Below are 57,274 nucleotides of genomic sequence, written 5' to 3'. Positions count from 1 at the left end.
ACGACTACGGTCTGGTTTGCCTGCAGAAGCGTGGCTCGGTCTCCGAAGAGCAGCGCGCTGCCGTCGAAGCCTGGCTGAAAACCCGTTCCGAGCTGACCAAGGCTGAAGTCAGCCCGCTGCTGGACGTGTGGTATCCGGAAAAGCCGATCAACGCGGCTAAGTGATACTGAAAAAAACGGCGACCTGAGGGTCGCCGTTTTTTTATGCCTTGCGCCAGTTCAGAATCAGCAGCGTCAATACCCCCGCCACAATCCCCCAGAACGCCGACCCGATGGAAAACAACGTCAAGCCTGACGCGGTGACCATGAAGGTGATCAGCGCCGCTTCCCGTTCCTTCGGCTCATTCATGGCGATACTCAAGCCATTGATGATCGAGCCAAACAAGGCCAAGGCCGCAATCGACAGCACCAGTTCCTTGGGCAAGGCTGCGAACAGTGCCGCCAGTGTTGCGCCGAACACCCCGGCTATCCCGTAGAACACCCCGCACCATATGGCGGCGGTGTAGCGTTTATTACGGTCTTCATGGGCGTGGGGGCCGGTGCAGATCGCTGCGCTGATCGCCGCGAGGTTGATGCCGTGGGAGCCAAAGGGCGCCAGCACCAGCGAGGCCAGGCCGGTGGCGGTGATCAGCGGCGAGGCCGGCACGTTATAGCCATCGGCCCGCAGTACGGCGACGCCGGGCATGTTCTGCGAGGTCATCGCCACCACGAACAACGGAATCCCGATGCTGATGGTTGCCGCCAGCGAGAAGTGCGGTGTCGTCCACACCGGCGTCGCCACTTCCAGGTGGAAACCGCTGAAGTCCAGCAAGCCCATCAGCCCCGACAGCAGGGTACCGATCACCAATGCGGCCAGCACCGCATAGCGTGGCGACAGGCGCTTGATGATCAGGTAGGTGAAAAACATCCCCAGTACCAGGCCGGTGCGATGCTGCGCAGCGACGAAAATCTCGCTGCCGATCTTGAACAGGATCCCTGCCAGCAAGGCGGCCGCCAACGACGCAGGGATACGCTTGACCAGTTTTTCAAAGCTGCCGGTGAGCCCGCAGAGCGCCACCAGCACCGCGCAGGTGATGTAGGCACCGATGGCCTCGCCGTAACTCACACCGCCCAGGCTGGTGATCAACAGCGCTGCGCCGGGGGTGGACCAGGCAATGGTGATCGGTGTGCGATAGCGCAGGGACAGGCCGATGCTGCACACCGCCATGCCGATGGAAATCGCCCAGATCCATGAAGAAATCTGCGCCGTGGTCAAGCCGGCCGCCTGGCCGGCCTGGAACATCAGCACCAGGGAACTGGTATAGCCGGTCATCATGGCGATAAAGCCGGCGACGACGGCGGAGGCAGAAGTGTCGGCCAGCGGGCGCAAGGGCGCTTGGGTGGCGTCGGTCATGGAGAGGTGTTCCTTTTACCTGGGTGTTTGCCGGTGACGGCGCAGATTCAAGCCTAAACTCAAACGTAACGACTCATTGCAATACAGACGGCACCGCAAACAGCCGTACAGTGTGTTGGCGCAGTGGGTTGTGTACAATGTGCGCTGTTTTTAGGTGATACTTGCCAGCGACCCCGTGTTGCCGTATTACCTTAAAGTTGCCGTATTACCGTTAATTCGCCGCCGTTCTCCCTACCCGAGTGCCCATGAACGAACAGTTGCAACCTCTCAAGAAACAACCGCGAGCCGGCAAGGCCGGTCGCAGCGGAACCCAGGACGATATCGTCTACGCGCATATCTTCGAGGCGATCCTCGAGCAGCGCCTGGCACCCGGTACCAAATTGAGCGAAGAGGCACTGGGCGAAATCTTCGGCGTCAGCCGCACCATCATTCGCCGCGCGCTGTCGCGCCTGGCCCATGAAGGCGTGGTGTTGCTGCGGCCCAATCGTGGCGCGGTGGTGGCGAGCCCAAGCGTGGAAGAAGCACGCCAGGTGTTCCTGGCCCGGCGCCTGGTAGAGCGGGCGATCACCGAACTGGCAGTGCAGCACGCCACCGCCGAGCAACTGGCCGAACTGCGCCAGATGGTCAACGACGAGCGCGACAGCTTCTCCCGCGGCGATCGCGGAGCGGGCATCCGCCTCTCCGGCGAGTTCCACCTCAAGCTGGCCGAAGCCGCGAAAAACGCGCCGCTGATCAGCTTCCAGCGCAGCCTGGTGTCCCAGACCTCGTTGATCATCGCTCAGTACGAAAGCGGCAACCGCTCGCACTGTTCCTACGATGAGCACACCCAACTGATCGATGCGATCGAAGCACGGGACGCAGCGCTGGCGGTGAACTTGATGATGCATCACATGGATCACATCGACAGCAAGCTCAACCTCGACGAGGAAAGTGCGTCGGATGATTTGCATGCGGTGTTCTCGCATCTGTTGCAGACCAAGAAGCCGGGGCGTTCTTCAGTCAAGCTGTAAACCCGATTAAAAAATGTGGGAGGGGGCTTGCTCCCGATGGCAGAGTGTCAGTCACTGAATTAAGTGCCTGATCCACCGCTATCGGGAGCAAGCCCCCTCCCACATTTGTTTTGTGTCGTGGCGCAGATCAGCGTTGGTGCACGAGTTGGCCGGCAGCGTAGGTCTGCAACACCGTCCGATCATCCCCCAGGGTCATCAACACGAACAACGTCTCGGCAATGTTATTGGCCTGCTTCAAGCGATAGCTCAGCAGCGGCGTGGCGTTGTAGTCCAGCACCAGGAAGTCTGCATCGGTGCCCGGCTGCAACGTGCCGATCTTGTCTTCCAGGCGCAGCGCCCGCGCACCGCCCAGGGTGGCCAGGTATAGCGACTTGAACGGGCTCAACCGCGCGCCCTGCAGTTGCATGACCTTGTAGGCTTCGTTGAGGGTTTGCAGCAGTGAGAAGCTGGTGCCGCCGCCCACATCGGTGCCCAGGCCGACATTCAGCTTGTGTTTCTCGGCCATCGGCAAGTTGAACAGGCCGCTGCCGAGGAAGAGGTTCGAGGTCGGACAGAACGCCACCGCCGACCCCGTCTCCGCCAACCGTGCGCATTCGTCATCACACAGGTGCACGCCGTGGGCAAACACCGAGCGCTGGCCCAGCAGCTGGTAGTGGTCGTACACATCCAGATAGCCGTTGCGCTCCGGAAACAGCGCCTTAACCCACTCGACTTCCTGCTTGTTCTCACTGATGTGCGTCTGCATGTACAGGTCCGGGTATTCGCCCAGCAGTTGCCCGGCCAGCGCCAATTGCTCCGGCGTGCTGGTCGGCGCAAAACGCGGGGTGACCGCATAGTGCAGGCGGCCCTTACCGTGCCAGCGCTCGATCAGCGCCTTGCTTTGCTGGTAGCCGGATTCGGCGGTGTCGGTAAGGTAGTCCGGAGCGTTGCGGTCCATCATCACCTTGCCGGCGATCATGCGCAGGTCGAGTTTTTCCGCCGCCTCAAAGAATGCGTTCACCGATTGCGGATGCACGCTGCCGAACACCAGCGCGGTGGTGGTGCCGTTGCGCAGCAGTTCCTTGATGAAAATATCTGCGACTTCCTCGGCGTGGGCCTTGTCGGCGAACTGGCTTTCGCACGGGAAGGTGTAGGTGTTGAGCCAGTCCAGCAACTGCTCGCCATACGCGCCGACCATGCCGGTCTGCGGCAGGTGGATATGGGTGTCGATCAGGCCGGGGGTGATCAGCGCATCCTGGTAATGGGTGATGTCGATGTCGGCAGGCAAGCTCGGCAGCAGGTCGCCGGCATGGCCCACGGCGCTGATCCGGCCGTTTTCGATCACCAGCAGGCCGTCTTCGAAATACTCGTAGGAGGCTTCGATCCCAACTTCAGCGGGGTCGGCGATGCTGTGCAGGAGGGCGGCACGGTAGGCTTTGCGAGTCAAAGGCATGGTCGTCTCAATTGATAGCTTGGCTGCGGCGCGAGGCCGGCAGCAATTTGGCAATGGGTTCGGCGCTCGCGGTGTGCTGGCCGAAACTGGCGTTATAGGTGGCGATGATTTCGCCGGCGATGGAGATGGCGATCTCCACCGGCAACTTGCCCTTCACCTCGCTGAGGCCCATGGGGCAACGCATGCGTTGCAACTGTGCGGCGTCGAAGCCGCGATCACGCAGGCGGTGTTCGAACTTGACGCGTTTGGTCTTCGAGCCGATCAGGCCGAAGTAGGCAAAGTCATTGCGCTTGAGCAGGGCGGCGGTCAGTTCCAGATCCAGCGCGTGATTGTGTGTCATGACGATGCAGTAGCTGCCCACCGGCAGGTCGGCAATTTCGTCCACCGGCTCTTCGCTGATGATTTTACGCACGCCCTGGGGGGTATGTTCCGGAAACTCCTGCTCGCGGGAATCGATCCAGCGTACCCGGCACGGCAGGCTCGCCAGCAACGGCACCAGCGCGCGGCCGACATGGCCGGCACCGAATACCGCGATCTGCGCCTGCACCTGGCCCATGGGTTCGAACAGCAGCACGGTGACGCCCCCGCAGCACTGGCCCAGGCTGGCGCCGAGGCTGAAGCGCTCCAGATGGGTGTTCTGCTGGCCACGCACAAGCATGTCGCGGGCGATCTGCATGGCCTTGTATTCCAGGTGCCCACCGCCGATGGTGTCGAAGGTCTGCGTGGCACTGATCACCATCTTCGAACCGGCATTGCGCGGCGTGGAGCCGAGCTCTTCGATGATGGTCACCAGTACGCAGGGTTCTCCCCGGTTCTGCAGGTCGGCGAGGGCGCTGATCCAGTTGTTCATAGTCACCTCTTGTGGTGTCTGTCAGGCCGTCATCGGGAGCAAGTCGAATCGTCGCACCGCCCCTCCCACATGGGAATGCATTCCAAATGTGGGAGGGGCTTGCTCCCGATGGCAGCGCCTCGGTCTAGAGCGAAGCCATTTCAGCTTCAGGTTCGACAGCTGTCGCCGTCTGCAACTTGCGCATCTGCTCACACCCCCACAACACCCGCTCCGGTGTCGCCGGCGCATCGATCTTCGGCTGATGGCGATAATCAGCCAGGCTCGCCACCGCATCCTTGATCGCGCACCACGAGGCAATCCCGAGCATGAACGGTGGCTCACCCACGGCCTTGGAGTGGAACACCGTGTCTTCCGGGTTCTTGCGGTTTTCCACCAGCTTCACACGCAAATCCAAAGGCATGTCGGCCACCGCCGGGATCTTGTAGCTGGCCGGGCCGCAGGTCTCTAGCTTGCCCTTGGTGTTCCACACCAGCTCTTCCATGGTCAGCCAGCCCATGCCCTGGATAAAACCGCCTTCCACCTGGCCGATATCGATGGCCGGGTTCAGTGAGGCGCCCACATCGTGGAGGATGTCGGTGCGCAGCATCTTGTATTCGCCGGTCAGGGTGTCGACGATCACTTCGCAGCACGCCGCGCCGAAGGCGAAGTAGTAGAACGGCCGACCGCGGGCCTGGCTGCGGTCGTAGAAGATTTTCGGGGTCTTGTAGAAGCCGGTGCTCGACAGCGAGACCTGGGCGAAATACGCCTGTTGGATCAACGCCTCGAAGGTCAGGATCTGCTCGCGCACGCGCACATGACCGTTGTGGAACTCCACATCCGCTTCGCTCACGTCGTACTTGCGTGCGGCGAATTCCACCAGGCGTTGCTTGATGGTTTCGGCGGCGTTCTGGGCGGCCTTGCCGTTCAGGTCTGCACCGCTGGAGGCAGCGGTCGGCGAGGTGTTGGGCACTTTGTCGGTGTTGGTGGCGGTGATCTGCACGCGGTCGATGTCCACCTGGAACACTTCGGCCACCACTTGTGCGACCTTGGTGTTCAAGCCCTGGCCCATTTCGGTGCCGCCGTGGTTCAGGTGGATGCTGCCGTCGGTGTAGATATGGATCAGCGCACCGGCCTGGTTCAGGAAGCTCGCCGTGAATGAGATCCCGAATTTCACCGGGGTCAGCGCCAGGCCTTTTTTCAGGATCGGGCTGTGGGCGTTGTACAGGCGGATCGCTTCGCGGCGCTCGGCGTATTGGCTGCTGGCTTCAAGTTCGGCGGTCATTTCCTCGAGCATGTTGTGCTCGACGGTCTGGTAGTAGTGGGTGACGTTGCGCTCGGTCTTGCCGTAGTAATTGGCCTTGCGCACCGCCAACGGGTCCAGCGCCAGATGACGGGCGATGGCGTCCATCACTTCCTCGATGGCGACCATGCCTTGCGGGCCGCCGAAGCCGCGATAGGCGGTGTTGGACGCGGTGTTGGTCTTGCAGCGATGGCCGTTCACCGTGGCATCGCCCAGGTAGTACGCGTTGTCGGCATGGAACATGGCGCGGTCGACGATCGAGTTGGACAGGTCCGGCGAGCAGCCGCAGTTACCGGCCAGCTCCAGGTTGATGCCGTGCAGGCGACCGCTGTCGTCGAAGCCCACGTCGTATTCGATGTAGAAGGGGTGGCGCTTGCCGGTCATCAGCATGTCTTCGACGCGTGGCAGGCGCATCTTGGTCGGCTGGCCGGTGAGGCGCGCCACCACCGCGCACAGGCACGCCGGGCTCGCCGCCTGGGTTTCCTTGCCGCCGAAACCGCCGCCCATGCGGCGCATATCGACGACGATCTTGTTCATCGACACGCCCAGCACTTCGGCCACCAGCTTCTGCACTTCGGTGGGGTTCTGCGTGGAGCAATAGACGATCATGCCGCCGTCTTCGGTGGGCATTACCGAGGAAATCTGGGTTTCCAGGTAGAAGTGTTCCTGGCCGCCGATATGCAGGGTGCCCTGGAGGCGGTGCTTGGCGGTCGCCAGTGCGCCGGCCGAATCACCCCGTTGGTGGGTGTGGCTGTCGAGCACGAAATGCTTGTTGCGAAAGGCCTCGACCACATCCAGCACGGGCTCCAGGTCTTCATATTCGATCACGGCGGCCATCGCGGCCTTGCGTGCGGTGTCGAGGTCGCGGGCGGCCACGGCCAAAACCACCTGGCCGACGAACTGCACCGTGTCGATGGCCAGCAATGGGTCGCCGGGCAGCAGCGGGCCGATGTCTTTCAGGCCCGGCACGTCTTCGTGGGTGATGACGATACGCACACCGTCGAAGGCGTAGCAGGGCGCGGTGTCGATGCGGATGATCCGGGCGTGGGCGCGGTCGGACATGCGCGCATACAGGTGCAACTGGTTGGGGAATTCCAGGCGGTCATCGATGTACTGCGCTTCACCGGATACGTGCTTGGCGGCGCTGTCATGCTTGACGCTGCGGCCGACCCCGGAGGTCAGGTCCTGTGCAAACAGCGCGGCCAGTTCGGCCTGGGTTTTTTCCACGGCGTGATGGTTAGACATAAGCGGTCACCCGAGTCTCGATGTGCGGCGTTTGCAGTTCGATGAAGTATTTGCGCAGCAGGTTTCGGGCGCTGAGCAGGCGGTATTCCTTGCTGGCGCGGAAGTCCGACAGCGGGGTGAAATCCTCGGCGAGGGCAGCGCAGGCTTTTTCCACGGTGGCAGCGTTCCAAGTGGCGCCGATCAATACCGCCTCGCAGTGTTTTGCGCGTTTGGGCGTGGCGGCCATGCCGCCGAACGCGACGCGGGCATCACTGATCACACCGTTGTCGATCTTCAGGTTGAAGGCCGCGCACACGGCGGAAATATCGTCGTCCAGGCGCTTGGAAACCTTGTAGGCACGGAACAGCGCGTGGCCCTTGGGGACGATGATTTTCTCGATGAACTCGCTGTCCTGGCGCGCCGTCACGCGGTAGTCGATGAAGTAGTCTTCCAGCGCCAGGGTGCGGCGCACTTCGCCTTTGCACAGCACGATCTGCGCCCCCAGGGCGATCAACAGCGGCGGCGAATCGCCAATCGGCGAAGCGTTGCCGATATTGCCGCCGAGGGTGCCCTGGTTGCGGATTTGCAGGGAGGCGAAGCGGTGCAGCAGGTCGCCGAAATCCGGGTATTCGTGGTGCAGCGCGGTGTAGCAGTCGGAGAGGGCAGTGGCGGCGCCGATTTCCAGGCGGTCGTCGAAGTCCTCGATGCGTTTCATCTCTTCAATATTGCCGACATAGATCATCACCGGCAGGGTGCGGTGAAACTGGGTGACTTCCAGCGCCAGGTCGGTGCCGCCGGCCAGCAGGCGGGCTTGCGGGTAGGCGTCGTAGAGGTCGGCCAGGTCGGCAACGGTGAGGGGCACCAGGCAGCGTTTGTCGCCGCTGTTGAGTTCACCGGTTTGGGTCGGCGCGATGGCTTTGAGGCGGGCGATGGTTTCGGCCTGGCGGTTGTCGAACTGGTCTACCGGTTTGTTGCAGCAGGCCTGTTCGGCGGCGGCCAGGATCGGCCGATAGCCGGTGCAGCGGCACAGGTTGCCGGCCAGGGCTTCGTGGGCCTTCTGGCTGTCGGGGGCGTCGCTGTTCTTTTGCAGGGCGAACAACGACATCACAAACCCGGGGGTGCAAAAGCCGCATTGCGAACCGTGGCACTCCACCATCGCCTGTTGCACGCTGTGCAGTTGGCCCTGGTGCTTGAGGTCTTCGACGCTGATCAGTTGCTTGCCGTGCAGCGACGATACAAATGTCAGGCAGGAATTGAGGCTGCGATAACGGATGTGCTCCACGCCCTGAGGGTCGGTGTGCAACTCGCCGACCACCACCGTGCACGCACCGCAGTCGCCGCTGGCGCAGCCTTCCTTGGTACCGGGTTTGCCCACATGCTCGCGCAGATAGTTGAGCACGGTCAGGTTGGGGTCCAGGGCGTGCTCGCTACGGAGTTCCTGGTTAAGTAAAAACTGGATCACGGAAGGCCTCGCAGACTCATTATTGTTGTTAACCGCTTTGCGCCGAATCTAGTCATGTCTGACTTTTCGGTCAATGATTTTCTGACCAGAAGGTCAGGAAAATGCGATCACAACACTTTCAATTATGGTTCAGTCTTCTGAAACCGGCGTTTTTGGGGGCGTGTGGGTGTTCAGCGTTGCTTATTTCATGCCAAATTCGCCACGGTGGGCGTAGCGCCATCAGCGGGCCAATGCGCTACACTGCCGCGCTTGTACCGATAGACGATTTTGAAGGGAAAACATGACGTTCAAGGCGCCGGACAGTCTCGCCGAGCAAATCGCTCACCACCTCGCCGAACGTATCATTCGCGGCGATCTCAAGCCTGGAGAGCGGATCCAGGAACAGAAAGTCACGCTGGCGCTCAATGTCAGCCGTGGCTCCGTGCGTGAAGCTTTACTGATCCTCGAACGCCGCCACCTGATCGCGATCCTGCCGCGCCGTGGCGCCCATGTGACCGAGCTCACGGCGCACAAGGTTCAGAGCCTGTGCACGCTGATGAGTGAGCTGTATATCCTGCTTGGCAATGCGGTCGCCCAGGGCTGGCAGACCCAGGCCGACATGGCGCCGTTCGTCCAGATCCAGCAGCGCCTGGTGAGCAATTTCGAGCGCCAGGACATCCGCGCCTTTGTCGAAGAATGCTTCAATGTGATGCGCGCCGCGTACCCCTTCGCCAACAACCCGTATTTGCAGGAAACCGTCGAGAACCTGCAGCCGGCGATGAACCGTGCCTATTACCTGGCCCTGGATCAGCGCAAGGCGTCCATGAGCGAGTACCTGGCGCTGTTCGAGCAACTGCTCGCCGCCGTACTCGCCCGTGACCTGGAGCAAATCCGCCAGGTGCTGTCGGCCTACTGCCAGCGCAGCAGCTCGCTGGTCATCGCTGCGTTGGCGGACGCCTAAACGTGCGGCTCAAGTGCATCAAACTGGCGGGGTTCAAATCCTTCGTCGACCCGACCACGGTGAACTTCCCCAGTAACATGGCGGCAGTGGTCGGGCCCAATGGCTGCGGCAAGTCGAACATCATCGACGCCGTGCGCTGGGTGATGGGCGAGAGCTCGGCAAAAAACCTGCGTGGCGAGTCGATGACCGACGTCATCTTCAACGGCTCCACCAGCCGCAAGCCGGTGAGCCAGGCCAGCATCGAACTGGTGTTCGACAACTCCGACGGCACCCTGATCGGCGAGTACGCGGCCTACGCGGAAATCTCGATCCGCCGCAAAGTGACGCGCGACAGCCAGAACAGTTACTTCCTCAACGGCACCAAGTGCCGGCGCCGCGACATTACCGACATTTTCCTCGGTACCGGCCTGGGCCCGCGCAGCTATTCGATCATCGAACAGGGCATGATCTCCAAGCTGATCGAAGCCAAGCCCGAAGACCTGCGCAACTTTATCGAAGAAGCGGCCGGCATCTCCAAGTACAAGGAGCGCCGCCGCGAGACCGAAAACCGTATCCGCCGCACCCATGAAAACCTCGCCCGCCTCACCGACCTGCGCGAAGAGCTGGAGCGCCAGTTGGAGCGCCTACACCGCCAGGCCCAGGCGGCCGAAAAGTATCAGGAATACAAGGGCGAAGAGCGCCAGCTCAAGGCGCAACTGTCGGCCCTGCGCTGGCAGGCGTTGAACGATCAGGTGGGCCAGCGCGAAGCGATCATCGGCACCCAGGAAATCAGCTTTGAAGCGCTGGTGGCCGAGCAGCGCAATGCCGACGCCGCCATCGAGCGCCTGCGCGACGGGCACCATGACTTGTCCGAGCGCTTCAATCTGGTGCAGGGCCGCTTCTATTCGGTGGGCGGTGATATTGCCCGCGTCGAGCAAAGCATCCAGCACGGCCAGCAGCGCCTGCGTCAGTTGCAGGATGACTTGAAGGAAGCGGAACGCGCGCGCCTGGAAACCGAATCGCACCTGGGCCACGACCGCACCTTGCTGCTGACGTTGGGCGAAGAGCTGGACATGCTCACCCCCGAGCAGGAAATCACCAACGCCGCCGCCGAAGAGGCCGCCGCTGCGCTGGAAGAATCCGAAACCACCATGCACGGCTGGCAGGAGCAGTGGGACGCCTTCAACCTGCAATCCGCCGAACCGCGGCGCCAGGCCGAGGTGCAGCAGTCGCGCATCCAGCAACTGGAAACCAGCATGGAACGCCTGGCCGAGCGCCAGCGTCGCCTGCAGGAAGAGCGCGTGCTGCTTGCCGCCGACCCGGAAGACGCGGCGATCATGGAGCTCAGCGAGCAACTGGCCGAAAGCGAAATGACGCTGGAAGAGCTGGAAGCCAGCGAAGAACAACAAGTGGAGCGCCTGGAGCAATTGCGTCAGCAACTGCAACAGGCGACCCAGGCCCAGCAGCAGGCCCAGGGCGATTTGCAGCGGCTTAACGGCCGCCTGGCTTCCCTTGAAGCCTTGCAGCAAGCGGCATTGGACCCAGGCACCGGCACCGCCGAATGGCTGCGTGACCAGCACCTGGCCGAGCGTCCGCGCTTGGCCGAAGGCTTGAAAGTTGAAGCCGGTTGGGAACTGGCGGTAGAGACCGTTCTAGGCGCCGACCTGCAAGCCGTACTGGTGGATGATTTTGGCGGCTTCGACCTGGCCGGTTTTGCCCAGGGCGATCTGCGTTTGCTCAGCCCCGCCGCTGATGGCACGCGAGTGCCGGGCAGCCTGCTGGACAAGGTCGAAGCGGCGATTGACCTGTCGCCGTGGCTGGGCCAGGTCAAGCCGGTGGAGTCCCTGGAACAGGCCTTGGCCCAGCGCGGTCAACTGGCGGGCGGCGAAAGCCTGATCAGCCGCGACGGATACTGGGTCGGCCGCCACTTCCTGCGGGTGCGCCGCGCCAGTGAAGCGGAAAGCGGTGTTCTGGCCCGAGGCCAGGAAATCGTCAACCTGATCGCCGAGCGTGAAGAGCGCGAAGCCACCCTGGAAAGCCTCGAAACCGAACTGCAAACCCTGCGCGCCACCCAGCGCCAGCAAGAGACCGGCCGCGAGCACCTGCGGCGCCTGTTGCAGGACGAAGCGCGCCAGCAAGGCGAATTGAAAGCCCAGCTTTCCGCGAGCAAAGCCAAGGCCGAGCAACTGACCCTGCGCCGCACCCGCCTCGACGAAGAAGTGGCCGAGATGGGCGAGCAGCGCGCCCTGGAACACGAACAGATCGGCGAAGCGCGCCTGCAGTTGCAGGAGGCCCTCGACAGCATGGCCCTGGACACCGAGCAGCGTGAATTGCTGCTGGCCCAGCGTGACAGCTTGCGCGAACGCCTCGACCGCGTGCGCCAGGAAGCCCGCCAGCACAAGGACCACGCCCATCAGTTGGCCGTGCGCCTGGGTTCGCTCAAGGCCCAGCACGCGTCCACGGCCCAGGCCCTTGAACGCCTGGAGATGCAGTCCGAACGCCTGACCGAAAAGCGCGAGCAACTGAGCCTCAACCTGGAGGAGGGCGAAGCGCCGCTGGAAGAGTTGCGCCTCAAGCTTGAAGAGTTGCTCGACAAGCGCATGACCGTCGACGAAGAACTCAAGACCGCGCAGATCGCCCTGGAAGACGCCGACCGCGAACTGCGCGACGCAGAAAAACGTCGGACCCAGGCCGAGCAGCAATCCCAGCTGATTCGCGGCCAGCTCGAACAACAGCGCATGGAATGGCAAGCCCTGACCGTGCGCCGCAAGGCCCTGCAAGACCAATTGCTCGAAGACGGCTACGATTTGCATGGCGTGCTCAATACCTTGACCGCCCAGGCCAACGAGAAAGAAGCCGAGGAAGAACTTGAACGGATTGCCGCACGTATCCAGCGACTGGGCGCGATCAACCTCGCGGCCATCGATGAATACCAGCAGCAGTCCGAGCGCAAACTTTATCTGGATGCCCAGGACGCCGACCTGGTGGAAGCCCTGGACACCCTGGAAAACGTGATCCGCAAGATCGACAAGGAAACCCGCAACCGCTTCAAAGATACCTTTGATCAGATTAATGGCGGTTTACAGGCGTTATTCCCGAAAGTTTTCGGTGGTGGCAGCGCTTACTTGGAACTGACGGGCGAAGATCTACTCGATACAGGGGTAACGATCATGGCGCGGCCTCCGGGCAAGAAGAACAGCACCATCCATTTGTTGTCCGGCGGCGAAAAAGCCCTGACCGCGTTGGCCCTGGTGTTTGCCATCTTCAAGTTGAACCCGGCGCCGTTCTGCATGCTCGATGAAGTTGACGCGCCATTGGATGACGCTAACGTTGGACGCTATGCGCGACTGGTCAAGGAGATGTCCCAGACGGTGCAGTTCATCTATATCACCCACAACAAGATCGCCATGGAAATGGCTGATCAGTTGATGGGGGTGACAATGCACGAGCCGGGCTGCTCGCGGTTGGTCGCGGTGGATGTGGAAGAAGCGATGGCGATGGTGGAATCTTGAGTTGGGCCATGAGAGAAAGTTTTCAGCGCGATGTCAGGTGATTTACCGGCCTGGTGAAAGTGGCAAATGGACATATTTGTTCAAGGCATTTTGACAGACGGTGTAAAGTTATCTTTGGTCGTGCTAGTTTAATGTCAATTTTTCGTGTGCGTGGGCAAAACGTCAGTCAGAACATAGAGTTGGCGCCACGTTTTAAAGCGGTTTGCACGGTGCTAAACCCCTTATTTTTCAGCATTTTTTATTAGAGGCACGGGATTACATGGAAATCGGTCTGCGCGAGTGGCTGATCGTCATCGGCATTATTGTCATTGCCGGTATTCTTTTTGATGGCTGGCGCCGCATGCGCGGTGGCAAGGGCAAGCTCAAATTCCGTCTGGACCGCAACCTGTCCAACTTGCCCGACGACGACGGCAGCGCCGAGCTGCTGGGGCCGCCCCGTGTGCTGGATACCCATAAGGAACCGCAACTGGACGAGCATGACCTGCCGTCGATGAGTGCACCGGTGCGTGAAGCCCGCGAGCCCTCTTCCAAGCGTGGCAAGCGCGCCAGTGCAGCTGTTGCCGAACCCCATCAGGGTGACCTGAACCTCGATGTCGATGAAGGCCCGAGCTTCAGCAGCCGTGATGACGATTTCCCGGATGAAAACGCCGGCAAGAATGCGCCGCGTCAATCCGTCAACGATCAGCCTGCCGCCGAAGAAGTGCTGGTGATCAGCGTGATCTGCCGCGACGCCGCCGGCTTCAAGGGCCCGGCCCTGTTGCAGAACATCCTCGAAAGCGGCCTGCGCTTTGGCGAGATGGATATTTTCCACCGCCACGAAAGCATGGCCGGCAACGGCGAAGTGCTGTTCTCCATGGCCAACGCGGTCAAGCCAGGCACTTTCGACCTGGACGACATCGACCTGTTCAGCACCCCTGCGGTGAGCTTCTTCCTCGGCCTGCCGGGCCCGCGTCACCCGAAACAAGCCTTCGACGTGATGGTGGCCGCTGCCCGCAAGCTGTCCCAGGAACTCAACGGCGAGCTCAAGGACGACCAACGCAGCGTCCTGACCGCCCAGACCATCGAACACTACCGTCAGCGCATCGTCGAGTTCGAGCGTCGCGCCCTGACACAGAAACGCTGAGGATTGGTTTCCAGCGTTGTCATTAGAATAAGCGCACCAACATTTGAGCAGCTTCGGCTGCTCTTTTGCTTTATGAGAGAACACCCATGACCGCCGCCCACACCCGCATCCTCGAACTGCGCGCTGAACTGGATCAGCACAACTACCGTTACCACGTGCTCGACGAGCCGAGCATTCCGGACGCCGAGTACGACCGCCTGTTCCACGAGCTCAAGGCCCTGGAGGCCGAGCATCCGGAGCTGGTGACGCGTGATTCACCGACGCAGCGGGTCGGCAGTGCGGCATTGTCAGCCTTTACCCAGGTGCGTCACGAGATCCCCATGCTCAGCCTGGGCAATGCGTTTGATGAAACCACCATGCTGGAATTTGATCGCCGGGTCACCGAGGGGCTCGACCTGCCCGTGGGCGATCTGTTCGGCGGTGGCGCGGCGGTGGAATACAGCTGTGAGCCGAAGCTGGATGGCCTGGCGGTCAGCCTGCTTTACCAGGATGGCGAATTGGTACGCGGCGCCACCCGCGGCGACGGCACCACCGGCGAAGACATCAGCGTCAACGTGCGCACCGTGCGCAATATCCCGTTGAAACTGCACGGCAGCGGCTGGCCGGCGACCCTGGAAGTGCGCGGCGAAGTGTTCATGTCCAAGGCCGGTTTCGAGCGGCTCAACGCCTCGCAACTGGAAGTCGGCGGCAAGACCTTCGCCAACCCGCGTAATGCGGCGGCGGGCAGCTTGCGTCAGCTGGATTCGAAGATCACCGCCAGCCGTCCGCTGGAGTTCTGCTGCTACGGCATCGGCCAGGTGACCGGGGATATCAGCGACACCCATATCGGTAACTTGAAGCAACTGCAGAAGTGGGGCATGCCTATCAGTCATGAGCTGAAACTGGCCAAGGGCATCCAGGAGTGCTTGGACTATTACCGCGATATCGGCGAGCGTCGTAACAGCCTGCCCTATGAAATCGACGGTGTGGTGTTCAAGGTCAACAGCATCGCCTCCCAGCGTGAACTGGGCTTTCGCGCCCGCGAACCGCGCTGGGCCATCGCGCACAAATTCCCGGCCATGGAAGAACTCACCGAGTTGCTCGACGTGGAGTTCCAGGTCGGCCGCACCGGCGCCGTGACGCCGGTGGCGCGCTTGAAACCGGTCAAGGTCGCGGGCGTCACCGTGTCCAACGCCACCCTGCACAACATGGATGAAGTTGCGCGCCTGGGCCTGATGATCGGCGACACCGTGATCATCAGGCGTGCCGGGGATGTGATCCCGCAGGTCGTCTCCGTGGTCACCGAGCGCCGCCCGGAACACGCCCGCGCGGTGCAGATCCCCGAAAGCTGCCCGGTGTGCGGTTCCCATGTGGAGCGCACGCAACTGGTCAAGCGCAGCAAGGGCAAGGAAACCGTCAGCGAAGGCGCGGTGTACCGCTGCGTCGGGCGCCTGGCCTGTGGTGCCCAGCTCAAGCAGGCGATTATCCATTTCGTCTCGCGCCGGGCCATGGACATCGACGGGCTCGGTGACAAAACCATCGAGCAACTGGTGGATGAAAAACTCATCGGTTCGCCGGCCGACCTCTACAAGCTCAAATACGAGCAGATCATCGACCTGGAAGGCTTCGCCGATATTTCCAGCAAGAAGCTGATCACCGCCATCGAAAACAGCAAGACCCCGACCCTGGCACGCTTTATCTATGCCCTGGGCATTCCCGATGTGGGCGAAGAGACGGCCAAGGTGCTGGCGCGCTCCCTGGCGTCCCTTGAGCGTGTGCAGAAGGCCTTGCCGGAAGTGTTGACGTACCTGCCGGATGTGGGCCTGGAAGTGGCCCATGAGATCCACAGCTTCTTCGAAGACAGCCACAACCAGGAAGTGATCGGCGCGTTGCTGTCGCCTGATGAATGCGGCCTGCAATTGCAGGATCAGGGCGAGCTGAGCGCCGAGTTCGCCGCCAGTACCACCTTGGGCGGTTTCCTCGACAAGCTGCACGTACCCTCCGTCGGCCCCGGCGCCGCGCAGAAACTTGCGGACAAGTTCGGCAGCCTGGAAGGCGTGATCAAGGCGGACTGGCTCGACATGCGTCAGGCGCTGCCGGAGAAGCAGGCCAAGGCTGTGCGCGACTTCTTTGATAACCCGGACAACGCCAGCCATGCCCTGGCCATCGAGCAGCAGCTCAAGGACTTCGGGATGCACTGGCAGAGCGAGAAGAAGGTGGTCGAAGGCCTGCCCGAGGCAGGGCATACCTGGGTGCTTACCGGCTCCCTGGAGCTGATGAGTCGCGACGTTGCCAAGGATAAGCTCGAAAGCCTCGGCGCCAAAGTGGCCGGTTCCGTGTCGGCCAAGACCCATTGCGTCGTGGCCGGGCCGGGTGCCGGCTCCAAGTTGGCCAAGGCCAGCGAACTGGGGTTGAAGGTGCTGGACGAAGAGGCCTTTGTCGCGTTCCTTGCCAAACACAACATTTCGGTCTGACGCGACGCCGGTGGTGAGCGGGCTTGTCGAATCGTCGCACCGCCCGCGCCGGGCTGCGAAGCCGCCCTTGAAGAAAGTGGAACGATCCTGAGTCCCAGATGATCTAGTCTCAGTCACCCAGGGAGAGATCGCCATGTTCCGCTACTTCGAGCAACTCAGTTCGCGCATCGCTGCACCGTTCATGGCCGAAACCTCGCGCAACGGCAAGGTGTGGCAGTGTCGGTGCGGGCAAGCGCTGTTCTTTCGCAACAGCCAATGCCTGGCGTGCCACGCGCTGCTGGGTTATCAGCCGCAGCAAAGCCGCTTGTCTTCCCTGCAGCCGGGGCCGGTGGACGGCACTTGGCTACAGGACGACAACCTCGATGCCGACGCCTTCCGCCGCTGTGCCAATCTCGACACCGCGGCGGCCTGCAACTGGCTGATTCCCGCCCACAGCACCGCACCGCTGTGCGTGGCGTGCAGCCTCAACCGCACCATCCCCGACCTGTCGATCCCGGAGAACCCTGAGCGCTGGCGCAAGGTGGAGACCGCCAAGCGTCGGCTGGTGGCGCAGTTGATCAGCCTGGGCCTGCAAGTGGTGCCCAAGAGCGTCGACGAGGACGGCGGCCTGGCGTTCGACTTCGTCGGCATCGACCTGGAAGGCAACGCGCCCATGACCGGGCATGCCAACGGCCTGATCACCCTAGACATCAAGGAAGCCGACGACGCCCACCGCGAAAAAATCCGCGTGCAGATGCGCGAACCCTACCGCACCTTGCTGGGCCACTTTCGCCATGAGGTCGGTCACTATTACTGGGATCGCCTGATCGCCAACAGCCACTGGCTGGAGCCTTTTCGCAGCCTGTTCGGCGACGAACGCGCCAGTTACGCCGACGCCCTCGATCAGCACTACCAGAACGGCCCACGCCCCGACTGGCAGCAGACCTGCGTCAGTGCCTACGCCACCATGCACCCCTGGGAAGACTGGGCCGAAACCTGGGCCCACTACCTGCACATGATGGACGCCGTCGACACCGCCCTGGGCTTTGGCATGAGCGCCCGTGAGATGGACCTGGATTACCAGCCATTCCCCCTCACCACCCTCTACGACCCCGAACATCCGGGCGGCGTGGCGTTCCTGTCCTTCGTCAACGCCTGGATCGAACTGGCGGGCATGCTCAATGAACTGTCCCGCGCCATGGGCCAGCCGGACTTCTACCCATTCGTGCTGCCACCGGCGGTGATTGCCAAGCTGCACTTCATCCACCTGGTGATCCAGGAAGAGGGTGGCCGGGCGGACGAGGTGTTGCAGGCACAATGATGAACCCCTGTGGGAGGGGATGCTGACGGCCATGGCAAGTGCTTGAACCCCTTCATATTTTTAATCCGTCGCCAACGGTTGTAACTTCCGATGAGATCGGTACAATGGCCCCGCTTGCCGAGAGGCCAGCGTCGTTATGGTGACCCCATCGGTCCCCCCGCAACGATTACCCGTGAACCTGGTCAGAGCCGGAAGGCAGCAGCCACAGCGGGAACATTGTGTGCCGGGGTGTGGCTGGTGGGGTTGCCTCCATAACGCTCTTCCTTGCAGTCCCCCTTCGATTCAAATCCAAATGACCTGTTTTCAGTCAACTGCCGATGTTTTATTGCGCGGTCGATGATGGTTGTTTCACAACTTTCCAACACCCCTCTGGACAACCCCAAACCGCCTTGTTAGTTTCCGCCGGCCACTTGTTACAGAGTATGACGAGGGCGCCGACTTGATATTGAAGTGCCATCACTTCTTTAACTAACAAGGATGTCTTTGATGAAAAGCCTGCAAGGGTTACCCCGTCTTATCAGTGCTTCGGTAGGTGCGCCGGGTAAAGCCCGCAACTTGCCCGCCGATGTGCAGTGCATCCAGTATTTATTCAATCTGATCATTCCCAAGATGGGTTTCCCGCTGGCCGAAAACGGCAAGTGCGATGGCCAGTTGGTGCAGTGCATCAGCCAATACCAGTTTCGCCACCTCAAGTATGCCCATCCCGATGGTGTGGTCGACCCCACCGGTCGTACGTTCAACAGCCTGATCGAAGAGGCGGTGAAGGTGCCGGTGAAGGCCTTCCCGACGATGCGCATCCCGAGTTTTCTCAATGCATTCGGCAACAACCAGGGCGATGCCGTGCAGGCCACGGTCAATGTGTACCTGGACCGCATGCGCGCGATGATCGAGGCCGAGCGGCGTAACCGGCAATTGATGCTCCAGGCCACGTGCGACGGGGGCATGACCCTCAGCGAAACGGACTTCCAGAATGCTGCCACGCAATTGGGCAGCGGTATTTCGGTGAATATCATCAAGGCCTTCGCCACCGTGGAATCAGGTGGGCGTTCCGGGTTCGGGCCGGCCAAGTTGCCGGTGATCGCGTTTGAAGGGCACTTGTTTCGCAAGTACACCAAGCACATCTACGACCAGGCGCACCCGCTGCTGTCCTACCCCTACAAGAAAAAGGCCGGGCCGCAGTGGCAGGCCAATAACAAGGACCAGATCAAGGCTTGGGAAACCATGGCCACCGCGTTTGCCCTGGACCAGGAAGCGGCACTCATGTCGGCGTCGTGGGGCATGTTCCAGATCATGGGCTTCAACTACGCGTCGTGCGGTTACAAGACGGTGTTTGAGTTCGCCGCAGCATTAAAGGTAAATGCCGGCAACCAACTAAAAGCCTTCCTCGGTTTTTGCAGCAAGAGCCCGGCATTGATGAAGGCCATGAAAGCCAAGGATTTTACCGGCATGGCACGTAACTATAACGGCGAGGACTACGGCAACTACGACGTCCTTATGCAAAAAGCCTACGAAAAACTTGAAGGGAAAAAATAGGATGATCCGTTTTCTAGCGATAGGTGTGTTGTCGTTGTGCGCCGTGGGCCCTGCCTTGGCCGGTTCGGCCGCGTTGCATTCGGGCAAGTACGAAGGGCTGATGCTGGCGGTGACGCCGGAGCATCAGGTCGAAGGGTTCTATTCGGAAGCCATGGGCGAGGGCGTCACCCGCCGTTGCGCGTTTTACCTGCAAGGCAAGCCTGAGGCGCTCACCACGTGGCTTGACGAGGCTCATCCCGGCAGCCTGGCGCCTTCGTCCGATGGCGTGACCCTGACGGTGGAAGAGGGCCGCCAGCACCCCGGCTGCCTGAATGTGCTGATGCCGGAGATTGCCACCGGCCTGGACCTGACCCAGACCGCCAGCAAACAATGGATCGGCCTGGTGACGGTGTCTGCCGACAAGGCTTACCTGCTCAAGGCCCCAGGCGCCAAGGCCGCCAAGCGTCCGTATATCGTCAAGCGCGATGTGGTCGGTGTGCTGGCCTTCAAGGACGGTTGGGCCCAGGTCGAGTTCATCAATGCCGACGACCGCTCGTTCAGTGGCTGGATCAGCCAGGATCAGTACACACGGTTGGCCGCTCCGGAAAGCTGATTGCGCAGACGCTTGAAATCGAAAGGTGGGAGGGCGCAAGTCCGTTCCACCTTTTTTGTGTGTCAGCCAAAAGTTTCGCGCAGTAGCTCGGCAAACGCATCCCGGGCCAGATGCCGCTGGGTGTCCTTGTGCCAGAACAGCAGGTTATCCACGGCCGCCAGCTCTTCAAATCGATAAGAGGCCAGCTGGTTGGCCTGCTCATAGCGGGCCAGGATCCCCTCCGGCGCCAACGCCACGCCAATCCCCGCGCTGACGCAGCCGATGATCGTGCCCCAACTGGCATAACTGGCGATGGCCGGCTTGAAGTCATGGGGCTTGACCCAGTTTTCCAGGGCTGCGCGATAGGGGCAACCGGGTGGCCATACCAGCAGGGTGCGGCCGGCGAGGTCCTCGGCGCCACTGATGGGGGCGCTGGACGCACTGGCGATCAGCACCAGGCGCTCGCTGTAGACCACGCTGTGTTCGAGCTTGGTGCGTTTGTTGCCGGCGGCCACCAGCGCCACATCCAGGCGGTGGTGTTGCAGGTCGTCGAGCAACGGGCCCCAGGCGCCGGTCACCAGTTCCAGGCTGACATCGGGGTAGCGCCGGTGATACTCCGCCAGCAGGGGCGGCAAACGCCCGCTGGCGCTGGACTCCACCGCGCCGATACGCAAGGTGCCACGGGGAATGGCATTGGCGTCCACGGCGCGTTTGGACTCATCCACCAGCGCCAGGATGCGCTCGCAGTAATCCAGGAAAATCTCACCGGCGGCACTGATGGCCAGTCCACGTCCGGCGCGGATGAATAGCGGTGTGCCCAGCTCGCCTTCCAGTTGCTTGATGCGCGTGGTGATGTTGGACGGTACGCAATGCAGCAGCACGGCCGCCTGGGCCACGCTGCCGGTTTGTGCCACGGCTCGCACCATTTTCAGTTGGGCCAGTTCCATTGCTCAGTTCCAGTGATTGCAGAAGTCAGAAACGGTTAATTGTCCTGCGCCTTGCCCGGGCCAAGACTGACGGCACTCCTTCCCGGTTTCTGGACGCCGTCGATGAATACCCCTTCACCCGTAAAGCTTACGCTAGTCATCGCCAGCGTCATCCTGTGTTGGGCCTATTCGCCGATTGGCGTGCACATGGGGCTGCACAGCTACAGTCCCGGCCAATTGGCGTTGTTAAGGTTTTTGATTGCCTCGCTGTTCATGGGCGGTGTGGCACTGGTGATGGGCATCGGTCGGCCGCGCCTGCTGGATGTTCCGTGGTTGCTGGTGCTGGGGTTCTTCGGCGTGTTCCTGCATCACACTGCGATCAATTACGGACAGCAATGGGTAACGGCAGCGGCGTCCAGCGTCCTGGCGCAGTCGGCGCCGTTGTTCAGTGTGCTGATCGCGTTTTTCTGCCTGAAGGAGCGGGTCAGTGCCTGGCGCTGGGGCTGCGTCTTGCTGGGGCTGCTCGGCGTGCTGGTGGTGATCTGGGGGGATCAGGGGCTGGGTGAGATCGACCCGCGTGGTTTGTTGATCCTGCTGGCGGCGGTGTCGTGGAGCGTGTACTTCGCCCTGCAGAAACACTATGCCCACCGCTACAGTCCGCTGACCATGGCGTGTTACATGGTGTGGGCGGGCACGCTGATGCTGTGTGTGAACCTGCCGGGCCTGCCGGCTGCAGTGGTGCAGGCGCCGTTGGCGGAGAACGTGGCGGTGCTGGTGCTCGGCATTTTCCCCAGCGCCTTGGCGTATCTGGCCTGGGGGTATGTGTTGAAGCATGTGGAGGTCAGTCGCGCGTCGGTGGCGATGTACCTGATCCCGCCGGTGGCAATGGTGATGGCCGCGACGTTGCTGGGCGAACACATTGCCGTGCAGGTAATGCTGGGCGCTGTGATCGTGCTGGCCAGCGTGGCGGCCATCAGCCTGGAGGTGCGCTGGCGATCAGTCGTTCAGGCAGAAGACGCGCAAGCGGTGGCCGTCGAGGTCCTGGGCGACGAAGGTATAACCGAAGTCCATGGGCGTCGGTGACTGGAGGATGATGGCGCCCCGTTCTACCCATTGGTCGTGCAACGCGTCCACGGCGGCGGTGTCGGGCAGCGAGAAGCCCACTTCACCGCCACCGCCTGTGAACCGGGCTGCCGGCTCGACGGTATGACGCGACCACAGCCCGAGCTTTACCCCGTTGTCCAGAATGAACAGGGCAAAGGTCGGGTTCAATTCGACCGGCGGCTTGCCCAGCAGGCGGCTGTAGAAATTGGCACTGGTGGCCGGGCTGTCGACGTACAGCAGGAAGTAATGGGCGAGGGTGTTCATGTGGGCTCCTTGAGAACGGGCGTGGTGTGGCGCCGAGTCTATAAGGAGTGCCTGTCAGTTTTTGTCAGGAGCGTGCAGGGGGACCGGGTCTTCGCCAGTGTATAGCTTGATGATGTCGTCGATTTCGCCAGACATTTTCATCCGCAGCAAAGTGCGCAGGATCTTTTGGGCCGGCACGTCGGGATCGTTGCGCACGATGCAGCCGAGGTTTTGCTCCTCAATCAGCGCAACTTTGTGCAAGCGCTGGCTGATTGGCATTTTCTGGTTAAAACGGTCGACGATCCATTCGTTACTCACCGCGTAGTTGAATCGCCCCGCCACCAGCTTGTGCAGCACCTGTTCTTCGCTGCGTGCATCGTCGCGGGTGAGTTGGCCGTTGGCAAACAGTGGATCGAGGGCGCCATAGCGATAGTTGAGCACCGTGCCGATCGGCTGGGGTGTCAGCTTGAGCACCTGCACCGGCTGGTTGCGCACACTGACCAGCACATTGCGCTGCACCATTAAAGGCAAGCTCCAGATGTAGTCGCCGGACAGGTTGTCGACCCACGCCTGGGTGACATAACAGCGCACATCAATATCCCCGTGGCCCATGGCTGTGGCGATACGGGCGCGGGCCAGCACGTGGAATTCCGCCGGCTGGCCAACCTGGGTGGCCAGGCTCAACATCAAATCATACAAAATCCCCTGTGTAGGCCGGCCGTTCTCCACCTGCACCATAGGCATCGCCCAACTGTCGGAAACCGAGAAACGCAGCGGTGCAGGCGCCGCCAGGCAAGCCGTGGTCATCATCCATAAAGCGCCCAGGACTACGCGCATACACTCTCCGGGTTCAGGCCTTTTCGGGGCCAGTCAGCAGAGCTTAGTCAGATTAGGCGAGCGTGCCGGATGCAATTTCCCCCTTGCTCCGCTAGCATTACCCGCTTCCGCTTCCCAGTTGCGACGGTTTTCGATGAGTTATCAGGTTCTTGCACGTAAATGGCGTCCGCGCTCGTTCCGCGAAATGGTCGGCCAGACCCATGTGCTCAAGGCTCTGATCAATGCCTTGGACAGCCAGCGGCTGCACCACGCCTACCTGTTCACCGGTACCCGGGGAGTGGGCAAGACCACCATTGCGCGCATCATCGCCAAATGCCTGAACTGTGAAACCGGTATCACCTCGACGCCCTGCGGCACCTGCTCGGTGTGCCGCGAGATCGACGAAGGGCGTTTCGTCGACCTGATCGAGATCGACGCCGCGAGCCGCACCAAGGTCGAAGACACCCGCGAGCTGCTCGACAATGTGCAGTACGCGCCCAGCCGTGGCCGCTTCAAGGTCTACCTGATCGACGAAGTGCACATGCTCTCCAGCCATTCCTTCAACGCCTTGTTGAAAACCCTGGAAGAGCCGCCGCCCTACGTCAAATTCATCCTGGCCACCACCGACCCGCAGAAACTGCCTGCAACGATCCTGTCGCGGTGCCTGCAGTTCTCCCTGAAAAACATGACCCCCGAGCGCGTGGTTGAGCATTTGACCCACGTGCTGGGCGTCGAGAACGTACCGTTCGAAGACGACGCACTGTGGCTGCTGGGCCGCGCCGCCGATGGCTCGATGCGCGATGCCATGAGCCTCACCGACCAGGCCATTGCCTTTGGTGAAGGCAAGGTCATGGCCGCCGATGTGCGCGCCATGCTCGGCACCCTGGACCACGGCCAGGTGTTCGACGTGCTGCACGCGCTGATCGAGGGCGATGCCAAGGCGTTGCTCGAAGCCGTGCGCCACCTGTCGGAGCAAGGCCCGGACTGGAACGGCGTGCTTTCGGAAATCCTCAATGTGCTGCACCGCGTCGCCATCGCCCAGGCGTTGCCGGAAGGTGTCGACAATGGCCATGGCGACCGCGACCGCGTGTTGGCCCTGGCCCAGGCGTTGCCGGCCGAAGACGTGCAGTTCTACTACCAGATGGGCCTGATCGGTCGTCGCGACCTGCCTTTGGCGCCCGACCCGCGCGGAGGCTTCGAGATGGTCCTGCTGCGGATGCTGGCCTTCCGACCTGCCGATTCGGCGGACGCACCGAGACAGCCGCTAAAGCCAGTGGGGATCAGCCAGGCCACAGTTGATTCCGCCAAACCAGTGGCTGGCGCGGCGGTGGTCGCGCCAGTGGTTGCTGCCCCCGTCGCACCGGTGCCTGATCCGGCAGCGGTGGTGGCGGCAGCGGTGGTTGAGCCGGAACCGGTTATCGAGCCCGAGCCTGTGGTCGACCTGCCCTGGAATGACCCGGTAGACGCTGAGGTCGAGGTCGAACAGCAGCCCTATGTCGAGCCGGTACTGGAAACCGCTGGCGAGCAGCCTGAGCTGACGCCGATGCCTGCGCCGACGCCGGACAGCGTGGTACCGGCCGCTCCCGAGTGGGTGTCGGCCCCGGTTCCCGAGCCGACTGTGGCCCAGGTCGAAGCCGCAACCCCGGGCATCGACCTCGACGACGAACCGCCGCTGGACGAAGACTACATCGAGCCGGACATGGATTCGGCCTACAGCTACCTGGACGATCTGGCCAGCGAGCACACCGCCGAGCCGGCCCCGGAACCCGAGGTGGAGCCCGCTGCGGCACCGGCCACCGGCCTGGCCCTGCAATGGCTGGAGCTGTTCCCGAAACTGCCGATTTCCGGCATGACCGGCAGCATCGCCGCCAACTGCACCCTGATCGCCATCGACGGCGACCACTGGCTGTTGCACCTGGACCCGGCCCACAGCGCCCTGTTCAACGCGACCCAACAGCGGCGCCTCAACGATGCCCTGAACCAGTACCATGGGCGCACGCTGACCATCGCCATCGAGTTGATCAAGCCCGAGCAGGAAACCCCGGCCCAGGCCGCGACCCGCCGGCGTATCAACCGCCAGCGCGAGGCTGAGGACTCGATCCACGGCGATCCGCTCATCCAGCAAATGATGCAGCAGTTCGGGGCGGTCGTTCGTCAAGATACAATTGAACCTGTCGAAGCCCCGGTGCCCCAGGCGTCCTGACACCGGGCTATTAATTGATCCACGTACTTTTGAGGTGATTCCCATGATGAAAGGTGGCATGGCCGGCCTGATGAAGCAGGCGCAGCAGATGCAGGAAAAGATGGCCAAGATGCAGGAAGAGCTGGCCAACGCCGAAGTCACCGGTAAAGCCGGTGGCGATATGGTCAGCGTGGTGATGACCGGTCGTCACGACATCAAGCGCGTGAGCATCGACCCAAGCGTATTGCCAGGCGTGGGCGAAGATGACCTGGAAATGCTCGAGGCGTTGTTCGCCGCGGCCGTCAACGACGCCGTGCGCAAGATCGAAGCCAACAGCCAGGACAAAATGTCCGGCGTGACCGCCGGCATGCAACTGCCACCAGGCATGAAGCTGCCGTTCTGATCGCCAGGCTTTAGCTAGACTCCAATGCCAGGCCTCGTGCCTGGCATTTTTGTTTGTGCCAATCCAATCGAACCCTGGCGCGGCACCCATGGTCTGCACCCTATACCGATAGATTCGATCAAGGAGCCCCTTCATGCCTCACGAACCTACTTTGAACCAGCGCATTGTCCTGGTCTCACGCCCCCAAGGCGCCCCCACCCCGGAAAACTTCCGCCTGGAACGGGTGACTTTGCCGGAGTTGGCAGACGGCCAGGTCCTGCTGAAGACGCTCTACCTCTCCCTCGACCCTTATATGCGCGGGCGCATGAGCGACGCACCGTCCTACGCCGCTCCGGTGGAAATCGACGAGGTAATGACCGGTGGGGCTGTCAGCCGTGTCGAGCAATCGCGTAATCCAAAATTCGAGGTGGGTGATCTGGTCGTCGGCGCCACCGGTTGGCAGAGCCACAGCATTTCCGACGGCCGCAACCTGATTCCGGTGCCCAATGGCCTGGCCAGCCCGTCCATGGCCTTGGGGGTGCTGGGCATGCCGGGCATGACCGCCTACATGGGCCTGATGGACATCGGCCAGCCGAAAGCCGGAGAAACCCTGGTGGTGGCGGCTGCCTCCGGCGCGGTGGGTTCGGTGGTCGGCCAGGTGGCCAAGCTCAAGGGCCTGCGGGTGGTCGGGATTGCGGGCGGTGCCGACAAGTGCCGCTACGTGGTGGACGAATTGGGTTTTGATGCCTGCATCGACCACAAGAGCGCAACGTTTGCCGACGACTTGGCCCAGGCCTGCTTCAAGGGCGTGGACATTTATTTCGAAAACGTCGGTGGCAAGGTGTTCGACGCCGTGCTGCCGTTGCTCAACCCCAAGGCGCGCATCCCCCTGTGCGGGTTGATCGCCGGCTATAACGCCCATGAAGCGCCCAGCGGGCCTGACCGTTTGCCGGCGCTGCAACGCACGTTGTTGACCAAGCGTGTACGGATCCAGGGCTTTATCGTGTTTGACGACTATGGTGATCGCCAGCCGGAGTTCCTCAGCGCCATGGCACCGTGGGTACGCGACGGCAAGATCAAGTTCCGCGAAGACGTGGTCGAGGGCCTGGAGCAGGCGCCCGAAGCCTTTATCGGTTTGCTGGAAGGGCGCAACTTCGGCAAGTTGGTGGTACGGGTCGCGCAGGATTGAGCATTTGACGCTAATCCGAGGCGCGGGTATAAACCGCGTCTCGTTGTTTTGTCGGACCACTCGCCCATGAGCTTCAGCCCCCTGATTCGCCAACTGATCGACGCCCTGCGCACGTTGCCGGGTGTCGGCCAGAAAACCGCCCAACGCATGGCGCTGCAACTGCTGGAGCGGGATCGCAGCGGCGGTACCCGGTTGGCCCAGGCCCTGAGCCAGGCCATGACCGGGGTGGGCCACTGCCGCCAGTGCCGGACCCTCACCGAAGAAGAACTCTGCCCGCAATGCGCCGACCCGCGCCGCGACGACACGCTGTTGTGCGTGGTGGAAGGGCCGATGGATGTGTACGCGGTGGAGCAGACCGGTTATCGCGGGCGCTACTTCGTGCTCAAGGGCCATCTCTCGCCGCTCGATGGCCTGGGGCCGGAGGCCATCGGCATTCCGCAGCTGGTGGCGCGTATCGAGGAGCAGGGCACCTTTACCGAGGTGATCCTGGCCACCAACCCGACCGTGGAAGGTGAGGCCACCGCGCATTACATCGCCCAACTGCTGAGCAACAAAGGCCTGGTCACTTCACGCATCGCCCATGGCGTGCCGCTGGGGGGCGAGTTGGAGTTGGTGGACGGCGGCACGTTGGCGCATTCGTTCGCCGGTCGTAAACCGATCGCGCTCTGACGATCAGCGCAGGATCAAATGTGGGAGGGGCAGGGCGGCGATTCCACTTGCCCCTGATAGCGTCAGTTCGCGCAGCCGTTACCGCTCGGTCAGGGCAAAGCGGGTCAGGCAAAACGTCGGGATGCCCATGTCTTCCAGGCGTTGCGAGCCGCCCAGTTCCGGCAGGTCAATGATCGCCGCCGCTTCAAAGATCTTCGCCCCCATGCGTCGCACCAGGTTGGCCGCCGCGATCAAGGTACCGCCCGTGGCGATCAGGTCATCGAACATCAGCACCGAATCACCTTCGCACAGACTGTCGGCATGCACTTCGAGGAAGGCCTCGCCGTATTCGGTCTGGTAGCCCTCGGACAGCACGTCAGCCGGCAGCTTGCCCTGCTTACGGAACAGGATCAGCGGCTTGTTCAGTTGGTAGGCGATGATCGAGCCGATCAGGAAGCCGCGCGCATCCATCGCGCCGATATGGCTGAAATCGGCCTCGACATAGCGATGGGCAAAGGTGTCAGCCACCAGGCGCAGGGCCTTGGGCGATTGGAACAGCGGTGTGATGTCACGAAAGATCACCCCAGGCTTGGGGAAGTCGATGACGGGGCGGATCAGGGATTTGATGTCGAACGAATCGAAAGTCATCGTCGAAGAGTCCTGGGCGGAAAACGGACTCGAAGTATACCTGCGGCCTCACCGATTGGCGCGGCCGCAAGCGTCTGCATCAGCCTTCCAAGGAGCCACCGGCGAGTGCGCACAGCTGGATCGGGTCGAGGATATGCACTTCCTTGCCTTCGGCGGCCAGCAGTTCGCTCTGCTGGAAGCGGGTAAACACACGGGATACGGTTTCCACCGCCAGGCCGAGGTAATTGCCGATTTCGTTGCGCGACATACTCAGGCGGAACTGGTTGGCCGAGAAACCACGGGCACGGAACCGCGCCGACAGGTTGACCAGGAAGGTGGCAATGCGCTCGTCGGCGGTTTTCTTCGACAACAGCAGCATCATCTGCTGGTCGTCACGAATCTCGCGGCTCATCACGCGCATCAACTGACGGCGCAGTTGTGGCAGTTGCAGAGCCAGTTCGTCCAGGCGCTCGAAGGGGATTTCGCACACCGACGTGGTTTCCAGGGCCTGGGCCGACACCGGGTGAATCTCGGTGTCCATGCCCGACAACCCGACCAGCTCGCTGGGCAGGTGGAAACCGGTGATCTGCTCTTCGCCGCTGTCGCTCAGGCTGAAGGTCTTCAGCGCACCCGAACGTACTGCATAGACGGAATCGAACTTGTCGCCCTGGCGAAACAGAAACTCGCCTTTCTTGAGCGGGCGACCGCGTTTAACGATTTCGTCCAGCGCATCCATGTCTTCCAGATTCAGCGAAAGTGGCAGGCAGAGGGGAGCCAGGCTGCAATCCTTGCAGTGAGCCTGGCTGTGAGCGCGCAGTTTGACTGGCTCGGACATTTCTTAAATCCTTGTGGGAAAACACACATAAGACGTAAGGGTACCGCACTGTGGGGGGGGAGGCCAGCGTGTACAAAAAAGCAGCAACGGTATAAAGCTTTATGTATCCAGGCCGATACAAAGTCACGACTCCCTGAGCTTGGAGGCTCACATCATGATTTCCCTGGGTGCCAATACCCCCGCCAGCACTACCCTGCAACCCCGGCCAGAGCCTAAGGACCTGGTGGCGGAAGCCAAGGTGGCCGCTGCGGCCAAGGCGCTCAGCGACGCCACCGCCGCGCCGCTCAGGGAAACCAAAGAGGCCGAGGGTGTGGTGGTGACCTTTTCCGGTGCCGCCTTGCTGGCCATCAGCGATGCGAAGAAATCCAACAGCGACATCGAGGACAGCGGCCTGCCGGATAACGTCCAGCAGGTGCTCAAGATGATCCGCAAGATCAAGGCACAGATCGCCGAAAAACAAGCTGAACTGCAAGCGGTGATGGCAGACAAGCGCCTCACCCCGGAAGAAGCCCGGATCAAGATCGGCAACCTGCAGAGCGCGCTCAGTGCGCTGCAGGCAAGCCTGGTCACCGCTCAAACCTCCCTGGCCAAAGCCATGAAAGGCCTGAGTGGCGACGATGCCCTCAAGGCCGCGTCGTTGTCGATGTAACTAGATCACCCGCGAAAACCGCTGCCGGTTCTGGTGCTCCAGGTACGCATCGAACACCATGCAGACCGAACGCACCAGCAGCCGTCCGGCGGGCAGCACGCGAATGCCTTGGGCATCCAGTTCGATCAGGCCGTCTTGCGCCATCGCCTCAAGTTGCGGCCAGACCTCGTCGAAATACCCGCGAAAATCAATGTTGAACGCCTGTTCGATCTGCTCGAAGGCCAGGCTGAACGTGCAGATCAACTGCTGGATCACTTCCCGACGTAACCGATCATCCGTGGTGCACAGCAAGCCACGGCTGGTGGCCAGTTGGGCGCTGGCCAGGGCGTTCTGATAGCCGTTCAGGTCACTGCTGTTCTGGCAGTACAGGTCGCCGATCTGGCTGATGGCTGATACGCCGAGGCCGATCAGGTCGCAATGGCCGTGGGTGGTGTAGCCCTGGAAGTTACGCTGCAGCGTGCCTTCTTCCTGGGCAATGGCGAGTTCGTCGTCCGGCAGGGCGAAGTGGTCCATGCCGATATAGCGGTAGCCGGCCTGGGTCAGTTGCTCGATGGTGGTCTGCAGCATCAGCAGCTTGGATTCCGGCGACGGCAGTTCCTCGCTGTTGATCCGTCGTTGGGGCATGAAGCGTTCCGGCAGATGCGCGTAGTTGAACACCGACAGGCGGTCCGGCTGCAGCTTGATCACTTCCTCCACGGTGCGCGCGAAGTTGATCGGCGTCTGCTTGGGCAGGCCGTAGATCAGGTCGATATTGATCGAGCGAAACTGCAGGGTGCGTGCGGCGTCGATCACCGCGCGGGTTTCTTCCAGGCTTTGCAGGCGGTTGACCGCGCGCTGCACGTCGGGGTCGAGGTCTTGCAGGCCGATGCTCACACGGTTGAAGCCCAGTTCACGCAGCAGGCCCATGGTCGCCCAGTCGGCTTCGCGCGGGTCGATCTCGATGCTGTAGTCGCCGGAGTCGTCGTCGAGCAGATTGAAGTGCTGGCGCAGGCTGCCCATGACCTGGCGCAGTTCGTCGTGGCTGAGAAAGGTCGGGGTGCCGCCGCCGAAGTGCAGTTGTTCAACCGACTGTTTCGGGTCGAGGTGGCAGGCCACCAACTGAATCTCCTGCTCCAGGCGTTGCAGGTAGGCCTGGGCGCGGCCGCGGTCCTTGGTGATCACCTTGTTGCACGCGCAGTAGTAGCAAATGTTCGCGCAGAATGGCACATGCACATACAGGGACAACGGTCGCGTGGCCTTGCGGCTTTCGCGCAGGGCGTGGAGCAGGTCGAAGGTGCCGACCTGGCTGTCGAATTGTACGGCGGTGGGGTAGGACGTGTAGCGCGGTCCCGCCAGGTCGTAGCGGTGAATCAGATGTGGGTCCCAACGAATGGCGTCGAGCATGCGGGCATTCCCCGGATAGGCTAGTGAGCCGAGTCTAGGGGTGTGGTTGGTAGGGCATCTTGATTTGCATCAACGGGGAGCGGCGCTATGCCACATAGCCTTTTAATGGCCCATCAGCCAGTGCTGGTGCGGACCTGGCAGTGTCCAGATACCGAAAATAATCACCAGCAGGCCACCGGCCATACGCACGCTGCGCTTGCGCAATAACGCGGTCACGCGTTCGGCCGCCAATCCGGTCGCCAGCAGTACCGGCCATGTGCCTAAGCCAAAAGCCAGCATCAGCAGCGCACTGTCCAGCGCATTGCCCTGGCTGGCGGCCCACAGCAGGGTGCTGTAGACCAGCCCGCACGGCAACCAGCCCCACAGCGCGCCCAGCAGCAGCGCGCGGGGCAGGCTGGACACCGGCAGCAAACGGTTGGCGACGGGCTGTATGTAGCGCCACAGGCCGCGCCCGAGGCTTTCGATGCGGGTGAGGCCGCTCCACCAACCGGCCAGGTACAGCCCCATGCAGATCAACAGCAACCCGGCGAGCACACGCATGAACAGGGCCGCCGGGCTGTTGGCCAGCGCCCAGCCGGCCAGGCCGATCAATAATCCGGCGCTGGCATAGCTGAGGATGCGCCCCAGGTTGTAGGCCAGTAGCAGGCGGAATCGGCGGCTGCGTTGTTCCTTGGGAATCGCCAGGGTCAGCGCGCCCATCAGCCCGCCGCACATACCCAGGCAATGTCCGCCGCCCAGCAGGCCGAGGATCAGCGCAGAAACCAGCAGCGGCGCCAGCTCAAGCATGGGGCGGGTCTTTGGGCACGGGCGGTTGCTCGGGGCCGTTGGCTTCGTCGACGGCCGCCAGGTGGTTGGGGTCCTGGTCGTCGAACAGCACGCTGTGGGCCGGGCCGTCGAGGTCGTCGTACTGGCCGCTGTCCACCGCCCAGAAGAAGATGTAGATGGCCACGCCCACTAACAGCAGCGCCGCCGGAATCATCACGTATAGAGCTGGCATCTGCACTCCATGCCCGCGCGGCTCAAGCCGGCAGCGGGCGGTTTACCAAAGGGGCGCTTGTGGCCTGCGCACTCGGCAGGCGAGTCAGGCGCAGGGCGTTGAGCACCACGGTCAACGAACTGAGGGACATGCCGATCGCTGCCCAGATCGGAGTGATCCAACCGAGGGCGGCAAACGGCAGCATAAGGCCATTGTACAGCCCGGCCCACAGCAGGTTTTCAATGATCACCCGACGGGTGCGTCGTGCCAGGGTAAAGGCCTGCACCAGCGCGTCGAGGCGGTTGGACAGCAGCACCGCATCGGCGCTGGTCTTGGCCAGGTCGGTGGCCGAGCCCATGGCCACGCTGATGTCGGCGGCGGCCAGCACCGGCACATCGTTGACGCCATCGCCGAGCATCAGCACCTTGCGGCCTTCCTTGTGCAACTGTTGCAGCACGTGGAGCTTGTCGTCGGGGCGCAGGCCGCCGTGGGCTTCATCGATGCCCAGTTCGGCGGCGACGCTGGCGACCATCGGCGAACTGTCCCCCGACAGCAGCAGCGTGCGCCAACCACGCGCCTTGCAGGCGGCCAGCAGGGCAGGGGCATCGCTGCGCAGGCGGTCGTCGAGGATGAACCAGGCCAGGGCTCCGTCGCCGTCGCCCAGCAGCAGCCATTGGCCGTCATCCTCCGGCGCGGCGGGAATCGGGCAACCACTGAGTGCACAAACAAAACCCGGCTGGCCGATGCGCAACTGGCGTGTGTCGACACGGCCTTCCAGGCCAAGGCCCGGGGAACTGAGCACCTCGTCGGCGGCCAGCGGCGCACGCCCGAAGGCGCGGGCAATCGGGTGTTCGGAGCGGTTTTCCAGGGCGGCGGCGAGGCCCAGGCATTCGTCGCTGTTCAGAGCGGCCAGGGGCCGGATCGCTTTCAACGCCAGGCGGCCTTCGGTGAGGGTGCCGGTCTTGTCGAAAATCACCGTGTCGATCTGGTTCAGGCCTTCAAGCACATGGCCACGGGTCAGCAATAGCCCGAGCTTGTGCAGGGTGCCGGTGGCGGCGGTGAGGGCGGTCGGCGTGGCCAGAGACAGCGCGCACGGACAGGTGGCCACCAGCATTGCCAGCACGATCCAGAACGCCCGCGATGAATCCAGCTCCCACCACAACAGACCGATCACCGCCGCGGCAATCAGCGAACACAACAGGAACCACTGCGCGGCGCGGTCGGCGATCTGCGCCAGGCGCGGCTTCTCGGCCTGGGCCCGCTCCAGCAGGCGCACGATGGCGGACAGGCGGGTCTCGTGGCCCAGGGCGCGCACTTCGACGGTCAACGCGCCTTCGACGTTCAACGTGCCGGCGGTGACGGCATCACCGGTTTGGCGCGGCAGCGGCAGGTATTCCCCGGTGAGCAGCGATTCATCGATGCTGGAGCGGCCGTCGAGGATCACCCCATCTGCCGGCAGAACCGCGCCCGGATGCACCAGCACGCGGTCGCCCAGTGCCAGTTCGCTCAAGAGAATACGTTCGCTCTGGCCGTCACCTTTGAGGCGCAGGCATGAGGCGGGCAGCAGGTTGACCAACTGCGCGGTGGCGGCGGCCGTGCGCTCCCGGGCACGGCGCTCCAGGTAGCGACCGGCCAGCAGGAACAGCGCAAACATGCCCACCGCATCGAAATACAACTCGCCCACGCCGGTGATCGCGGTCCAGATCCCGGCCAGGTAAGCCCCGCCAATGGCCAGGGACACCGACACGTCCATGGTCAGGTGACGTGTACGCACGTCGCGCATGGCGCCCTTGAAGAACGGCGCGCAGCTGTAGAACACGATGGGGGTGGTCAGAAACATCGCCACCCAGCGCAGGATCACATGCAGTTCGGGGCTCAGGTCGATATTGAATTCCGGCCAGGTGGCCATGGTCGCCATCATCGCCTGGAACCACAGCAGCCCGGCGACCCCCAACTGGCGCAGGGCCAGGCGGTTCTCGCTGGCCAGTTGCTCGGCCGCACGGTCGGCTTGATACGGGTGGGCGGCATAGCCGATATGGCGCAGTTCACTGAGCACCTGGCTCAATGGCAATTGTCCGTCGGCCCAGCGCACCTGCAGACGATGGTTGGACAGGTTCAGCCGCGCCTCGGCCACGGCGGGCAGGCTGCGCAGGTGTTTCTCGATCAACCAGCCACAGGCGGCGCAACTGATGCCTTCCATCAACAGGGTGGTTTCGGCGAGCTCGCCTTGATGATGTACGAAGGGTTTTTGCACGTCGGCGCGGTCATACAGCGCCAGTTCATCCACCAGTTGCACCGGCAGCGTCTCGGGGTTGGCCGAGGCTTCGCTGCGGTGCTGGTAATAGTTTTCCAGCCCACCGGCCACAATGGCTTCGGCCACGGCCTGGCAGCCGGGGCAGCACAGCTCGCGGCGCTCGCCGAGGATCACGGCGGTGAACCGACTGCCGGGCGGGACCGGCAGGGCGCAGTGGTAGCAGGGGGTTGGGCTGGTCATGGGCGCTGCTATTTTTTCAGGTCTTCAGCACCCAGCAACGGCTCATCACCCAGCAGCAAGTCCTTGTCGTGGCTGACTTCCTCTTCCTCGAACAGGCGCCAGGTCTTGTCGCCCTCCACACCCAGCAATTCCACGAAGCGGCGGCCTTCGACCTTGTCGGTGACCTGTCCGATGTAGCGGCCCGGTTCGCTGTCGCTGCGGGTCAGGTTGATCTTGCGATCCTTCTCCGGCTGGGTCGGGGAGATGAGGTTCAGCTCCAGGGTGTTCGGGTTGCTGTAGCCGGTGAGTTGCAGCTCGACTTCGCCGGTCAGCTCATCCAGGTGCAGCTTGGCGCGCAGTTGCAGGGTCTGGGCCAGCCGTTCGCGGTCCAGGGAGCGGTTGATGCCTTTGCCGGCCTCGTAGTAGTTGTCGTTGACCAGGTTGTCCGGGTTGTTCACCGCGATGGTCACCATGGACAAGGTCAAGGTCACCGAGCAGGCCAGGATCCCAATGATGATCCAGGGCCAGAGGTGCTTGTACCAGGGGCTTGCGGCAGTGGCTACGGGCATTGTTCAGTTCTCTCGTTATCGAACTTGTGGGCCGATGAATCGGCTCTTGGCTTCAACATGGACGCTGGCGTCATCGGCATCGGTGAGGATGAATTTCACCTCGTTGGTACTCGACGGCAGTTGCTCCGGCGCACTCGACAGCTCCACCGGCATGCTGACGATATCGCCCGCCGCCACTCTGATTTCACGTCGGCCTTGCAGCTTGAGGTCCGGCAGGCCGGCGGCGTCGAGCACGTAGGTGTGATCGCGCTGGTCTTTGTTCATGATCTTCAGGCTGTAGACGTTTTCGATACGCCCTTCGGCGTTTTCACGGTACAGCACGCGGTCCTTGCTCACGTCGAAGCCCACCAGCGAACGCATGAAGAACGCCCCGGCCAACAGGCTGATCATCGCCAGCAACACCAGGGCGTAACCGATCAGGCGTGGGCGCAACTTGTGGGTTTTCTGCCCCGACAGGTTGTGCTCGGTGGTGTAGCTGATCAGGCCGCGCGGGTACTCCATCTTGTCCATGATGGTGTCGCAGGCGTCGATACAGGCGGCGCAACCGATGCACTCGATTTGCAGGCCGTCGCGGATGTCGATACCGGTAGGGCATACCTGGACGCACATCGTACAGTCGATGCAGTCCCCCAGGCCCTGGGCCTTGTAGTCGGTGCCTTTTTTACGCGGGCCACGCACTTCGCCACGGCGTGGATCGTAGGAAACGATGAGAGTGTCCTTGTCGAACATCACGCTCTGGAAGCGTGCGTACGGGCACATGTAGATGCACACCTGTTCGCGCAGCCAGCCGGCGTTGCCATAGGTGGCGAGGGTGAAGAAGCCGACCCAGAAATACGACCAGCCGTCGGCCTGGCCGGTGAAGAAGTCGAACACCAGCTCGCGGATCGGCGAGAAGTAGCCGACGAAGGTCATGCCGGTGACAAAACCGATCAACAGCCACAGCGTGTGCTTGCTGAATTTGCGCAGGAACTTGTTGGCCCCCATGGGCGCCTTGTCCAGCTTGATGCGCTGGTTGCGGTCGCCTTCGGTGACCTTTTCGCACCACATGAAGATCCACGTCCACACGCTTTGCGGGCAGGTATACCCGCACCATACGCGGCCGGCGTACACCGTGATAAAGAACAGGCCAAACGCCGCGACGATCAGGATGCCCGACAGCAGGATGAAGTCCTGGGGCCAGAAGGTCGCGCCGAAAATAAAGAACTTACGTTCCGGCAGGTTCCACCACACCGCCTGGTGGCCGCCCCAGTTCAGCCACACCGTGCCGAAGTAGAGCAGGAACAGACCGGCGCCGCCGAGAATCCGCAGGTTGCGGAACAGGCCGGTGAAGGCGCGGGTGTAGATTTTTTCGCGCGAGGCGTACAGGTCGACAGTCTTGGTGTCAGCACTGCTGGCGTTTTTGGCAGGCGGGGTAACGTCATGTACCGGTATCTGGTTGCTCATCATTGCATCCCACGGCGGTGGAGATTTGCCTCGGCCAGTACGTGCCAACCGGGGTCAAATTAAGGGTCTTGCAGTGGCGTAATGATACGCCCCCGATGGTGCTCAAAGGGTGCGACCTTTGGTCGCGTTGGGGGAAATCAATTGATGGTGTACGTGACCTGGATCAATTGACTTGGGAAGTATGGACGGTTTTCGTGGAGGAAGCGGTCATTCGTCCCAAGGATTGATCAGTGGAACGCCACTGGATTTGAAGTCGCTGACGTTGCGCGTGACAACTGTGAGCCCATGCACCAGCGCGGTCGCGGCAATTAATGCGTCACGTTCATTGGCGCGGTCCGGCACATGCAAGTGTGCGCAACGCAACGCGACTGCAGCATCAACGGGCAGGATTCTGGCATCAAAGGCCGGCATCACATGACGCTTGAGCCAGGTTCGCAACACCTTCCCCTGAGCCGCGTCGCGCCGCTCAATGCACAAGACCCCGGTTTCCAATTCTTTCAGGGTGATTGCCGAAATAAACATACGCGGTGCGATGACACTTTTGGCCCAGGCGACCACGTTTGCATCAGCCTGGGGTTTACGCAGTTCAGAGATCACGTTGGTGTCGAGTAGATACATCAAGAGAGGTCCACGGGTCGATGAGTGATCACGGCACGTTCGGTTTCAAAGTCGATATCGGCCGCTTCCGGCATCACCAGCAGGTCAACGATGTTGGCATTGAGACCTGTCAGCTTTTGGTAGTCCTCAATGCTTAGCAGTACATGGGCAGGCTTGCCGCGATCGGTGATAAAAACCGGGCCTTGGCGAGCGGCTTTTTTGGCACCGCTTGTGTCTTGATTGAATTCGCGACTGGAAATGGTGGTGAAAGTCATGGTGCGCCTCCCCTGGAGCGGGTTGAATGTAGTTACGTTACTACTTCACCTTTGCCAGCCACAAGCTTAAAACTACAAGCGGTCAACGTGCTTTTCCCATGGGGTTGTCACGGCCTTGGAAATGAAAAAGCCCCGCCAGCTTTCGCTGGGCGGGGCTCTTTTGTTTCCGAGAGCCTTACTGCTCTTCGGCCTTCTTATCCCCATGGGACAAGCTGTAAACATACGCCGCGAGCAAGTGCACCTTGTCGTTGCCTTGCAGTTGCTCCTGAGCAGGCATCTGGCCCTGGCGGCCCCAACGGATGGTCTGCTGCAGTTGGGCGAAGCTCGAACCGTAGATGAATGCACCCGGGTGGGTCAGGTCCGGAGCGCCCATGGCGGGGGTGCCTTTGCCGGCCGGGCCGTGGCAGGCCACGCAGTTGGCGGCGAAGAGTTTCTCACCGTTGGCCACATCGGCTTTCACGCCTTCCGGCAGCTTGCGGCCGTCGAGGTTGGTGACGACGAACGCGGCAACGTCGCTGACGCCTTGCTCCTTGAGGATGTCCAGCCAGGCCGGCATGACGGCATGGCGGCCCTTCATGATGGTTTCCTTGATGGTGGCCGGTTCGCCCCCCCAGCGCCAATCGGCGTCGGTCAGGTTGGGGAAACCGTAGGCGCCCTTGGCGTCGGAGCCGTGGCACACCGAACAGTTGGAGGCGAACAGGCGCCCGCCCATCTTCAAGGCCTGCGGGTCCTTGGCGACATCTTCAATCGGCATCGACGCGAATTTGGCGAAGATCGGCCCGAACTTGGCGTCCGACCTGGCCATTTCCTTTTCCCATTCGTGCACGCCGGTCCAGCCGGTCTGGCCGTTGGCGAATGGGGTTTGCTTGTCGTTGTCGAGGTAGTTGTAGCCTGGCAGCAGGCCTTTCCAATTGCCCAGGCCGGGGTAGAGCACCAGGTAGCCAAGGGCGAAGACGATGGTGCCGACGAACAGCATGAACCACCACTTGGGCAGCGGGTTGTCGTACTCCTCGATGCCGTCGAACGAGTGGCCGACGGTCTCGTCGGTCTGCTCGGCGCGCTGGCCCTTGCGGGTCGACAGCAGCAGCCAGGTCAAGGCGAAGATGGTACCCAGGCTGAGGACTGTGACGTACAGACTCCAGAACGTAGTCATTCTTTGTTACTCCTAGAAGCTTGCTCGACGTGCTTGATGGCTTCGGGATCATCCGCAAAGGGCAACATGGTCGCGTCGTCAAACTCCGACTTGCGCCGGGGACTGAACACCCACAGCGCCAGGCCGATAAAGGCCACCATCACCACGACGGTGCCCAGGCCTCGAATCATCCCGATATCCATGAAGAATCACCGTTTGCTTTTGATGATGGTGCCCAGGCCTTGCAGGTAGGCCACCAATGCGTCCATTTCGGTCTTGCCCTTCACGGCTGCGGCTGCACCGGCGATGTCTTCGTCGGTGTAGGGCACGCCCAGGGTGCGCAGGACTTCCATCTTCTTCGCGGTGTCCTTGCCGTCGAGCTTGTTTTCCACGAGGAACGGATACGCCGGCATTTTCGACTCAGGCACCACGTTGCGCGGGTTGTACAAGTGCGCACGTTGCCAGTCATCGGAGTAACGCCCGCCGACACGGGCCAGGTCCGGGCCGGTGCGCTTGGACCCCCACAGGAACGGGTGGTCCCACACGCTTTCACCGGCGACCGAGTAGTGGCCGTAGCGTTCGGTTTCGGCACGGAACGGGCGGATCATCTGCGAGTGGCAGCCGACACAGCCGTTGGCGATGTAGACGTCGCGGCCTTCCAGCTCAAGGGCGGTGCGTGGCTTCATGCCTTCCACCGGCTTGTTGGTCACGTCCTGGAAGAACAGCGGAACGATCTGGGTCAGGCCGCCGATACTCACGGCGATGACCATGAAGAAGGCCAGCAGGCCGATATTCTTCTCGACTACTTCATGCTTCATCAGTGGGCTCCCACAACGGCGATCTTGGCGGCGGCTTCGGCTTCTGCCGGGTCCGAGGCACGCACGGTGCGCCAGACGTTGTAGGCCATTAACAGCATGCCGCTGGCGAAGAACGCACCCCCCAGGGCGCGGACGATGAAACCAGGGTGGCTGGCTTGCAGCGCTTCGACGAAGGAGTAGGTGAGGGTGCCGTCATCGTTGATCGCACGCCACATCAGGCCCTGGGTGATGCCGTTGACCCACATCGAGGCGATGTAGAGCACGGTGCCGATGGTGGCCAGCCAGAAGTGCGCGTTGATCAGCCCGACACTGTGCATCTGCACACGGCCGAACAGTTTGGGGATCATGTGGTACAGCGCGCCGATGGAGATCATCGCTACCCAGCCGAGGGCGCCGGCGTGTACGTGGCCGATGGTCCAGTCGGTGTAGTGGGACAGCGAGTTGACGGTCTTGATCGCCATCATCGGCCCTTCGAAGGTCGACATGCCGTAGAACGCCAGGGACACCACCAAAAAGCGCAGGATCGGGTCGGTGCGCAGCTTATGCCAGGCGCCCGACAGGGTCATCATGCCGTTGATCATGCCGCCCCAGCTCGGGGCCAGCAGGATGATCGACATCGCCATGCCGAGGGACTGGGCCCAGTCCGGCAACGCGGTGTAGTGCAGGTGGTGCGGGCCGGCCCAGATGTACAGGGTGATCAGTGCCCAGAAGTGCACGATGGACAGGCGATACGAGTAAATAGGCCGTTCGGCCTGTTTGGGCACGAAGTAGTACATCATCCCCAGGAAACCGGTGGTGAGGAAGAAACCTACGGCGTTGTGGCCGTACCACCACTGGATCATCGCATCCGTCGCCCCGGCGTAGGCCGAGTAGGACTTGAACAGGCTGACCGGCAACGAGGCGTGGTTGACGATATGCAGCATCGCCGTCACCAGGATGAAGGCCCCGTAGAACCAGTTGCCCACATAGATGTGCTTGGTCTTGCGCTTGACGATGGTGCCGAAGAACACCACTGCGTAGGTCACCCAGACGATGGCCAGCAGAATCGCGATCGGCCATTCCAGCTCGGCGTATTCCTTGGTGGTGGTGTAGCCCAGCGGCAAGGTGACGATGGCGCCGACGATGACCGCTTGCCAACCCCAGAAGGTGAAGGCCGCGAGGCTGTCGGAGATGAGTCGCGTCTGGCAGGTTCGCTGCACGACATAGTAGGAGGTGGCAAACAATGCACATCCGCCGAAGGCGAAGATCACCAGGTTGGTGTGCAGCGGGCGCAGGCGGCCGAAGGTTGTCCATGGCAGACCGAAATTCAATTCCGGCCACACCAGTTGCGAGGCGATGAACACCCCGAGCCCCATGCCAAGGATCCCCCAGACCACCGTCATGATGGCGAACTGGCGGACTACCTTATAGTTATAAGCAGTCGGACTGATTGCTGTGCTCATTCTAAGGTTCCACGGTTTAGGTTTTTTTATAGGTAAAATTCGGCCGCAAGTATGTAGAAAGCAAGGGGCCATTGCAACGCAAGGCTGACCTGTGTCAATGCGTTCCACGCCAGATTCTGCGCCCTTTCCATGTTTGGCGTAAGGATAAAATCCCAAATCGAAAGCTGATCGAGTGGACAGGAAATTTCGGGGGTCGCAACGACTGTCGTCGCGTACGCCAGGATCGGTCCGCTGTGCAAGCAAGCGTAGACCCGAATGGCAGGAGGGGAAAGGTGTGCTTTGGAAGGGTGCGACACTTGGTCGCGTAGCGCGGTAGAGCTGCCGCCCCAGATTGGGGCGGCAGTCAGGTGTTACTGGGCTGGGCTTTCTGGCGTTGCGCCATCAGCGTTATGGGACAGGCTGTAAACGTAGGCGGCGAGCAGGTGCACTTTGTCGTTGCCCTGCAGCACTTCCTGGGCAGGCATCTGGCCTTGGCGGCCGTGGCGAATGGTCTGCTGCAATTGCGCGAGGCTGGTGCCGTAGATGTAACCGGCGGGCAGGGTCAGGTTCGGCGCGCCCATGGCTTCCATGCCGTGGCCCTGCGGACCATGGCAGGCCACGCAGGTGGTGTTGAATGCGGCTTGCCCTGCGGCCAGGTCGGCGGTGCTGTCGGCCGGCAATGGCAACTTGGCCAGGTCGTGGCGCACATAGGCGGCGACGTTTTTCACGCCGTCGTCGCCGAGCATGTCACCCCAGGCCGGCATCGCCGCGTGGCGACCGTTCATGATGGTGGTCTTGATCGCTTCGGCCGAACCGCCCCAACGCCAGATGTTATCAGCCAGGTTGGGAAAGCCGAATGCGCCCTTGGCATCCGAGCCGTGGCACACCGCGCAGTTGGAGGCGAACAGACGGCCGCCCATTTTCAACGCTTGCGGGTCTTTCGCGACTTGTTCCACGGGCATGGCCGAGAATTTGGCGAAGATCGGTCCGAACTTGGTGTCGGCCTTGGCCATCTCCTTGTCCCACTCCTTGGCCGAGGTCCAGCCGTCTTCATAGCCCGGCAACACGCCTTTCCAGTTGCCCAGGCCCGGATAGAGGACCAGGTAGCCGACCGCAAACACCAGGGTGCCGGCGAACAACATGAACCACCACTGGGGCAGGGGGTTGTCGTATTCCTCGATACCGTCGAAGGCGTGGCCCATGGTCTGGTCGACACTGCCCTTGGTCTCGCCCTTGCGGGTACCGATCAACAGCCAGGTCAGGCCGATCAGGCTGCCGAGGGTCAGTACGCAGATCCATGTACTCCAAAAGGTAGTCATGGCCGGTTGCTCCTTGTTACAGGCTCTTCTTGAGCGTCGGTTGGAGAGGGTTCATCGGCGAAGGGCAGCAGGCGCGCCTGCTCGAATTCCGCATTGCGCCGGTTGTTGAACACCCACAGCGACAGGCCGATAAAGGCGATGGCGACCACCAGCGTGCCAAGGCCGCGGATGGTGCCCGCATCGAATTCAAATCCCATGGCTCACCTCTTGCTCTTGATGGCAGTGCCGAGTACTTGCAGGTACGAAACCAGCGCGTCCATTTCGGTCTTGCCCTTGAGGCTGGCCACGGCGCCACTGATGTCGTCGTCGGTGTACGGCACGCCGAGGGTGCGCATCACGTTCAACTTGGTCTCGGTGTGGCTGCTGTCGACCGCCGCCGTGACCAACCACGGGTAGGCCGGCATTTTCGACTCAGGCACGACGTTGCGCGGGTTGTACAAGTGCGCGCGGTGCCAGTCGTCCGAGTAGCGTGCGCCAACGCGTGCCAGGTCAGGCCCGGTGCGCTTGGAGCCCCACAGGAACGGGTGGTCCCACACGCTTTCACCGGCCACCGAGTAGTGGCCGTAGCGCTCGGTCTCGGCGCGGAACGGGCGGATCATCTGCGAGTGGCACTGTACGCAGCCTTCGCGGATGTAGATGTCGCGGCCTTCCAGTTGCAGCGCGGTGTAGGGCTTCATGCCTTCGACCGGCTTGTTGGTCACGTCCTGGAAGAACAGCGGGACGATCTGGGTCAGGCCGCCGATGCTCACGGCGAGCACCATGAGCAGCATCAGCAGGCCGACGTTCTTTTCAATCGTTTCGTGTTTCATCACTGACTCCTCAGGCCATCTGCGCGGCAGGGGCGGCTTCGACAGGTTGTGCCGAGCGCACGGTGCGCCATGTGTTGTAAGCCATCAGGAACATGCCGCTGAGGAACACCGCACCGCCCACCAGCCGCACGATGAAGCCTGGGTGGCTGGCCACCAGGGTTTCGACGAAGGAGTAGGTCAAGGTGCCGTCTTCGTTGATCGCACGCCACATCAGGCCCTGGGCGATGCCGTTGACCCACATCGAGGCGATGTAGAGCACGGTGCCGATGGTGGCCAGCCAGAAGTGCGCGTTGATCAGGCCGAGGCTGTACATCTGCTCGCGACCGAAGACTTTCGGGATCATGTGGTACAGCGCGCCGATGGAGATCATCGCTACCCAGCCGAGGGCGCCGGCGTGTACGTGGCCGATGGTCCAGTCGGTGTAGTGGGAGAGGGCGTTGACGGTCTTGATCGCCATCATCGGACCTTCGAACGTCGACATGCCGTAGAACGCCAGGGACACCACCAGGAAACGCAGGATCGGGTCGCTGCGCAACTTATGCCAGGCACCCGACAAGGTCATCATGCCGTTGATCATGCCGCCCCAGCTCGGTGCCAGCAGTACCAGCGACATCACCATGCCCAGGGACTGTGCCCAGTCCGGCAGCGCGGTGTAGTGCAGGTGGTGCGGGCCGGCCCAGATGTACAGGGTGATCAGCGCCCAGAAGTGCACGATGGACAGGCGATAGGAATACACCGGGCGCTCGGCCTGTTTCGGCACGAAGTAGTACATCATCCCGAGGAAACCGGCGGTGAGGAAAAAGCCTACCGCGTTATGCCCATACCACCACTGCACCATGGCATCCGTCGCACCGCCATACAGCGAGTAGGACTTGGTCAGGCTGACCGGGATTTCCAGGTTGTTGACGATGTGCAGGATCGCCACGGTGATGATGAACGCACCGAAGAACCAGTTACCGACGTAGATGTGCTTGGTGTTGCGCTTCATCACCGTGCCGAAGAACACGATGGCGTAGGCCACCCAGACGATGGTGATCAGGATGTCGATCGGCCATTCCAGCTCGGCGTATTCCTTGGAGCTGGTGTAGCCCAGGGGCAAGCTGATCGCGGCCAGGAGGATGACAAGTTGCCAGCCCCAGAAGCAGAACGCGGCGATTTTCGGCGCGAACAGCTGCGTTTGACAGGTACGCTGCACCGAGTAGAAGGAGCTGGCGAACAGCGCACAGCCACCGAACGCGAAGATCACCGCGTTGGTGTGCAATGGGCGCAGGCGGCCGAAGCTGGTCCAGGGCAAGTCGAAGTTGAGCGCGGGCCAAACCAATTGGGCGGCGAGAAAAACCCCGAGCCCCATGCCGACGATGCCCCACACCACCGTCATAATGGCGAATTGGCGGACCACCTTGTAGTTATAGGCGGTACTTAAAGTAGTGTTCATGGTTCCCCATCCACGGTTCAACCCAAGCAAATGCGGCACTTGGGCTGGAGTTATAGGCAGACTGAATAGCGAGGCAAGCATGGGCAAAGAGCACAAGGCCAGTATTGACGGGGATCAATGGGCGCAGTGTGTGCGGGAACACGGGTGGCTTTGGGATGTCGCGTCGGGCCGTGCTTCGAGTGATTGCGTGACGTTGATCCTGGCCCATGGCGCCGGCGCACCGATGGACTCATCCTTCATGAACGACATGGCTGCACGCCTTGCCGGGCATGGCGTCAACGTGTTGCGCTTCGAGTTTCCCTATATGGCCCAGCGCCGGGTGGACGGCGGCAAACGCCCACCCAACCCGGCGCCAAGACTGTTGGAAGCCTGGCGCGGGGTGTATGCCGAGGTGCGACGTCATGTCGCTGGGAAACTGGCCATTGGCGGCAAGTCCATGGGCGGGCGCATGGCGAGTCTGTTGGCGGACGAATTGGCCGCCGACGGGCTGGTGTGCCTGGGGTATCCGTTCTATGCGGTGGGCAAACCGGAGAAACCACGGGTCGAGCATTTGGCCGGGCTGAGCACGCCGACGCTGATCGTGCAGGGCGAACGGGATGCCCTCGGCAATCGGGGGGCGGTGGAGGGCTATGATTTGTCGCCGAGCATCGAGGTGATGTGGCTGGTGGCGGGGGATCACGACTTGAAGCCGTTGAAGGCTTCGGGGTTTACGCATGAGCAGCATTTGGAGGCTGCGGCCGTGCAGGTGGCTGAGTTTCTCAGCGCCTGTTAGGGCCAATCGGGAGCAAGCCCCCTCCCACATTCGACCGCATTCCAAGGGATGTACGCGGTTAACTGTGGGAGGGGGCTTGCTCCCGATATCGGTCTACCGGTTGAAACGCTCGACCAACGAATACTGGGTATTCGCCGTATGCGTCAGCTCTTCACTCAACTGCGCCGAGTTCAACGCCTGCTCCGAGGTCTGGTCCGCCAACAGCGCAATGGTGCTGATATTGCGGCTGATCTCTTCGGCCACCGAGCTTTGCTCTTCGGTGGCCGCCGCGATCTGGGTGGTCATGTCGGTGATATGCGCCACCGCTTCACTGATGCCCACCAACGCCTGGTCCGCCTCCATCACCCGCGCCACACCCTCTTCGGCCTGGCGATGCCCGGCATCCATGGTTTGCACGGCGGCGGCAGCGGTTTGCTGCAGCTTGGCGATCAGGGCATGGATCTGCCCGGTCGACTCAGCCGTGCGCTGCGCCAGTTGGCGCACTTCATCGGCGACCACCGCAAACCCACGGCCCATCTCACCGGCTCGCGCCGCTTCAATGGCGGCGTTGAGCGCCAGCAAGTTGGTCTGGTCGGCAATGCCTTTGATCACGTCGACTACGCCGCCGATCTCGTCGCTGTCCTTGGCCAGTTGGGTGACGGTCACGCCCGTTTCCCCCACGGCCACCGACAGACGCTGAATCGCCTCGCGGGTTTCCCCGGCAATATCGCGACCGCGACCGGTCAGGCGATTGGCTTCCTGGGTCGCATCGGCCGTGCGCTGCACATGGCTGGCCACTTCCTGGGTGGTCGCCGCCATCTGGTTGACCGCCGTGGCCACCTGCTCGGTTTCCACACGCTGGCGTTCCAGGCCGCTGGAGCTGTTATGCGCCAGGGTATTGGACTGCGCCGCCTGGTCGTTGAGGTGCTCGGCAGTGTCCTGCAGGCGCGTCAGGCAGGTCTTCAGACGTGCCTCCTGGCTGAGGATCGACATCTCCAGACGCGCCTGGGCACCACGGCTGTCGGTGTACATCTGCGCGATCAACGGGTCGGAGGTGGTCTGCTCGGCCAGGCGCAGCAGGCGCTTGAGGCCGCGCTGTTGCCAGCTCAGGCCCAGCAGCCCCAATGGCACCGACAAACCCGCCGCCAGGGCAAAGCCCCAGTGGGAGTTGAGCGACGCACCGATCATGAAGCTCAACTGGCTGATCAGGATAAACGGCAGCCAGTCCTGCAACACCGGCAGCCACTTGTCCCGCTGGGGGACGGCCGACTTGCCCTGGTTGATGCGTTGGTAGAGCGCTTCGGCACGACGGATCTGCTCGGCGGTGGGCTTGATGCGCACCGATTCGTAGCCGACCACCTGGTTGCCTTCGAAGACCGGCGTCACATAGGCGTTAACCCAGTAGTGATCGCCCGTCTTGCAGCGGTTCTTAACGATGCCCATCCATGGCAAGCCTTGTTTGAGCGTGGTCCACATATGCCCGAACACGGCCGCTGGCACGTCCGGGTGACGCACCAGGTTGTGCGGGGCACGCACCAGTTCGTCGCGAGAGAACCCACTGATTTCGACGAACGCGTCATTGCAGTAGGTAATCACGCCTTTGGCATCTGTGGTGGAGATCAACCGTTGCTGAGCGGGGAAGGTACGTTCGCGCTGGGTAACGGGCTGGTTATTACGCATGATTGTTCAATCCGCAAGGCTTTCATTGGGTATCGGCGGTAACGGGGGTTTATTTAACTTATTTTTGCAACAATCCGGCAGGTTGGTCATTCCTCGAGGGGATATCAACCCGCCAGCATCGGATAGGTAAACAACCCGAAGTGAAGCAGATTCAAGCCAAAGTGCGTGGCAATCGCCGCACCCAGCCCGCCAAACCGATACGCCAGGCCGTAACCGACCCCGGCGATGCCCGCCAGCAGCACCCATTGCCACCCCGCACCCACGTGCACCAGGCCGAACAGCAGCGATGCCAGCAGCAGCGCGAGGTTTTCCCCGTAGGGCAGCTGTTTGAAGCGTCGGCTCAAGCCGCCTTGAATGTAGCCACGGAACAGGGCTTCTTCCACCAGGGTCACCAGCAACAGGTTATTGAGCATCCACAGCCAGGCCTGGTCCGGCCATTTCGGCGCCCAACTGATCACGCCCAGCAAGGCTGCGCCACCCAGCGCGACAATGGCGGTAAGGGTCAGTACCAACGCGGTGACGCAGATCCACAGGCGCAACGAACGCCGCGCCACAATCCACGGGCAGGCCAGCAGCAACCAGAAACCAATCAACGGCTTGTCCAGGTTCAGGTACATCGAGAACGGCACGGCATCGGGGGTGAAGCGCTGCGGGGCAATGCCGCGACCGTTATGGAACCCCGGCAGCCAGTGCATCGCCAGGCCTAGCGCCAACACGATAAACAGCCCGTGACCCAGGTAACGCGCCCACGGCGTGCGCTGCTGGCGTACGGCATAGCCGGCGATCAACAGCAGGGCGACGGACACCAGCGCCAGTACGCCCAGTTGCCCGTAGGCCAAGGCCAGCACATAGCCGATGGAAAGAAGCGCCAGGTACAGCCAGGGCAGTGGGAGCATGGAGGAATCCTTGGAAAAAACCGGTCGGCATTATAGCGATGACCTGCGCGCCGAAACGTGAAAACGCCTCCCCGCAAAAGGGCTTGGGCAAGTGATTGCAAAACATGTCATCGGCTGGTTATAGTCCTTGCGTCCTTATTCCTTCAAAAAGATCAGCACATGCCAGCTTCCCTGCGCATAGCGGTAGTCGATTCAGCGGTCAACGCTGTGCGCGTGCCGTGCGCGAACAAGCAGCCTGTGCAGATCAGTCACTACCCCCCACCTGTCAGTAGCACGCCGGTGTACGCAGTCGTATCACCGCCGGGTGTTGGCATTTCGGGCTGATCGGCACGTTGCTGTGCCCGCTCTGCCTGCCTGAAAAAAACTACTGAATTTCAGCCTCTGCGGCTGAATCGGCTTTTTTTGCCTGATTACAGGTGGTAACCATGTCCGTTCTTTCGAAACACTCCGTGGCCGCGGCGGCCTCGACGAGCCTGTTTGTCCTGCTGTGGAGCAGCGGGGCGATCTTCTCCAAACTGGGCCTGGCCCATGCTTCGCCCTTCGCCTTCCTGCTGATCCGTTTTGCCATCGCCCTGGCGGGGCTGGTGATCCTGGTGCCGGTCCTGCGGTTGAAACTGCCGCGTCGCGGCAAGCCCGTGTTGTACGCGGCGGCAACCGGGTTGGTATTGCTGGGGGCCTATCAGATTTTCTATCTGCTGGCCCTGGACCTCAGCGTCACCCCCGGCGTCATGGCGACCATCATGGGGGTGCAGCCGATCCTCACCGTGGTGCTGATGGAGCGCCAGCGATCCTGGCGCCGGATGTTCGGCCTGAGTCTGGGCTTGGCCGGGCTGATCATGGTGGTCTACCAAGGCATCGGGCTGGCGGGCATGTCCCTGGCCGGGATGCTGTTCGGGCTGCTGGCCCTGGCAAGCATGACCTTCGGCTCGATCATGCAAAAGCGCATCACCGACAACCCCCTCGGCACCCTGCCGGTGCAGTACCTGGCGGGGCTGCTGTTGTGTTCGGTGTTCGTGCCGTTCCAGTCGTTCCACGTTGAACACAACGCCGGCTTTTACCTCCCGGTGCTGTGGATGGGCCTGGTGGTGTCGTTGCTGGCAACGCTGTTGCTGTACCGCCTGATCGCCCGGGGCAACCTGGTGAATGTCACCAGCCTGTTCTACCTGGTGCCGGCAGTGACGGCGGTGATGGATTACCTGATCTTCGGCAATCGGCTCGCGATGCTGAGCCTGTTGGGGATGGGCTTGATCATCATTGGGCTGGTCTTCGTGTTCCGCAAAAACTGATGCCCCCCGTAGGTGCCGGCCAGCCGGCGCCTACGGTTTTCGAGGCCGCAATACCAGCCACAACGCCCCGGCAATCAACACGCCGCCATATAAATGCGCCATCGATAACGGCTCGTCGAGCAACAACGCCCCCCACAACACGCCGAACGGCGGGATCAGGAAGGTGGTGGTCATCGACCTCACCGGCCCAATCGCGGTGAGCAGCCGAAAGTACAACACGTACGCAAACGCCGTACACACCAGCCCCAACCCCAGCAGCGACGACCAGACCTGCCAGCCACCCCAACTCGCCGGCGGATGGCTGATTGCGCTGTAGGCAAACAACGGCAGCAGAAACAGGGTCGCGCCCAGCATGCTGCCCAGGGCCGCGAGACGACTGTCCAGCCCGCCGCGCTGGTCCAGCCAGCGCCTGGCGAGGAACCCGGCAAAGCCATAACAGGTGGTGGCCAACAGGCAAGCCAGTGCGCCCATCAATAATTCCAGGTCAAACGCCACCGGTCCCGCACGGGTCAGCACGCCTACACCGAACAGACCCAGGCACACCCCGGCGATTTTCGACGGGGTGAGGCGTTCGCTGAAAAACAGCCCGCCAATCAACACCCCCATCAACGGCGTGGTGGCATTGAAGATCGCCGAGTAACCCGCCGGCAGTACCTGGGCGGCCACCGAATACATGGTCGCCGGGATCCCCGAGTTGATCACCCCCAGCAACAGGACCGTCTTGAACTTGCCCTGGAAATCCCAGCGCACCCGCGCCATCGCGAGGATCACCAATAGCCCGGCGGCGGCAATCGATACGCGGAAAAATGCGGTCGGCACCGTGCCGATTTCCGGCGCGATGATGCGCATGAACAGAAAGCTCGCGCCCCAGATAGCGGCGAGTCCCAGCAGGTAAAGGGTGTCAACAGGCCTCACGGAACACTCCTACATCAATAAGGCGGCGAGTGTTGCACGCCGCCTTCACTGATTACAGGACAAACCGCGTCACCAGCCCATTCAGGTCCACCGCCAGGCGCGACAGTTCCTGGCTGGCGGCCGAGGTCTGGGTGGCGCCGGCGGCGGTTTGGGTGGACAGGTCGCGGATGTTCACCAGGCTGCGGTCCACATCGCGCGCTACCAGCGCCTGTTGCTCGGCGGCGCTGGCGATCACCAGGTTGCGCTGGCTGATCTGCGAGATGGCGGCGGTGATTTTTTCCAGGGCACTGCCGGCGCTGTTGGCCCGTTGCAAGGTCTGGCCGGCGTGCTCGGCGCTGCTGTTCAGCGCCTCGACGGTGGCCTGGGTGCCTTGCTGGATACCGGTGATCATCTGTTCGATTTCTTCGGTGGAGTCCTGGGTGCGCTGTGCCAGCGAACGCACCTCGTCGGCGACGACCGCAAACCCTCGCCCGGCTTCACCGGCACGCGCCGCTTCAATCGCGGCGTTGAGCGCCAGCAGGTTGGTTTGCCCGGCGATGCCACGGATCACTTCCAGCACCTTGCTGATGTCCTGGGCTTGCAGCGCCAGGCCTTCGGCTTTGTTCGAGGCGCCGAGCACTTCGTCTACCAGGTTCTGGATCGAACTGATGGTTTCGCTGATCTGGTAGTGGCCGTGCTTACTGTCTTCATCGGAAGCCTGGGACGCCTCGGCGCTGGACACCGCATTACCCGCGACCTCGTCCACTGCCGTGCTCATCTCGGTCACGGCGGTGGCAGCCTGCTCGATTTCATCGTTCTGCGCCTGCAGGCCGCGGGTGCTTTGTTCCATCACCGCGCTCATTTCTTCGGCGGCGGAAGCCAGTTGCTGCGCCGATTCGCTGATGCCTCGGATGGTGGTCTGCAGCTGCGCTTGCATGGTCGCCAGGGCGCTCAGCAATTGCGCGGGTTCGTCATGGCCGCGCACCACGATCGGCTGGCTCAAGTCGCCGGCGGCGATGGTGCGCGCCACGTTCAGGGCCTGGCCGATCGGCGCGGTGATGCTGCGGGTCAGCAGCCAGGCCAGCAGCAAGGTGGCGATCAGGGCGACTGCGATAATCAGGCCGACAATCCACTGTGCGCTCGAATACATCTGTGCGGCCGAATCGGCCGCCGCTTCGACGCCGTTCTGGTTAAAGACGATCAGGTTTTCCAGGCTCTGGCTCAGGATCGTGCCCTGGGGGGCGAGGCGGCTGACGAGCAGGTCGAGGGCGTCTTGCTGTTGATCCTTGTCCACCAGCGCGACCATCTGCCCGACGATGGCCAGGTACGTCGCGACATTGGCCTTGAGGGTTTTCAGCAGTTCGCGCTCTTCGTCATTGCTCAGCAAGGTTTCATGACGATCGAGCAGGGCTTGCAGTTCGCTGCTGGTGCGGCTGATCAGGCCTCTGCTGGTGTCACGCACGCGAGATTCGTCGGTGCTCACCAGGCGCAGGGACTCCAGGCGGACAGTGGCCACCAAGGCTGCGCTGTCATGGATATTCTCGATGCTCGGCATCCAGGTTTGTTCAATGACCAGCGCGCTTTCCCGCAGCTTGGCCATCTGGCCCAGGCCAAACATTCCCACAATCACCAGCAAGCTGGCCAAAACCCCAAAACTCAGACTGGCACGCAGACCGATCCTCATATTCCTCAATGACATCTCAATGCTCCTTGGGCGATTAGAACCTGCTCCCGGATCGGTCTTCGGACCTTGTTAGGGTGGGAGAGGGCGCGCTATATATCAAAGTGCCATCAAGGTAGTAATCGGGGTTTCCCTTAGTTGGATCCAAAGCCCTATGGAGGACCCGCGGCCGTTCTGGTTGGCGGTTTTTCGGCTTCTACCTGCCAGGCCACGGCGCTCAAGGCCTGTGGATCAAACGCGGATCGACTGTGAGGTGCGTTTATTGACCGGATGGTCGAATTAAAAAATTGAAAATAAATGTACGAAATGAACAGAGCTGTACAAGTCAGTGCAAAAAATGACCCTTCTCCTGCCTGCGTACACTGGCTAAGCTCAGGGCTTCCCGATGCCCGCTCGAGGTTTCCTGCATGTCGCTATCCACGCCTGCCCTCGCTATCGCCCGCACCATCCTCGAAGGCTTCGACGATTACCGCGAACACTTTCGCCAGATCACCGATGGCGCCCGCGAGCGTTTCGAAAAGGCCCAGTGGCAACAGGGGCAGGCGGCGTCGGCGGCGCGGATCAACCTGTACGAAGACAAGGTCGGTGAAGTCAGCGTGCGCCTGCGTGCGAACTTCGAGGGCAGCGCATTGCTCGACATTGACCTCTGGCCGCTGGTGAAAAGCGCCTATATCGGCCTGATCGACCTGCGTTTTGACGATGAGCTGTCCGAGACCTGGTACAACTCGATCTTCTGTGGCCTGTTCAGCCATGACCTGATCAGCGACGGCTGCATGTTCATCCACACCACGCGGCCGAGCCTGCGCCGGGCACGGGCGGCACAAACCCATACCTACGCGCCCGCCGGCCAGATTCCCGAGATGCTCGCGCAGATTTTTGCCGACTATCGTTTCAGCGAGCCCTACGCCGATCTGGCAGCCGATCTGCATCGCCTCGAAGCCCAACTGCGGGAAAACCTGCCGGACTGGGTGTGCAAGGACCCGGACCTTAAGGTCGAGCTGTTTTCCTCGGTGCTCTACCGCAACAAAGGTGCCTACCTCGTCGGGCGCATCTACACCCGCGACGAACAATGGCCCCTGGTGATCCCGCTGCTGCACCGCGAAGGGCAGGGCATCCAGATCGATGCGCTGATCACCGACGAGGCCGAGGTGTCGATCATCTTTTCGTTCACCCGTTCCTACTTCATGGTCGACGTGCCGGTGCCGGCGGAATTCATCGGCTTTCTCAAACGCATCCTGCCGGGCAAGCACATCGCCGAGCTGTACACCTCGATTGGTTTCTATAAACACGGCAAGTCGGAGTTCTACCGCGCGCTGATCAATCACCTGGCCACCACCGACGATCGATTCATCATGGCCCCCGGCGTGCGTGGCATGGTCATGAGCGTGTTCACGCTGCCGGGCTTCAACACCGTGTTCAAGATCATCAAGGACCGTTTTTCACCGTCGAAAAACGTCAACCGCGCCACGGTGATCGAGAAGTACCGCCTGGTCAAAAGCGTCGACCGCGTCGGGCGCATGGCCGATACCCAGGAGTTCGCCGACTTCCGCTTTCCCCTGGGCAAGTTCGAGCCCGAGTGCCTGGCGGAACTGCTGGACGTCGCCGCCGGCACCGTCGAAGTGGAAGGCGACACCGTGCTGATCCGCCACTGCTGGACCGAACGGCGCATGACCCCGCTCAACCTCTACCTGGAGCACGCCAACCCCGCCCAGGTGCGCGAAGCCCTGGAAGACTACGGCCTGGCGATCAAGCAACTGGCGGCAGCGAACATCTTCCCCGGCGACATGCTGCTGAAGAACTTCGGCGTCACCCGTCACGGGCGCGTAGTGTTTTATGACTATGACGAAATCTGCTTTCTCACCGAGGCCAACTTTCGCCACATCCCCGCGCCGCGTACGCCCGAGGACGAAATGGCGTCCGAGCCCTGGTATTCCATCGGCCCGCTGGATGTATTCCCGGAAGAATTCCCGCCGTTCCTGTTCGCCGATGCCGGCCAGCGCAAGTTGTTCGATGAGCTGCACGGCGAGTTGTACAACGCCGATTACTGGAAAGGTTTGCAGGACGCTATTCGCGCGGGGAAGGTGATTGATGTGTTTCCGTATCGACGCAGAGAGCGTGATCACTCATAAAAACGGGCGAATGTTTTGCAACCATCCGCCCGCAGTAGTTTTGGTATGTGCAACTTTAGCGCTTAGGGGGATCTGGCTTATTCGTTGGTAACAACATAAGAGCAGAACGTGTGGATGTTCAGGAAGGTTCCTTAAATTTTAAAACCGGTGGTATGTCCTCCCTGGCTTCTGAAGTTAACGCCCTTCTCGTTGCGATTTTCTGCCCTTACAGCCTTAAACCAGGGTTGGTTACGACCCATCGCCGTCAGTTCGTCCGTGAGATTGAGCGCACGCTCTTTTTCGATGGGGTCGGTGCTATGGTTATAAGCATCGCGAGATTGTTTATACAATGCCCCCATTTCCTTGATAAACGCTTTGTCGGTTTTCTTATTATCTCGGTAATCACTGAATTTTTGCAGTGGGTTTTTGCTTTGAGGGGTAGCCTCAAGCTTTTTAATTTGCTGTTTCAGCACGGTGGTAGAGGGCTTGTAAACCTCTTTGGGCATGGCATTTATCGGGAAATCAAGCCGTAGTTGTTTCAGCTTGTCTTTGGTTGCCCTGGCTTGGTCAAGCTGTTTTTGCTGGGACGAACTCAACGCGGAATAGGGCTTTTTGTCCACCAGCGGCTGCGATGTATCGGCGCGGCTGGACGTCTGGAACCAGGAGCCTTGTTTTGAAGGGTTTTCAGGCGCGATGTTCTGGTGTTTGTCGGAGTATCGGTTCTGATAGCTATAGGAGCCGCTGCTCGGGTTAGAGTTAGAATCAATAGGCATAAAATCTCCTTTAAAGCTGATGTACAGGACGTCTCAGTGTTTTCTTGGGGAGGCTGCGCCGCGCAACCGGGCCGATATTTTACAAGTTACTCATGAAGTTCATTCCTCGAATGGCCTGGCTTGTAGAATGATATTGCGAGATTCTATTCGCCGTCAGGTTGGTGGCCGGCGTGGATGAAGCACGGCTATTACTGGTCGAATGCTGCGTACCTGTTGCTTGCTCATAGCTCGGAGGGTGTTCATAGGGCGGCGGGTTTCGAGGATTCGTTGCTTCGCGGTAGGACGGCGGGTTGTCTGAGCGCGTATGCGTAGGGGGCAGCCTGATCTGCATGGAAACTCCGGTTCACGTTAAAAAATGAAGGTTGGCCAGATGTGTCTGGAAGTCTCATTGAACCGTTCACATGCCATCTATCCCATCGGACTTCTGCTATTAAAACGACAGGATGATCTACTCAGTGTCGTAGTAAATATCGTCGTCGGCGGTAAGTCAGATCCGTCATTTTAAAGGCGAGACAATAAATGCATCCCGAGCCTCGCCAGTCCGCTTGTAACGCTGTTTGCGCTTCGATTCTCCGTCAGGTTGGTGGCCGGCTCGGCTGGAGTACGGCTATTACTGGTCGAAGGCTGCGTACCTGTTGCTTGCGCATAGCTCGGAGGGGGCTCATTGGGCGGCAGGTTCCGAGAACTCATTGCTTCATCGTATGAGGGCGGGTTGTCTGAGGGTGTAGTGGACGGCCTGATTTCCATGGAAGCTCCGTTTCACGTTAGGTGGGTGTCTGGAAGTCTTATTGAACCGTTCACGTGCCATCCATCCCATCGGACTACTGCTATTGAAACTACCGAATGGTCCACTCCGTGTCGTAGTAAATATCGTCATCGGCGGTAAGTCAGCGCAGTCCTGATTGACTGACCGTCTCCATACTGGTCGAAATCTGCGACAATCCCCGTCCTCTCTGATGACTTACGCTGCGCAGGCCTCACCTGCCTCACCCAAAAGACCCTTGCCGCCCTGATGACTGACCAAGCGCCCGCTATCGACCAACTGCTGAAAAACCTCGACCACGCCATGCTCGCCGACCGCCACCGCTTGCGGCGCCAGTTGCTCGAGCTGCGCAAGAAGCCCGACGAGGAGAAGCTGGCGCAGTGGGTGGTGCGCATGCAGGCGTCCTGCGCCCAGGTCACGGCACGGCGCGCCAGCCTGCCGGTGATTCGTTACGACGACAGCCTGCCGATCGCCGCCAAGCGCGATGAGATCAAGGACGCGCTGCAAAAGCATCAGGTGCTGATCATTGCCGGCGAGACCGGCTCGGGCAAGACCACCCAGTTGCCGAAGATCTGCCTGGAGATCGGCCGCGGCCAATATGGCCTGATCGGCCATACCCAGCCACGCCGGATCGCTGCGCGCAGCGTCGCCAGCCGCGTCGCCGAAGAGTTGGCCACGCCGCTGGGCGCGTTGGTCGGCTATCAGGTGCGCTTCGAAGACCAGAGCGACGCCAACACCCTGATCAAGCTGATGACCGACGGTATCCTGCTGGCGGAGACCCAGAACGACCGTTACCTGGAACGCTACGACACGATCATCGTCGACGAAGCCCACGAACGCAGCCTGAACATCGACTTCCTGCTGGGTTACCTGAAAACCCTGCTGCCGCGTCGTCCGGACCTGAAAGTCATCATCACCTCGGCGACCATCGACCTGGAGCGTTTTTCCAAGCACTTCGACGACGCACCGATTGTCGAGGTCTCGGGTCGCACCTTCCCGGTGGACACCTGGTACCGCCCGCTGACCCTGGAACAGGACGAGGAGGGCAACCGTGTCGAAGACGACCTGACCGTCGATCAGGCGATCCTCGCCACCCTTGATGAAATCGCCGCCTATGAGCGCAGCGAACGCCGCAGCCCTGGCGACGTGCTGGTGTTTTTGCCCGGTGAGCGCGAGATTCGCGATGCGGCCGAGATGCTGCGCAAGGCCCAGCTCAAGCACACCGAGATCCTGCCGTTGTACGCGCGCCTGTCACCGGCCGAACAACAGCGCATTTTTCAGTCCCATCCAGGGCGCCGCGTGGTACTGGCGACCAACGTGGCAGAAACCTCGCTGACCGTGCCGGGCATTCGTTATGTGATCGACAGCGGCACCGCACGCATCAGCCGCTACAGCTACCGCGCCAAGGTGCAACGCCTGCCGATCGAGGCGATTTCCCAGGCCAGTGCCAACCAGCGTAAAGGTCGTTGCGGCCGGGTGGAGCCGGGGATCTGTATTCGCTTGTACAGCGAAGAGGATTTTATCGGGCGTCCGGAATTTACCGACCCCGAGATTTTGCGCACCAACCTCGCGGCGGTGATCCTGCAGATGCTGCACCTGCGCCTGGGCGAAATCACCGATTTCCCGTTTATCGAACCGCCGGACGGCAAGGCCATCAGCGACGGTTTCAACCTGTTGCAGGAACTCTCAGCCGTCGACCGCAACAGCCAGCTCACGCCATTGGGCCGCCAGTTGGCGCGCCTGCCGGTAGACCCGCGCATGGGCCGCATGCTGCTCGAAGCCGCCAAGCTCGGCAGCTTGCAGGAAGTGTTGATCGTGGCCAGCGCCATGTCGATCCAGGACCCGCGCGAGCGCCCACCGGAGCGCCAGCAGGCCGCCGACCAGGCCCATGCACAGTGGAAAGATGCGGACTCGGACTTCGCCGGGCTGGTCAATTTGTGGCGTGGTTTTGAAGAGCAGCGCCAGGCACTCACCGCCAGCCCGCTGCGCAACTGGTGCCGCAAGAACTTCCTCAACTACCTGCGCCTGCGCGAATGGCGTGATTCCCATCGCCAGTTGAGCCTGATCTGCCGCGACATGCAGCTGACCGTCAACAAAGAACCGGCGGACTTCCCCAAGCTGCACAAGGCGG

At 61.7% G+C, this 57,274-nt stretch carries 50 protein-coding genes and 1 other RNA gene (2 of these 51 cut by a window edge); 20 read left to right on the top strand and 31 right to left on the bottom strand.

All coding sequences use genetic code 11. The features are described 5' to 3' along the window. Positions 1–164, top strand: the end of a protein-coding gene (locus BB029_RS21210) for a YggL family protein (RefSeq protein WP_010208515.1). It extends 181 nt beyond the left edge of the window; the window shows 164 of its 345 coding nt (coding positions 182–345); its start codon lies off the left edge, out of view; the stop codon is at positions 162–164. A 37-nt stretch (positions 165–201) separates the two neighbouring features. Here BB029_RS21210 and BB029_RS21205 read toward each other — a convergent pair whose 3' ends face one another. Then, positions 202–1,392, bottom strand: a complete 1,191-nt coding sequence (locus tag BB029_RS21205) for a benzoate/H(+) symporter BenE family transporter (RefSeq protein WP_065940667.1) — start codon at positions 1,390–1,392, stop codon at positions 202–204. A gap of 245 nt (positions 1,393–1,637) precedes the next feature. Here BB029_RS21205 and BB029_RS21200 point away from each other — a divergent pair, with 245 nt between their 5' ends. Further along, the gene (locus BB029_RS21200) at positions 1,638–2,402 is read left to right on the top strand and encodes a GntR family transcriptional regulator (protein ID WP_003175499.1); all 765 of its coding nucleotides are present in this window, start codon (positions 1,638–1,640) and stop codon (positions 2,400–2,402) included. Between the two features lie 127 nt (positions 2,403–2,529). Here BB029_RS21200 and guaD read toward each other — a convergent pair whose 3' ends face one another. From guaD to xdhA, 4 genes are all read right to left on the bottom strand, one after another. After that, entirely contained in the window at positions 2,530–3,834 is a 1,305-nt protein-coding gene (guaD, locus tag BB029_RS21195) for a guanine deaminase (RefSeq protein WP_065940666.1), read from the bottom strand. Positions 3,835–3,841: 7 nt separating this feature from the next. Beyond that, positions 3,842–4,684 carry a xanthine dehydrogenase accessory protein XdhC gene (gene xdhC / locus BB029_RS21190; RefSeq protein ID WP_065940665.1) on the bottom strand — a complete coding sequence of 281 codons (843 nt, stop codon included), beginning with the start codon at positions 4,682–4,684 and terminating at the stop codon, positions 3,842–3,844. Positions 4,685–4,808: 124 nt separating this feature from the next. Beyond that, complete coding sequence (gene xdhB, locus BB029_RS21185) at positions 4,809–7,208, bottom strand: xanthine dehydrogenase molybdopterin binding subunit (RefSeq protein ID WP_065940664.1); 2,400 nt, start codon at positions 7,206–7,208, stop codon at positions 4,809–4,811. Further along, on the bottom strand, positions 7,201–8,649 hold the full coding sequence (gene xdhA, locus BB029_RS21180) for a xanthine dehydrogenase small subunit (RefSeq protein WP_065940663.1): 1,449 nt from the start codon (positions 8,647–8,649) through the stop codon (positions 7,201–7,203). The genes xdhB and xdhA overlap by 8 nt, the downstream gene beginning before the upstream one ends. Before the next feature lie 280 nt (positions 8,650–8,929). Here xdhA and BB029_RS21175 point away from each other — a divergent pair, with 280 nt between their 5' ends. The 8 genes from BB029_RS21175 to BB029_RS21140 all read left to right on the top strand — a co-directional run bounded on the left by BB029_RS21175 (position 8,930) and on the right by BB029_RS21140 (position 20,081). Beyond that, the gene (locus BB029_RS21175) at positions 8,930–9,589 is read left to right on the top strand and encodes a GntR family transcriptional regulator (protein WP_027603706.1); all 660 of its coding nucleotides are present in this window, start codon (positions 8,930–8,932) and stop codon (positions 9,587–9,589) included. A 2-nt stretch (positions 9,590–9,591) separates the two neighbouring features. Next, positions 9,592–13,080: a chromosome segregation protein SMC gene (smc, locus tag BB029_RS21170; protein WP_065940662.1), complete on the top strand. Its 3,489-nt coding sequence runs from the start codon at positions 9,592–9,594 to the stop codon at positions 13,078–13,080. 259 nt (positions 13,081–13,339) lie between these two features. Continuing rightward, entirely contained in the window at positions 13,340–14,203 is an 864-nt protein-coding gene (gene zipA / locus BB029_RS21165; RefSeq protein ID WP_027603708.1) for a cell division protein ZipA, read from the top strand. A gap of 86 nt (positions 14,204–14,289) precedes the next feature. Continuing rightward, the gene (gene ligA / locus BB029_RS21160; RefSeq protein WP_065940661.1) at positions 14,290–16,656 is read left to right on the top strand and encodes an NAD-dependent DNA ligase LigA; all 2,367 of its coding nucleotides are present in this window, start codon (positions 14,290–14,292) and stop codon (positions 16,654–16,656) included. 133 nt (positions 16,657–16,789) lie between these two features. Further along, entirely contained in the window at positions 16,790–17,956 is a 1,167-nt protein-coding gene (locus tag BB029_RS21155) for a putative zinc-binding metallopeptidase (protein ID WP_065940660.1), read from the top strand. Positions 17,957–18,102: 146 nt separating this feature from the next. Beyond that, positions 18,103–18,199: signal recognition particle sRNA small type (gene ffs, locus BB029_RS21150), an RNA gene on the top strand. A gap of 243 nt (positions 18,200–18,442) precedes the next feature. Further along, positions 18,443–19,489 carry an N-acetylmuramidase family protein gene (locus BB029_RS21145; protein WP_065940659.1) on the top strand — a complete coding sequence of 349 codons (1,047 nt, stop codon included), beginning with the start codon at positions 18,443–18,445 and terminating at the stop codon, positions 19,487–19,489. A gap of 1 nt (position 19,490) precedes the next feature. After that, entirely contained in the window at positions 19,491–20,081 is a 591-nt protein-coding gene (locus tag BB029_RS21140) for a hypothetical protein (RefSeq protein ID WP_065940658.1), read from the top strand. 62 nt (positions 20,082–20,143) lie between these two features. Here BB029_RS21140 and BB029_RS21135 read toward each other — a convergent pair whose 3' ends face one another. After that, entirely contained in the window at positions 20,144–21,007 is an 864-nt protein-coding gene (locus BB029_RS21135) for a LysR family transcriptional regulator (protein WP_065940657.1), read from the bottom strand. A gap of 102 nt (positions 21,008–21,109) precedes the next feature. Between BB029_RS21135 and BB029_RS21130 the strand changes: the two genes are divergently transcribed. Then, positions 21,110–22,069: a DMT family transporter gene (locus BB029_RS21130; protein WP_065940656.1), complete on the top strand. Its 960-nt coding sequence runs from the start codon at positions 21,110–21,112 to the stop codon at positions 22,067–22,069. On the opposite strand, the gene BB029_RS21125 is transcribed toward BB029_RS21130, so the two are convergent. Continuing rightward, positions 21,983–22,354 (bottom strand): VOC family protein, encoded by a 372-nt coding sequence (locus tag BB029_RS21125; protein ID WP_065940655.1) that lies wholly within the window; start codon positions 22,352–22,354, stop codon positions 21,983–21,985. The genes BB029_RS21130 and BB029_RS21125 overlap by 87 nt on opposite strands. A gap of 54 nt (positions 22,355–22,408) precedes the next feature. Then, a complete protein-coding gene (locus BB029_RS21120) occupies positions 22,409–23,170 on the bottom strand; it encodes an ABC transporter substrate-binding protein (protein WP_027603717.1) in 762 nt (253 codons plus the stop codon). Positions 23,171–23,303: 133 nt separating this feature from the next. Between BB029_RS21120 and dnaX the strand changes: the two genes are divergently transcribed. The 4 genes from dnaX to recR all read left to right on the top strand — a co-directional run bounded on the left by dnaX (position 23,304) and on the right by recR (position 27,571). Next, positions 23,304–25,352, top strand: a complete 2,049-nt coding sequence (gene dnaX / locus BB029_RS21115) for a DNA polymerase III subunit gamma/tau (protein WP_065940654.1) — start codon at positions 23,304–23,306, stop codon at positions 25,350–25,352. Between the two features lie 43 nt (positions 25,353–25,395). Beyond that, on the top strand, positions 25,396–25,734 hold the full coding sequence (locus tag BB029_RS21110; protein WP_003193199.1) for a YbaB/EbfC family nucleoid-associated protein: 339 nt from the start codon (positions 25,396–25,398) through the stop codon (positions 25,732–25,734). Between the two features lie 133 nt (positions 25,735–25,867). Beyond that, positions 25,868–26,902 (top strand): NADP-dependent oxidoreductase, encoded by a 1,035-nt coding sequence (locus BB029_RS21105; protein ID WP_065940653.1) that lies wholly within the window; start codon positions 25,868–25,870, stop codon positions 26,900–26,902. Positions 26,903–26,968: 66 nt separating this feature from the next. Beyond that, entirely contained in the window at positions 26,969–27,571 is a 603-nt protein-coding gene (gene recR, locus BB029_RS21100; RefSeq protein ID WP_027603720.1) for a recombination mediator RecR, read from the top strand. A 78-nt stretch (positions 27,572–27,649) separates the two neighbouring features. On the opposite strand, the gene BB029_RS21095 is transcribed toward recR, so the two are convergent. Continuing rightward, on the bottom strand, positions 27,650–28,198 hold the full coding sequence (locus tag BB029_RS21095) for an adenine phosphoribosyltransferase (protein ID WP_027603721.1): 549 nt from the start codon (positions 28,196–28,198) through the stop codon (positions 27,650–27,652). A gap of 79 nt (positions 28,199–28,277) precedes the next feature. Further along, positions 28,278–29,012, bottom strand: coding sequence for a fumarate/nitrate reduction transcriptional regulator Fnr (gene fnr, locus BB029_RS21090; RefSeq protein WP_027603722.1), 735 nt, complete (start codon positions 29,010–29,012; stop codon positions 28,278–28,280). Positions 29,013–29,166: 154 nt separating this feature from the next. Between fnr and BB029_RS21085 the strand changes: the two genes are divergently transcribed. Continuing rightward, positions 29,167–29,661: a hypothetical protein gene (locus BB029_RS21085; RefSeq protein ID WP_065940652.1), complete on the top strand. Its 495-nt coding sequence runs from the start codon at positions 29,167–29,169 to the stop codon at positions 29,659–29,661. On the opposite strand, the gene hemN is transcribed toward BB029_RS21085, so the two are convergent. The 16 genes from hemN to ccoN (BB029_RS21005) all read right to left on the bottom strand — a co-directional run bounded on the left by hemN (position 29,662) and on the right by ccoN (BB029_RS21005) (position 44,311). Continuing rightward, positions 29,662–31,044: an oxygen-independent coproporphyrinogen III oxidase gene (gene hemN, locus BB029_RS21080; protein ID WP_065940651.1), complete on the bottom strand. Its 1,383-nt coding sequence runs from the start codon at positions 31,042–31,044 to the stop codon at positions 29,662–29,664. Between the two features lie 102 nt (positions 31,045–31,146). Further along, complete coding sequence (locus BB029_RS21075) at positions 31,147–31,830, bottom strand: sulfite exporter TauE/SafE family protein (RefSeq protein ID WP_065940650.1); 684 nt, start codon at positions 31,828–31,830, stop codon at positions 31,147–31,149. Then, a complete protein-coding gene (ccoS, locus tag BB029_RS21070) occupies positions 31,823–32,041 on the bottom strand; it encodes a cbb3-type cytochrome oxidase assembly protein CcoS (RefSeq protein ID WP_027603726.1) in 219 nt (72 codons plus the stop codon). Before ccoS ends, BB029_RS21075 begins: the two co-directional genes overlap by 8 nt. 22 nt (positions 32,042–32,063) lie before the next feature. Next, the gene (locus BB029_RS21065) at positions 32,064–34,514 is read right to left on the bottom strand and encodes a heavy metal translocating P-type ATPase (RefSeq protein WP_065940649.1); all 2,451 of its coding nucleotides are present in this window, start codon (positions 34,512–34,514) and stop codon (positions 32,064–32,066) included. Positions 34,515–34,522: 8 nt separating this feature from the next. Next, positions 34,523–35,062 carry a FixH family protein gene (locus tag BB029_RS21060; RefSeq protein WP_065940648.1) on the bottom strand — a complete coding sequence of 180 codons (540 nt, stop codon included), beginning with the start codon at positions 35,060–35,062 and terminating at the stop codon, positions 34,523–34,525. A 15-nt stretch (positions 35,063–35,077) separates the two neighbouring features. Further along, entirely contained in the window at positions 35,078–36,505 is a 1,428-nt protein-coding gene (gene ccoG / locus BB029_RS21055; RefSeq protein ID WP_065940647.1) for a cytochrome c oxidase accessory protein CcoG, read from the bottom strand. A 207-nt stretch (positions 36,506–36,712) separates the two neighbouring features. Then, complete coding sequence (locus BB029_RS21050; RefSeq protein ID WP_065940646.1) at positions 36,713–37,123, bottom strand: type II toxin-antitoxin system VapC family toxin; 411 nt, start codon at positions 37,121–37,123, stop codon at positions 36,713–36,715. Then, positions 37,123–37,377, bottom strand: coding sequence for a type II toxin-antitoxin system Phd/YefM family antitoxin (locus BB029_RS21045; protein ID WP_027603731.1), 255 nt, complete (start codon positions 37,375–37,377; stop codon positions 37,123–37,125). Before BB029_RS21045 ends, BB029_RS21050 begins: the two co-directional genes overlap by 1 nt. A 175-nt stretch (positions 37,378–37,552) precedes the next feature. Then, positions 37,553–38,530 carry a cytochrome-c oxidase, cbb3-type subunit III gene (gene ccoP / locus BB029_RS21040; protein WP_027603732.1) on the bottom strand — a complete coding sequence of 326 codons (978 nt, stop codon included), beginning with the start codon at positions 38,528–38,530 and terminating at the stop codon, positions 37,553–37,555. Next, on the bottom strand, positions 38,527–38,712 hold the full coding sequence (locus BB029_RS21035) for a CcoQ/FixQ family Cbb3-type cytochrome c oxidase assembly chaperone (protein ID WP_003193169.1): 186 nt from the start codon (positions 38,710–38,712) through the stop codon (positions 38,527–38,529). Before BB029_RS21035 ends, ccoP (BB029_RS21040) begins: the two co-directional genes overlap by 4 nt. Before the next feature lie 6 nt (positions 38,713–38,718). Further along, on the bottom strand, positions 38,719–39,327 hold the full coding sequence (gene ccoO / locus BB029_RS21030) for a cytochrome-c oxidase, cbb3-type subunit II (RefSeq protein WP_003193167.1): 609 nt from the start codon (positions 39,325–39,327) through the stop codon (positions 38,719–38,721). Then, positions 39,327–40,769 (bottom strand): cytochrome-c oxidase, cbb3-type subunit I, encoded by a 1,443-nt coding sequence (gene ccoN / locus BB029_RS21025; RefSeq protein WP_027603733.1) that lies wholly within the window; start codon positions 40,767–40,769, stop codon positions 39,327–39,329. The genes ccoO (BB029_RS21030) and ccoN (BB029_RS21025) overlap by 1 nt, the downstream gene beginning before the upstream one ends. Before the next feature lie 350 nt (positions 40,770–41,119). Then, positions 41,120–42,067, bottom strand: a complete 948-nt coding sequence (gene ccoP, locus BB029_RS21020) for a cytochrome-c oxidase, cbb3-type subunit III (protein ID WP_065940645.1) — start codon at positions 42,065–42,067, stop codon at positions 41,120–41,122. Then, a complete protein-coding gene (locus BB029_RS21015; RefSeq protein WP_027603735.1) occupies positions 42,064–42,264 on the bottom strand; it encodes a cbb3-type cytochrome c oxidase subunit 3 in 201 nt (66 codons plus the stop codon). Before BB029_RS21015 ends, ccoP (BB029_RS21020) begins: the two co-directional genes overlap by 4 nt. Before the next feature lie 3 nt (positions 42,265–42,267). After that, a complete protein-coding gene (gene ccoO, locus BB029_RS21010) occupies positions 42,268–42,876 on the bottom strand; it encodes a cytochrome-c oxidase, cbb3-type subunit II (protein ID WP_065873836.1) in 609 nt (202 codons plus the stop codon). A 10-nt stretch (positions 42,877–42,886) separates the two neighbouring features. Beyond that, complete coding sequence (gene ccoN, locus BB029_RS21005) at positions 42,887–44,311, bottom strand: cytochrome-c oxidase, cbb3-type subunit I (RefSeq protein ID WP_065940644.1); 1,425 nt, start codon at positions 44,309–44,311, stop codon at positions 42,887–42,889. Positions 44,312–44,390: 79 nt separating this feature from the next. On the opposite strand from ccoN (BB029_RS21005), the gene BB029_RS21000 reads away from it, so the two are divergent. Then, positions 44,391–45,083 carry an alpha/beta family hydrolase gene (locus BB029_RS21000; protein WP_065940643.1) on the top strand — a complete coding sequence of 231 codons (693 nt, stop codon included), beginning with the start codon at positions 44,391–44,393 and terminating at the stop codon, positions 45,081–45,083. 93 nt (positions 45,084–45,176) lie between these two features. On the opposite strand, the gene BB029_RS20995 is transcribed toward BB029_RS21000, so the two are convergent. Continuing rightward, positions 45,177–46,742: a PAS domain-containing methyl-accepting chemotaxis protein gene (locus tag BB029_RS20995; protein WP_065940642.1), complete on the bottom strand. Its 1,566-nt coding sequence runs from the start codon at positions 46,740–46,742 to the stop codon at positions 45,177–45,179. A 104-nt stretch (positions 46,743–46,846) separates the two neighbouring features. Next, positions 46,847–47,638 carry a CPBP family intramembrane glutamic endopeptidase gene (locus BB029_RS20990; RefSeq protein ID WP_065940641.1) on the bottom strand — a complete coding sequence of 264 codons (792 nt, stop codon included), beginning with the start codon at positions 47,636–47,638 and terminating at the stop codon, positions 46,847–46,849. 425 nt (positions 47,639–48,063) lie between these two features. Between BB029_RS20990 and BB029_RS20985 the strand changes: the two genes are divergently transcribed. Then, positions 48,064–48,924, top strand: coding sequence for a DMT family transporter (locus BB029_RS20985; RefSeq protein WP_065940640.1), 861 nt, complete (start codon positions 48,064–48,066; stop codon positions 48,922–48,924). A gap of 30 nt (positions 48,925–48,954) precedes the next feature. Here the strand turns inward: BB029_RS20985 and BB029_RS20980 are convergent, their stop codons facing one another. Both BB029_RS20980 and BB029_RS20975 read right to left on the bottom strand, forming a co-directional pair. Continuing rightward, positions 48,955–49,839, bottom strand: coding sequence for a DMT family transporter (locus BB029_RS20980; RefSeq protein WP_065940639.1), 885 nt, complete (start codon positions 49,837–49,839; stop codon positions 48,955–48,957). A gap of 52 nt (positions 49,840–49,891) precedes the next feature. Next, complete coding sequence (locus BB029_RS20975) at positions 49,892–51,502, bottom strand: methyl-accepting chemotaxis protein (protein WP_371914628.1); 1,611 nt, start codon at positions 51,500–51,502, stop codon at positions 49,892–49,894. Between the two features lie 404 nt (positions 51,503–51,906). Here BB029_RS20975 and aceK point away from each other — a divergent pair, with 404 nt between their 5' ends. After that, positions 51,907–53,628: a bifunctional isocitrate dehydrogenase kinase/phosphatase gene (gene aceK, locus BB029_RS20970; RefSeq protein WP_065940637.1), complete on the top strand. Its 1,722-nt coding sequence runs from the start codon at positions 51,907–51,909 to the stop codon at positions 53,626–53,628. Between the two features lie 131 nt (positions 53,629–53,759). On the opposite strand, the gene BB029_RS20965 is transcribed toward aceK, so the two are convergent. Then, a complete protein-coding gene (locus tag BB029_RS20965; RefSeq protein ID WP_065940636.1) occupies positions 53,760–54,380 on the bottom strand; it encodes a hypothetical protein in 621 nt (206 codons plus the stop codon). Between the two features lie 1,012 nt (positions 54,381–55,392). Between BB029_RS20965 and hrpA the strand changes: the two genes are divergently transcribed. Further along, positions 55,393–57,274: the beginning of an ATP-dependent RNA helicase HrpA gene (hrpA, locus tag BB029_RS20960; protein ID WP_065940635.1), read on the top strand. It continues 2,030 nt past the right edge of the window; 1,882 of the gene's 3,912 nt are visible here — the first part of the coding sequence; it begins with the start codon at positions 55,393–55,395; its stop codon lies beyond the right edge, outside the window.

Source organism: Pseudomonas sp. S3E12, assembly GCF_001702295.1.
In the GTDB taxonomy this organism is placed as follows: Bacteria; Pseudomonadota; Gammaproteobacteria; order Pseudomonadales; family Pseudomonadaceae; genus Aquipseudomonas; species Aquipseudomonas marginalis.
Note: the sequence above shows the minus strand (reverse complement) of the source record. Positions and strands in the feature narration are given on the sequence as shown.

Bases quoted from the DNA above. Each gene is read 5' to 3' on its own strand.
- BB029_RS21205 (WP_065940667.1), bottom strand. From the start codon at position 1,392: ATGACCGACGCCACCCAAGCGCCCTTGCGCCCGCTGGCCGACACTTCT.
- BB029_RS21200 (WP_003175499.1), top strand. From the start codon at position 1,638: ATGAACGAACAGTTGCAACCTCTCAAGAAACAACCGCGAGCCGGCAAG.
- guaD (WP_065940666.1), bottom strand. From the start codon at position 3,834: ATGCCTTTGACTCGCAAAGCCTACCGTGCCGCCCTCCTGCACAGCATC.
- xdhC (WP_065940665.1), bottom strand. From the start codon at position 4,684: ATGAACAACTGGATCAGCGCCCTCGCCGACCTGCAGAACCGGGGAGAA.
- xdhB (WP_065940664.1), bottom strand. From the start codon at position 7,208: ATGTCTAACCATCACGCCGTGGAAAAAACCCAGGCCGAACTGGCCGCG.
- BB029_RS21175 (WP_027603706.1), top strand. From the start codon at position 8,930: ATGACGTTCAAGGCGCCGGACAGTCTCGCCGAGCAAATCGCTCACCAC.
- zipA (WP_027603708.1), top strand. From the start codon at position 13,340: ATGGAAATCGGTCTGCGCGAGTGGCTGATCGTCATCGGCATTATTGTC.
- ligA (WP_065940661.1), top strand. From the start codon at position 14,290: ATGACCGCCGCCCACACCCGCATCCTCGAACTGCGCGCTGAACTGGAT.
- BB029_RS21155 (WP_065940660.1), top strand. From the start codon at position 16,790: ATGTTCCGCTACTTCGAGCAACTCAGTTCGCGCATCGCTGCACCGTTC.
- BB029_RS21145 (WP_065940659.1), top strand. From the start codon at position 18,443: ATGAAAAGCCTGCAAGGGTTACCCCGTCTTATCAGTGCTTCGGTAGGT.
- BB029_RS21140 (WP_065940658.1), top strand. From the start codon at position 19,491: ATGATCCGTTTTCTAGCGATAGGTGTGTTGTCGTTGTGCGCCGTGGGC.
- BB029_RS21135 (WP_065940657.1), bottom strand. From the start codon at position 21,007: ATGGAACTGGCCCAACTGAAAATGGTGCGAGCCGTGGCACAAACCGGC.
- BB029_RS21130 (WP_065940656.1), top strand. From the start codon at position 21,110: ATGAATACCCCTTCACCCGTAAAGCTTACGCTAGTCATCGCCAGCGTC.
- BB029_RS21125 (WP_065940655.1), bottom strand. From the start codon at position 22,354: ATGAACACCCTCGCCCATTACTTCCTGCTGTACGTCGACAGCCCGGCC.
- BB029_RS21120 (WP_027603717.1), bottom strand. From the start codon at position 23,170: ATGCGCGTAGTCCTGGGCGCTTTATGGATGATGACCACGGCTTGCCTG.
- dnaX (WP_065940654.1), top strand. From the start codon at position 23,304: ATGAGTTATCAGGTTCTTGCACGTAAATGGCGTCCGCGCTCGTTCCGC.
- BB029_RS21110 (WP_003193199.1), top strand. From the start codon at position 25,396: ATGATGAAAGGTGGCATGGCCGGCCTGATGAAGCAGGCGCAGCAGATG.
- BB029_RS21105 (WP_065940653.1), top strand. From the start codon at position 25,868: ATGCCTCACGAACCTACTTTGAACCAGCGCATTGTCCTGGTCTCACGC.
- recR (WP_027603720.1), top strand. From the start codon at position 26,969: ATGAGCTTCAGCCCCCTGATTCGCCAACTGATCGACGCCCTGCGCACG.
- BB029_RS21095 (WP_027603721.1), bottom strand. From the start codon at position 28,198: ATGACTTTCGATTCGTTCGACATCAAATCCCTGATCCGCCCCGTCATC.
- fnr (WP_027603722.1), bottom strand. From the start codon at position 29,012: ATGTCCGAGCCAGTCAAACTGCGCGCTCACAGCCAGGCTCACTGCAAG.
- BB029_RS21085 (WP_065940652.1), top strand. From the start codon at position 29,167: ATGATTTCCCTGGGTGCCAATACCCCCGCCAGCACTACCCTGCAACCC.
- hemN (WP_065940651.1), bottom strand. From the start codon at position 31,044: ATGCTCGACGCCATTCGTTGGGACCCACATCTGATTCACCGCTACGAC.
- BB029_RS21075 (WP_065940650.1), bottom strand. From the start codon at position 31,830: ATGCTTGAGCTGGCGCCGCTGCTGGTTTCTGCGCTGATCCTCGGCCTG.
- ccoS (WP_027603726.1), bottom strand. From the start codon at position 32,041: ATGCCAGCTCTATACGTGATGATTCCGGCGGCGCTGCTGTTAGTGGGC.
- BB029_RS21065 (WP_065940649.1), bottom strand. From the start codon at position 34,514: ATGACCAGCCCAACCCCCTGCTACCACTGCGCCCTGCCGGTCCCGCCC.
- BB029_RS21060 (WP_065940648.1), bottom strand. From the start codon at position 35,062: ATGCCCGTAGCCACTGCCGCAAGCCCCTGGTACAAGCACCTCTGGCCC.
- ccoG (WP_065940647.1), bottom strand. From the start codon at position 36,505: ATGAGCAACCAGATACCGGTACATGACGTTACCCCGCCTGCCAAAAAC.
- BB029_RS21050 (WP_065940646.1), bottom strand. From the start codon at position 37,123: ATGTATCTACTCGACACCAACGTGATCTCTGAACTGCGTAAACCCCAG.
- BB029_RS21045 (WP_027603731.1), bottom strand. From the start codon at position 37,377: ATGACTTTCACCACCATTTCCAGTCGCGAATTCAATCAAGACACAAGC.
- ccoP (WP_027603732.1), bottom strand. From the start codon at position 38,530: ATGACTACGTTCTGGAGTCTGTACGTCACAGTCCTCAGCCTGGGTACC.
- BB029_RS21035 (WP_003193169.1), bottom strand. From the start codon at position 38,712: ATGGATATCGGGATGATTCGAGGCCTGGGCACCGTCGTGGTGATGGTG.
- ccoO (WP_003193167.1), bottom strand. From the start codon at position 39,327: ATGAAGCATGAAGTAGTCGAGAAGAATATCGGCCTGCTGGCCTTCTTC.
- ccoN (WP_027603733.1), bottom strand. From the start codon at position 40,769: ATGAGCACAGCAATCAGTCCGACTGCTTATAACTATAAGGTAGTCCGC.
- ccoP (WP_065940645.1), bottom strand. From the start codon at position 42,067: ATGACTACCTTTTGGAGTACATGGATCTGCGTACTGACCCTCGGCAGC.
- BB029_RS21015 (WP_027603735.1), bottom strand. From the start codon at position 42,264: ATGGGATTTGAATTCGATGCGGGCACCATCCGCGGCCTTGGCACGCTG.
- ccoO (WP_065873836.1), bottom strand. From the start codon at position 42,876: ATGAAACACGAAACGATTGAAAAGAACGTCGGCCTGCTGATGCTGCTC.
- ccoN (WP_065940644.1), bottom strand. From the start codon at position 44,311: ATGAACACTACTTTAAGTACCGCCTATAACTACAAGGTGGTCCGCCAA.
- BB029_RS21000 (WP_065940643.1), top strand. From the start codon at position 44,391: ATGGGCAAAGAGCACAAGGCCAGTATTGACGGGGATCAATGGGCGCAG.
- BB029_RS20995 (WP_065940642.1), bottom strand. From the start codon at position 46,742: ATGCGTAATAACCAGCCCGTTACCCAGCGCGAACGTACCTTCCCCGCT.
- BB029_RS20990 (WP_065940641.1), bottom strand. From the start codon at position 47,638: ATGCTCCCACTGCCCTGGCTGTACCTGGCGCTTCTTTCCATCGGCTAT.
- BB029_RS20985 (WP_065940640.1), top strand. From the start codon at position 48,064: ATGTCCGTTCTTTCGAAACACTCCGTGGCCGCGGCGGCCTCGACGAGC.
- BB029_RS20975 (WP_371914628.1), bottom strand. From the start codon at position 51,502: ATGAGGATCGGTCTGCGTGCCAGTCTGAGTTTTGGGGTTTTGGCCAGC.
- aceK (WP_065940637.1), top strand. From the start codon at position 51,907: ATGTCGCTATCCACGCCTGCCCTCGCTATCGCCCGCACCATCCTCGAA.
- BB029_RS20965 (WP_065940636.1), bottom strand. From the start codon at position 54,380: ATGCCTATTGATTCTAACTCTAACCCGAGCAGCGGCTCCTATAGCTAT.